This window comes from Rhizobium sp. X9 (genome assembly GCF_018873185.1).
Taxonomy (GTDB): domain Bacteria; phylum Pseudomonadota; class Alphaproteobacteria; order Rhizobiales; family Rhizobiaceae; genus Agrobacterium; species Agrobacterium oryzihabitans.
Genome location: NZ_CP071312.1, coordinates 230,687 through 288,357, shown reverse-complemented (window position 1 = coordinate 288,357; position 57,671 = coordinate 230,687). Strand labels below are relative to the sequence as shown.

Below are 57,671 nucleotides of genomic sequence, written 5' to 3'. Positions count from 1 at the left end.
GCTCTTAGGACACGCTTTACGCGGTCGATCGCGACACCCGCGTCATTGGCAACTGATCGCACTCTTGAAGCAGCCGAGGATGAGCCTGTTCCAAACATCGATGCGCCTGGCGCAACCCGGCCAGAGATCGCGGCATGCTCGACCATTGCAGAGCGGAATAGGTCATATGAGTTTTGCGACCGGCTACGGTCTAGAGTGATGTAGAGGGCGCCGTAGAGGCCGTGCGGCGAACAGCTCCCGGCAGGAGCCAGCGACGCGATTTTGTCCAAGCTTTCGATAAAGCCGCGGCGTCCGGCATGAATGGCGGCGAAGCCCAGGTCTCGGACTCCCACCATTTGCTCAGCGGGAATTGCGCGTTTCGACACGCCGGGATGAGCCATAGTCGCTCCGACGATCTCGCTCATCACGATAATGGTCTCCAGAGGCAGCGCATCCAGATGCGGATTTTCTGGCACGCCTGCGGCTAGTCTCCTTGCCGCGTAGAGTTCGAAATGCTTCGGCTCGCGGCAGGGCCCCGGATCGAAGAGAGCCGGCGTCTGCTTTCTGAGCTGTTCGATGATCGCGCAAAAATCTTGGCTGTTAGTCTCCAGTCCCTGCGGCTGGGTTGCCTCTATTATCGGTCTCCGGTGTTCTACGCACGTCACGACCTGAGGAAGAAGCCAGCAATATCGGTAGTAGGGTCCACTGAGCGGATCGTTGACGAGGTCGGCTGCAATGCAGTCTGGACAAAACCGGAGATGCATTCGGCTTAGCCGGCTGTTATCAAACCGTTCTCGGCCCACGCGGACGCGGGTTCCTTGGTCTCGTTCGACCGCGGCATGCATGAGGCGATCAGGTGAAACGCCCATGATTTCCGATAGCCTTGTTACCTCGCCACGGTCTCCCAGCTTGATTTTAGCGAGGTTCACACCGAGGTCGATGCAAAAGGACCGCATCCGCTCGACGCCATTCGCTCGGGCCGACCTCGATACGAAACTCGTCAGGATTTCGTCGTCGTGGATGTGGACTTTTAGCATTCTTGGGAGAGCCGTTGTTTATCTCGTTTAGGCGGCGTTCGAGTGGTTTGGTTCTGTGGTCAAGCCAGGGCATTTCAACGAGCCGCCAGCCGATACCGCTTTTGTCCCGATAGAGTATCGGGGTATTGGCTTAACAGGTGATTGAGACAGGCCGGGGAGGCTTCGTTGAAGGGCCGTGGTGCCGACGCCAACATGGTGAATTACAAGCCTTGCGTAGCCGATTTGGGTAATTGCGACCAAGGCCAGCAATGCTTTATCTTCCCCCGTTTCCAAGCGCGCCATCATCGCTAAGCTAGCCAAACAAAGCGCTCTGAGATCGGGGGGGACGGGATGGCTTCAGTTGCGGCGGGTGAGGTGAGCGATGCTATACGATCGAAAGTCGATCCGCTTATCAGTCGCTTGTTCGACAGGTTTCCCTCTCTGCGCGATCTCGCTTTGAGTGAGCAAAGCGCTCATATTTTGCTGGAAAGCGTTCGATCCCTGGCGGGGAAACAGACCGAGCGAAACATACTTTCCACGACGACGGTGTTCCTTACCACCCTTATCATTTCGCGAAAACTACAGAACAGCACAAGGGTCTTTATGGAGGAACCCGGAGGGGAGCTACAGCGTCTGGAAGCTTGGGGAAGTACTCTAACTGGCAATCATTCGCGTCAACTCGACGAACTGATCCGCGAGTTCTATGCCGAGAAGCCGTCGCCAAGCATGAATCCATTCGAACGGCTGCCGCCGCTAGAGATGGTGTCCGACGTAGAGATCGGTCCGGGACTGTTGAGAGTATTGGAGACGTTGACGGCCTTTAGGGTCGTTAGGATCACCGATATTGTGCTTCGTAGCATTGAAGAACCCACTACTGGCTTGGCCGAGCGGATCAAAGACCGTGACCTGGGTGCTTTGATCTCTGCGCTCAAGACTGGCACCAAAGCAAGCATGGGTCGGGCTCCTCACATGAAGAGGGAGGCCGAAAAAGACGAGCTCGCATTAAATGTCAACGACTATGCCGAGGCATTGGCGACGATACTGCGTGCGGCTAAAGGGGAGTTCACTTTCGCGCTCTTCGGCCCGTGGGGGAGTGGCAAAACGACAATCACCGGACTTTTAAAATCGATCCTTCAGCCTCAACAGAATGACAATCCGACAAATTCGGCATCAAGGGACACCAAAGGACAGTTCCGCTACGAGGTCGCGATCCACAATGCATGGAAATATCGGACGCCGCCGGAGGCGTGGATATATGTTTACAAAAGCTTGGCTGACTGCGCTGCGTCAAATCTCGGTCCGTTCGGGAAATTCATGCTTGCGGTTCGCGCCTCACACATTCGAAACGGCCTCTGGCCGTTAGTCGGTGCGCTGAGTGCGCTGGCTCTGCTACTGATACCCATTGGAGCTACACTGCAACTCGCTGCGATAGCCACATCCCTTGTCGGTGTGGGTGCGGTCACTCAGATCGCCGCAATCAGCCCTAAAGTTCAAGCAAAAGTGCGCGAACTCTTCGTCAAGCATGCCAGATTGACATCGTCACCAGAAAGCTTGGGTATGCTCGCGCTGGTCGGTGAAGACATAAGGGCATTAGTTGCCGCCCGGACTGTTGATGATGGTGCTAGCCCGATCGATGCAGGGGGAGCAATAGGATTGCCATTGGTCGCGCTATTCTTCGTCGCGGTCGTTTGGTGCGTTGGTATCGCATATCCAGGTCCCCAACCTGGCGTGATACTCATGATCCCCGAACTGTTATCATCCGCGCTACGACTACTGGGCGTCAACCCAAGTCAAGCTTGGTGCGAAGCCGAGTGTGTCGAATTGACTTCTTGGGCTACCTGGGCGGGATGGATAATTCTGTCCCTTGGCATGACGATCGGCCCGTGGCTTCTGATGAGCGCGAAGTCTCCCAACCGCATGCTGTTGGTCGTCGACGATCTCGATCGCTGTACATCAGACGAAATGTTGGATGTGATCGAAAACATGAAGCTTCTCGTCGACGATCCTTCTCTCAGTGAGCGCTTGCAAATCTTAATGCTTGTCGATGAGAGGATGCTAGGCTTGGCAATCGCTGAGCGGTACCGTCTTTTGATTGAACAACGAACCATTGAGTTGGGAGCGGTTCCACTCGCGGGATCGATTGCCCGCGAAGAGATCATCGCCGAGCAAAAAGAGAAGTTGTTCGCCTGCCATCTTCGACTGGCAAATCTGCAGGATAGCGAAGTGGGAGCTGTAGTTTCGAGCCTTTCATCAAGTGATCTTGCACCCTACAGACAGCGGGCTCGGGAGAGTGAACTTGCGCGCAGGCGGGAGCAGCTGGAGGATGAGCGAAACAAGGCTGCCGAAGCCGACAAGTCGAAGAGAGCTCTCGACAATGAATATGACGCGCTAGTTAAAGGCGAATATCACGAGGAGGCTTTGATAGATGTCGATGGGCCGTCAACGAGACAGGTCCCTCGAGCCGTTCGGCAGACCATCCCAGACGCCATCATGCCGCCGACAGCCGAAGAGCGAAAATGGCGGATCGAGGAAAACGAACGGATCAAAGCAAGGAACGCTAGAAGACGACAGGAAAGTGACCTTAGCCCGGAAGAACGGCTTAATTTTAATCCGGATCTGGTATCTCGTCGCCAAAAAGCAACGGAAGAGGCAGAAGAACGGCGAAAACGTCTCGCGGATATGGAGGCAGACTTCTCCGAGCGGCGTTCAGAAATCACTCCTCCCCCATTCACCGATTCCGATGTTCGCTTTACCTCAGACGAAGTTGATGATCTGGAGCGCCTTGTTCCGGATTATTTTCGGACCATCAGACGACGGCCGTCGCCTCGAGCTGTCAGAATGCTACTCTTCAAGATCCAGCTGTTTCGTCTACTTGTGCAAACTCGGTTACCAGGCCGATCCATAGACAGCTTCTCGATCAAGAAAATCCTTGGAGCGTTCGAAAAAGCTGCGCTTGGAGATGAGCCAGCGCATGCCGATACTGGACAAGAAAAAGCGGAAGACGAAATGGTGTCGATAGCCAAGCAGGTGATTTGAGAGGATACGCCCGTGCTCTTTCACCAATCTTTCCACTAGAGCCAACCGAGCTGGCAGTTCATTTCCGATCCAGCAAACGGGCGAAAAAATCGGAGTCAGAAGCTTTTTCGGGCGAAGGCTTTTGCTTCATTCTAGCTAGGCGCGCCTCCAACCTTGCAATGATATTCTTGTCTGTTAGGTCGAAATAATGACGACCATATCTAGCATCTTGCTTGAAGACCGCTTGAACGAGCTCGCCGGATTGAAAGCTTTCGACCAAGTAGATTTCTGCGGTCGGACCCTCCACGCTCTCGCAGTAGAAATACCTCAGCGGATCGTACGAAAAGAAAAACTTCCCGGGCGTGAAGTCGCCGCCGCCAACCGGTAGGATGTTGGCGGGAACTTCGATCGCTTTCTGTGACGACAGATCTCGATACCGAACCATTGGAGTGCTCGCAGTGAGCTCGAACCGCGCATTCGAACTTAGAACCTTACCGAGTACCCCCTTCATATGAAGCACGGCTTCTTTGATGTTGCCTTCCTTTAAGAAGAACGAGTCAGGCGGAAGTATCCGCTCACGGATATTGACGCGCCTCGTGACGGAGGTATCCAGCGCGACTGGCTCGCTCGCTGCTTGGTTGATTGCATCGCCAAGGGAGCGCCCGCCTGACAATATTGTACGCTCCACGTAATATGTCATCTGGCTCGGCTCATCGGGAAGCGTCAACGTCTTACCGTCAGAGTAGACCAAGTCGAGCTGCTCGATGACGTTCATGTGCTGCTCGTGATTGACGACATTCACTTCCAATCCGCTAAATGGCTGCGCCCCCGCCTTGCTGACAACGATGTGAGCCGACCTCCTGTCCATGCCAGGGTGTTCGCTCGGGAGAACTTCCAAGACGAAGAGATCAATTCCGTGTTTTTTGGCTACATCGATCGCGCCGCTTTGGAAGCCCGATGTGCTTACAAAAACAGCTTTGTTGATGCCGGCGTCGCGAGCTTTTGTCACGAAAGCATCCATCGCCTCAACGGAAACCCTTCGCGACTTATGTTTGACCTCGTATCCCATTAGGATTGAGTGCATGCCTGCGTTTAATTTTGCCAATACGTCGAACTGGCGATTTCCTATCTTCACGTTCCACTGAACGTCTGCTTCGGAAATTGTCGCCCTTTGAAGTGCGGCCGTAAGAATCTCGATGTATTTGTCGTCGGTGATCATCGTTGCCGGTCGTGATGTTGATCCATAGACCGGCGATCGTGTGCGAATTCCGGGATTCGCACAAGGCAGCCAACAGAGTGCTGCTCCCGCAATTTCCTGAAAGCGACGCGCGGCGCAAAGCGATCATCAATCCAGTGGTGACCCGGCCTTGCGTGGCCGGAAGATTGCCACCGTCCGGCACATCGCTCAGTCTGGATCCCGTATGCGAATCGCAGGGTGGGGTTGACTATATATGGACGGATACAAGATCGCGAATTACGGCTTCGACACTGTCGAAGAGGTTACGAATTCCGTGGGGAAGAGCCTTTTCAAACGTGTTGTTTTGGAATGGTCTAAACCCCAAACGATAAACGTCGATAAGCCGTTTTTCACCGACAACCGACCTCTTTTATATATCATCATTCGCAACCATCACTCGGCGAAGCAAAAGGACCGCATCCGATACATTGGACTATCGACCAATCCAAACAACCGCTTCCAGAACCATCCTAAAGCCCAAGAGTTGGCAGCTCTAAGAGGGCAAACCTCCCTGAGCTACGCGTTTCTGGATCAAGCCAAATCCGCGAAAACCATCCGAAGCGAAAAAGGCGCGCTAGAGCAGATTGAGCATATCTTGATCTGGAGCCTTTGGTATCAGCTTTTGAACGACAAAAAATTATTCACCCTTCCGGGAATGGGTAGAAATGCCGGTACGGCATGGCACATAATTAATTCGGGCTATCGGTTCCGAGGCCAAATGCCACGGGAAATCGTCTATCCTTGGATTCTGCACAAGCACGGTCGAGATCGTTCGTTCGTACAGAAGGTGTTATCTAATGACATTTCCGATTTAGGGAAGCCAGTCGAGTAGACAGATGGCTATTCGTATATTGGCGTAGGATGGCCGAACGATCCTTTTGAAGTTCACGGGTCGTAGCCGTCAAGTTGTTATGCCTGATTTTCTCCGGCGTTTGACCCTCAATGGAGATGCATAGGACACAAGTGGATGGAACGGTCGAAGCAAAGCGTCCCAGCCGCGGGTATCGATTGAGCTGGCTTAGAAGCACCTTAACACGTTAAACGACACCGGAGCGCGCCATCAGCAACTTTAAGCAAAGAATCTCGTTGCATTTCCGTTGGCCGTCGATAAGTATATCTTCGAATTTCTCTGAAGAAGGCGGACGTGGCCATGCCTAAAACAGACGAAGCCGCAGCAAGCGCAGACGTGGGTCGTGGCGTGAGCGGAAAAGCGCTAGAAAAGCCGACTATATCTGACGATGTAAACCGCTCATTTGCCCCCAAAAGCAGCCCGAAGCGGGTTTGGCTAACATTCGACGACGGACCGCACCCCACACACACCGACACGGTACTGAAAGTGCTTGCCAAGCATAGTATTACTGCCACCTTCTTCGTTGTTGGCAAAAACGTTAAGAGCTACCCGAGCTATGTCAAAAAAGCGTTCGATGCCGGGCATCGGATAGCGAACCATTCCTATAACCATCCTCACTTGAACACTCTTGGAAAAGACGCGGTCAAGAAGGAGATTGAGGACACACACGCGCTCATCAAAGACTATCTTGCGGATGATTGGATGTTCCGGCCGCCCTACGGGGAACATAATGCAACGGTCGATAGCGTTGTGTCTGATCTTGGATATCGCACCGTACTCTGGTCGGTGGATACCAAGGATTACGCCGCCGACCACCAACCGGATGGCTGGGTAGATGAGGGCTTGAGCGGCATCAAGAAACTATCTAACAGCAAGGTTTTGATGCATGACATACATCAAACGACAGCAGCTAACCTGGACGTGTTCATCACCCGCATAAAGGCACTCGGTAACGTCACGTTCGATGACAGTAGCCCTATACTTGTAGCTTGATGCGCGAGTAGGCGCGAGAGATTTTGCTCCTAAGGCTTTTAGCCCGCGAGCGGATCTGCAGCCGATGGCGGATTTGATAGTACGATAGCTGCTAGCCGACGCCTTCGAGAATTTCGACGAGCATCCGCGTAGTAGACAGCTTTTCCTGGTTGAAAAATAGTTGGAACTGTAGGATCATTTCTTCTGGGGAATTGCATCTAGAAATGTACAAATAAAGCCACGTCTCTTTTGTTGAGGCGGGTTTTTCTCATGCCGGAATCTTCACCCGCAGAGCCTTTCAAGTTTTCTTTGTGAAAAGAGACATCGCGCCCGCACGCCAGTACGCCAAAGACCAAGTTGGGAGGAAGCAATAGTGCTAGCTTTCAAGCTTTACGGGAATTTTGTCTGGCCCCCAATAGCAGGTAAGGCCCCTTCCACTGTCGAGTCTAGGCGGTCCGGGACGATCTCGATCCATTTCTGCGAGAAGCCGAACGGAAACGGGGTCCACGCCGAACTTCGTGCACTTTTGTCTTGGGTTCCGACGCCGCCGCCGGGCGAAACCCAGACAGAGAGTTTGGACCTCGAGCACGCCAAAGACCTTTACTCAATGACGCCACAGGAGGCGTCGGCGTACTTTGAGAAGAAGTACAGGGAGCAGATAGCATTTTGGATCGACGAAGGAAGCTACCTCTCTGACAAAAGCCTCGCGAGCGCCGATTGGCTTTCATTCAGGGGAGCATTTCTGTTTGAACAATATCCCGCAACAGAAGACGTGCCCGACGTTCAGTGGCCGCTTGTTTCCGCGTGCCAATATTATGCAGACAAAACTACTTATTCCCTTCTTGAAATTGGAAGTTTTAAAACTTCGCCGCTGTTCCGCTTCAACCTGAACCTACCCCTTCCCACCCCTCGGACACGGCTCTCGCAGCCGTGGCGTAACGTCGAGGCTTTTCCGTTTTCGGCTATCTACAGCCCGATCAGCCGCACTAGCACCATAGAATTCGACACACTGGTCGGCGGTTGGGTGGCCGCCACCTCCAGCGGGGGCGGAAAACCAACTAAGACATCGTTTGTTTTTGAGAACGATAAGCTCCCGGGGCAAAGGCTCGGGACGTTCGGATTCTCGGCATCGGGCGTTTTCAAACACGGATTTGCGATCTATGCCAACGAGGATGGCGTGGAGATGGATCGCCATTGGCCACGGTTCAAATGGTTGGCGTTCACCGACGTCCTGTCACGTTACGGATTTGATGTGGGGACCCATCAAGAGTCGCCTATTGATACCAAGAACGATGGACCAATCGACCTCAGCCTCAGGTTTCTTCCAGTAGTCGACAACCGTTCACAGGGCGGTGGCTTTGCAAGCGGACTCGTCTTCCGTGTGGCTGTGACGCTGCCAGCCAAAAAAGTGGCCGATCAGGACCTCAAGTTTGGCGGCTCCGTCTTCACTGAATTCCTGCACCTCAGAATGCGCGAGGAACTGGCTGGAGAATTTGGTAACGACGTACAGATTGCAGTGCCGGCGGAAGATATTGAAGGCTGGCTTCACATCGGGAAGACGGCATACCTCGACTGTGAGGTGAAATGGGAGATCGCGTCAGAAGACGTTTGGACACACGATAAGAGCCTCGATTGGACACCGCTGGTCAGCATTCGGATCTCGTGGCAGGAGGAAATATCAAAAGGGACACTCGATCGCGGTGTCGAGCCCAAAAACCACTTTAGTTCCGGCCTGCTGGACGCGGCTGGGTACAGCCTGAATCAAACTCGGAGATCTTTGCTCGGCGGAGAAGCCGGCCTTCCTCACTCGTTCCTTCCGAACATCGAAAACCTTGAATCGCAGAATGTACGTTTTGTACTTCACGGCGAGCCCATCCAAGGTCAAATTGATGATGCTGGAGTGCTCCATTGGGGCACGACTACGCAAACTGCCGAGAATCTCTCTGCTGGATGGAAGCGTCCGCCGATGCGGCTTGGGCTGGCCTCAGACAGCGATCGACTTGGCGGCAATGTTCCTAGACATAGGGACGAAGGGCTCGACAGTCTCAAATTGCGAGCGGCCAACTTCACATTCTTCCGCGATACGCAGACTGAAATGACGATTACGCTCTCGCCCGATTGCGATTGGCGTCCAGCTAGCGCCGGCGCGATTCAGTCGGACGACCAATTTTTTGCGTCATATAGCCTAAAAAGCGAAATTTCGAACGAATGGTCCGGGCGACTTGCGTCCATTCATTTCGTAGGCTCTAACAGTATCATCGACGAGAGTGAAGACGGTAGGCTGAGAGTAGGCGGAAGTGGCCAAGGAGCATCGTCTACAGGAATCCATCTCGTTTATCCAATCGGACGTGTTGCGGTCGAGCTGCGGCTCTTCTTGCCGGTCAACGATATAACACCCATAAGCATCGACACCGATCGCATGGACCGCTCTGGTCGAGCAGCGCCGTTGCTCATTCCGTTGCCAAATGCACCGATCGCAGACAAGCAGGCGAAGGCGGCCTCTTACTATCTAACGGCTGTAGAGACTATTTCGCCACGGCGAGATCGGCTTTTGAAAGCCTTTATCGACGAGAAGGCGACTTCGGACGGCAACAAGTCTTACGTTGTCCTCTCGGCGGAGCCTTTCTCAATCTATCGGTTTACAAATGCCGCCTTGAGTGATCGTGGCGACGCCCTGAGTTCGGAAGTCGCGACCTATTCGAGTGACCAAAGGATATGGCAATACAAGAAAGTTAGCGAGCACTATCGCTACAGCTACCCGCCTCAGTCAGTTGGAGAGAGCGCTGATAAGCCCCGAAGATTGGAGATCCATGACCTTCCGGACGGTAGCACCGAAAATCCGCCGCGGCCTTTCCTTCTAAACCTTCGTGACGACGGCGCGTTAGACGAAGAGCTCAGTGGTCGGCGACGCCGAGCGGTCGAGTACCGCCTTACTCCATCTACCGACATTTGGATCCGGCCGAACGATCTCGAGCGTAGCTACTTCATGCCGGAACAGTCGAGCTACGAAATATTCCGTCAGTCTAACGCATACGGGCTGGGTGCAGCCCTTGCGTACCTTCGGGGCGAATTCCTCTATGGCATGCCAGTTGGGATTGATGTTTCAAAGGAAAGCTCAATCTCGCGAGCTGCCCGGATCACTGAAATTGAAGCATTGACCGGCAGGCTCGCAGGTCCTGCCGTGCGTACCAGTGAAATCAATTTGTCCAACCGCTGGAATGCATTGCGAAATTCTGTCGCTACTAGGCCGGAAAGGCTCGAGATATGGGCGAATGATCCGCAGTCGGCGGTCGACTTTACACCAGCCCGCTTTTCGGATGGTGTCAGCTTCGCGTTGAGACACACTGCGGTACATCGAGCACCCGTCATACAAATCGACGGCGATTTCGCGCGTGAGGATAAAGAGGACTACAACGCTTTCCCCAGGGTTGGCGGCCTCTCCTTGGGCGCAGCCGAACCGCTGGAGAAGCCTCGTCATCACCCACAAGGTTTGAGCGGAGGGGCGATTTGGCCTGTCGAGTCCGTTAACCTCTTCCGAATTCTGCTTGATACGCCGGAGTCCAATGGTGGCGCTATCGAAGGCATCTCCCTGTCCCCACACGGCGGCGATGCTACACAACGCGCCGAGTTCCTTGGTGGGAAAGTGACCATCATCAGTCAAACCCGCAACGGTCGAGTGGAACGTCAGCAAGTTGAGGTCCTGGGCCGCATTTGCGCGTTTTGGCACCGCGCAAAGCATGTCGTTGTATACGAGAGGACAGTCAACCCATCTGCCCAATTTGCGCCAAAGGCAGACGAGCATCCCGAAACGCGCTCTCGCCGGCCGATACTCCGGAAGGTTCGTGAATACATTGAACTACTGCAGCCAGAGCGCGGTTATCCGGACTTCAGCACAGCAACACCACGCAGCACTGGTTTCTTGGAAAAGGTCCGGTTCAACTCAAAAGTCATCAATGTCGACAGCGCGTGGGCTACAGAGGTCGGACAGTCAGGCTGGCAAATTCCCCTGTGGCATCGTGGCAGCGCCCGTGAAAGGCCGCAGGTCTATCCCATGCCTGACTGTGTTTTTGTAACGACGGCGGAAGGCGACGGGGATAAGCCCGTGGCATCACAGGCCTGCTTGGATCCGGATTACCTGTTCTTCTTTGCTGACTTCCTAGCAACAACCTCTGACACGAATCTGTGGGAGCCGCGCCTCGATCTTGATTATCCGAATATGCCGACGTCACAGGAGATATCAAAAGCAATTGATGTCAAATCGTCGTCTGACCCGGCATCAGGCGGAGAAGGCCGGCGGCCTAACGTGTCACGATTTCTCCCAGGTCTGCGCCGTTTCACCTGGAGGCTCGCACCAGCTTCTCAAAAGACAGCGGTCAACGCGGGAAGGTCCGCGACGCCTGTCTACGTGGGCCTGGACACCGTCACGTTCATGCGTGCGACTCATCAAGCAGACGCGCAAAAAAGTGTCGAGTGGCAAAGCTTGGAAAAGCTCTTAAATCCCAAAATCAATCTGGATACGGAGCGCAGTCTTTCTAGGGCATACTGGGAAAGCGACGGCACAGGGTTCGCGGTAGACAGTGCACAGACGTTCGCGAAATATTTTTCTCCGTCCTCCGAGCTACTGTTAGCCATTAAAGAGCGAAGGGTAAGCGATCTTCACAAGGAGTGGCTCGGGTTGGCCCAAGACCTTTGGCCGGACCTCAGCGATAAAATAGCTAATGGATTCAATGATATTAAGGATGGCGATTTTAGCGGCTACATTAGTCCCGTTCCGTCCCAAAAGGTCTGTGCCAAGCTCAAGACCGACGCGGTCGGCGTCATTAAGCGCAAGACGATACTAACCTGTCAGGCGCTTTCCGACTGGGTGGCCGACAGCGACAAACTCCTCGGAGAGCTGATCGATAAGAGCATCACAAAGAAAGAACTGATCGACGGTCTTTCGCGCGACGCTATCGATTACATTCGCCCCATTTTCAGGGAGGCTTCACAAGACGTCGCTAGCGTTTCGAAAGGCATCGAGGTTGCCCGCGGCGTTATCTTGGACTTCTCGGTGGAGATAGAAGGTGTACTGAAGCGTGCGAGGGATCGCGTAGAGCAATTCGTTGCAGGCTACGATCAAAACAAACCTTGGTCGGACGAGAGGAGAGCCGCTTTTCGGCAGGGTTTCCAAGTATGCCTGAGCAGTATCTCAGGCGATATTGATGCAGCGATTGACGAAGCTAGAACTCGCCTCGCGACGGAGTTGAACAGCGTTACGCAGGCGATCGGCGGCCACGTCAGTCTGGGTTTGAAGGCGTTCAGTATTGCGGCGACAAATGCCCAGGACAGCATCGCGACCGTTCAAGGGCTCATTGATCGGTTTCTGTCCACCTTTGAAGATTACGTCCTGGCCGAGACGGGTCAGCTAGGAATTCTGAAGGGACGTGTTGCAGAGGCGTTAGAAGACAAGACCTACGAGCCCCTCAGAAAAGCGATGCTGGCGGCATTGGACGTCATCATCGATAAGTCGCGAAACGCCGCCACGACTGCGCGAGCGGTCGCGGCTACCGTAGACACAGCAGCGGACAAGGCTGTGGGCGAAATTGAGATTGAAAAAGGAGAGGTCAAAGCTGCGAACGATCGTCTTTTCGCGGATTTAGATGCCGACTTGACCTATTTCTTGACCGAGCAGTTCAAGGACGACTTAGAAAATCTGACGGACCTGAAGGATGACATTGAGGACTCGCAGAGACAAATAGAGAAGATCGTGGCGGACATCACACGTGAAGTTGATGTCCATCTCAAACAGATCGACACAGCGGTAAAGGCACTCCTATTACCCACTCAATACTGGCTTGCCTATAAGCTTGATGACACCGACGAGAAGCTCGCAAAGGTCACCAATATTCTGATGGCTGCTGCCAAGGATGCGGGTGACTCTCTAGCGGCCGTGCAATCCGCTCTTGCCCCCGAAGCTCTATTCGAGAAGGTAGTCGCGGGTATCGTGGCGGAGGCTTTCACCTTCGTAATTTCGCCATTGCCAGATCCGATCGCTCCCGATCCTGCGGCGGTGGCAGCAGTCAGAGGACGTCTCGGCCTCCTGGCGGAAGAGGTCGGGAGCCGCATTCAGGGTATCAGCGCTGATGCGCTAAGTGGCGTGGAGGCGGTCTCGCAGGTTTGCGAGACATTGAACGAGGGGGTTGCTGAAGTCGCCGACTACCTCAGCGATATCAAGCAGCGCGGTGTCGAACGACTCCAACAGACATTCGATGCGCTTGACAAGGAGATATCCGGACTGACCGTGATCAATGATGCCGAGGGTCTGCTGCGTAGGGCATTGGGGTTCGAACGGAATGTCAGAGGAGTTTACAACGACCTGAGCCGCGCCTGTGAAACGGCGCGTGCCTTTGCTCATCGTGCGTTCGATGCATTTAGCAGGTTGGATGAGGGAGGGGTTCTGGCGGCTCCCTGCAATATCCTCAAACTTTACTCAGCGGTTACAAGCGCACCGGAAATCGCATCGCTGAAGGCCGATATCGACAGGATACGCGCTGGTTTCGATGAATTCGCGGATATCGTTGACACGACGAAAGCAAATGCGCTCTTCAATCAGCTGGGTGACGAACTCAAAGCGTTGGGAATATCGCTGCCGTTCGACAAGATTTCCGATCGGCTGCTGGCAGCGGACCTTTCCGATTTTGATATTGGCAAAGTCTTCCGAAATTTCGGGGGGCTGAAACTCGATAAGCTCTTCAACGGCTATCGGATTCCCTCCGGAGTGCGAGAAGCCGTCAAAATCAGCCATGACTTCGACAAAGAGCGTGCACGGGCCTGGGTGCAGATTGATATAGATGCACCGATGCCGGGGCGGAGAACTCTCTTCTCGTTCGGATCGTTCAAGACCGATTTTGTAGATATGCGTTTGACCGGAAGAGTGCGCCTCGAAGCGTCAAAAGACCAAAGCAAGGTAACCCAAACTGGATTCGGTCGTATCGGCACCACGATCGATACGGTCGTGAGTGGCCAATCGATGGTTCGCTTCGAGAAGTTTGGACTCAATTTTTCGAAGGAAAAAGGGCTCGACATCGAATTTGACCCCAAGAACATTCGGCTAAACCCGTCTCTTCAGTTCATTCAGGACTTTCTGGGGACCATCTTCCCGGACGAAATTGGTGGCCTGAAAGTGGTAAAACAAGATGGCATACCAGTGGGCGTAGAGCACGAGTTTCTCACGCCGAACCTGTCGCTAAACTTCGGCACCAGCGGCGTCTCGAACATTTCGATACAGAACCGATTTAAGCTTCTGGCATACCCGAACTTCGTCATTTCAAATCAGTTCAATGTGTCGACGCTAGAGCGCCCATTTATTTTCTCCATATTCATTATCGGCGGTACGGGATACGTTCAAATCGAATCCGAGTATCAGCCACTGAGAAATCAGCTTTCCGTGGTGGTTGATGCCGGCGCCGGAGGCTCGGCCGCGTTGGCTTTTGCTTTCGGCCCGTTCTCTGGCCAAGTATTCATCACACTTTCCGCCGTTCTCAGTTACCGCAAGCTAACAGGGAATTCCGGCGGTGGACTGTCCGTTTCCGTTGTGCTGGTAATCGCCGGCCAAGTGGATGTGTCTGGGATCGTGACCGTCGGTGTGACGATCCTGTTGCGCCTGTCATACCGAGACAGCGGCCAGATCGATGCAGACGGTCAACTAACCGTCACCATCCGCATTTCCTCCTTCTTCAAACTTACAGCCCGCGCCAACGTGAAATACAAGCTCCGGGGCGGTAAGTCGGAAACAGCCATCAATACCAGCACCTCTGCGGAGGGTGAAATTGCGCAAAAAGCACAGAAGCTCAGAGAGGCTGCAGACAGACTGCAAGGCGCGAGGAACTGAGATGGAACTGCATCCAAACCCCATTATCTATTGCGTTGTCGACTCCGAGCCCGTTTCGTTTTGCGATGGAGACGCCACCAATGCCACATTGTCCTTCGCAGTGAACCTAAGCCTGGAATGCCCAGCAACAGGCGAGGTCGATGCTGAATCTGAAAAGCTCGCCAAGGCGACCTTCGCCCATTTCCTGGAGGTGCTTCAAGGTCTCACCTTCGGAGTTTTCGATTATAAGGAATTTGACGCATTTCCCCTCAAGCCAAACTTCGTCCTGGAAACCGTCTTCGATTCGCTTGTAGGAGATCCCGAAGATCTCGTCTCTTGGCTGACACAGCAGGACCCTAACCAGGGGCTTGCTACTCCTCAAACCAGATATTGGACCTCGGCGGTACAATGGTCGCCGGATATTCCACAAGATGCGACGCTTGCGGGAGCGTCCGACCGGTTGCGCGCCGTCCAGTCTTGGAATGCCCCGGTCGGGCACGCATTTAGGCTTACGCAGATAGTTCGTGTGGACCCTCGCGTCGTTGGATCAAACTTTGTCATTCTACCGTTTTTCGAAGGCGACGTCGGAATTCGACCCGAGCCAAAGCTGAAGGATAGGCACAATCCCGATACAGTCGATGAGGTGATAGACGTTGAGTACTGGCCGAATGGGGGATTCGGGCTCACGATCTGCCGGACAAGCGTCTTCTACGAGGGGAAGTTTCAGCCCTTCAAGCCTTCTCAAGTTGACCCGCTTCTTCTGGATGATGACGGCTATTTGCTAGTCACGCCGGACAGCGACGATGTCCGGCGGTTTCTGAAGAGAATCGAAGAACGCTCGGCTTCTTTGCTTGTCCCGCACGCGGCATTGTCCAGCAGCGAAAGCAAAACTGATTACGGCGCACTATTTTCCCTCAACGTTGTGAAGGAGAAAGACCGACAGACAGTTTCTTCCCCCGTTGTCGAATGGTTGGTATCCACATGCATGATCGCCATGCTCGACAACATCGCGCTGGGAATCCTAAAGCCGGTAAAAGGCTCAGCATCGAGCGCTGCTTCAGACGATATGAGTGAAGGAGAGATACTCGGACCTTTGATTTCAATCTTCATCGACAAGTTAAACAGTCAGGTCGTGGATGAACACGTCGCTACAGCCCTGGGATTGATTGCGAGTGACGCCCGCAAAATTACAGCCGCAATCCGTAGCGTAATAGTAGCCGGAAATGTCCTGCTGAATCGATCGGGGTTCGATCCAAAAGCCGTCGGTCGCGTTCTCCTTCATGTCTTCGGGAAACCCAGCACAACTGATCCGGAAGGAGAGCGTTTGGCCAGCGCTCTGTTGAACGCATTCATCTCAAAACAGCCGGAGTCGATTGACGAGCACCTCTTCGGATTTGCGGTCGAAAATGCGGCAAGTCCTCTTCCAGTCATTTCGGATGCACTGTCCGCGTTGGTCCAGCGGCTAGGAGATGAGACCGGAGCTGAGAGGGCTATTATCGCGTTCATAGAAGCTTCCGTCATCGACGACGTCAACCCTAGCTTCTCAGTTGAAAGACTGGCCGCTGCTATCGCGACCCAATTGCTTGGCTCCATCTCGGTAGGGGGCCCAGAGCTGCCCGACGCACTTGAATCAGCGTTCGTTCAGACATGGCTCGCTTATCGCTCCCTATTGGATGGTCCTTTCAATGGGGCGGAGGCAATTCGACGCGCCGCTGGCAATGTCTTCATGAGGCTGCTCGTAGCTTTCGAACAGGATATGATATCGGTTGCCAGCCGATCAGAGATGCTTGCTAGCGCGGTCGCCGGGAGCGACTATTTCGTTGCAAGGGTGTTGGGAGGAACCGGAACGACGTGCTTTGAAGGGCTTATCCCGTTCTTGGTGATTCCACCGTGCCCTTTGCCCGAGATATCCAAGGCCACAGTTCGGGACCATTTGCGGAAAGCATACGGACGGTCTGTCGCCGAGCCAATTTCGCCCCCGCCGAGCGCTCGGTTTGTTCCTGACCCTGCGCCTGAACCGCTGACGGTCCAGATTGCCTCCACTTTCGATCCAGATAAGACAGATTTGTTCGGTAGACGTCTCAATGGAATTGCAGTCGCCATTAAACGGGTTGATGACCGCTCAAGTCCATGGGCTCATGCCCACCTCGCAGACATCACCTGGATGAAGGCGGTCGATGGCACGCAAGTGATCGTGCCAAACGTATTACATCCTATGGTGCCGGCATTGACGGACGGAAGAAGCCCGATGTTCATCGAGTACGAGGGCTTTCCCTTCGCGGACCCCGCGTTCGCTGAGCGTCTTGCTGATAATCAGGCGGCGGCACGCGCGCCTAGCACCCGGCCTTTCTATACTCAAGGACCCGCGTCTTTCTCTTCGGGGAATTTCGAAAAGCTTCCTTGCCTCGCTTATGGTCGAAAATTTCGATCATTTGCATTCGTAACTAGCAATGCAGGCACCTTGCCTTACGAACTCCAAGGAAGCTTACCGTGGATGCCAAGTTCGGATGTAGAGCCCCCAAACAAAATGAGGCGGGGGAGGGTAAGCTATCGACGGCGAACCGCCATTGCCCAGATGGGAATTGTCGAGACCGGTCAAACTGGGCGTCCTGCGTCCATTGGCGCATCGTTGAAGGGCGTTCACCCACTTGCCGCCGATTATCCTCGTGCCGGCATAGTCTGCGTGAAAGGCATGCCGGGATCCCTAGATCTCTTTCGTGAAGCCGACGGACGTGGAAGCATCCAACTTCCACCGCTCGGGGAGCCCCATAGTCCGGAATTATCTTGGAAACTGAAAGAAATAGACTGGACCGGAAAGCCGTCACTGTTGACTATCCGAATGTTCGACGGGCCTGCTAGAACACCCAACGAGAAGCGGTCTGAAACCGTAACTGTCGACAAAAAGCTAACCGGCCTGGACGTCATCGAACTCAGCATTCGACAGACTAAGGTTCACGAGGCTTCCGGAACAAAATTCACAAGATTCCTGGAGATAGGCGATGGGACAAGGACACTGGATCGGATCCCGATAAAAAGTCCGAATTCAATGGCTGTGTGGTTCCGCGTTGAGCTGCGCACAGAGGACAGTGCTCCGGCCGCAATGTATTTTGCGAATATGGTGGGCAAGAAGTCGGAAACGATCGCAGCTCCATTGTTGATCTTGGCCCCTGATACAAGTGAATGGAACAGCATCGCTCCGCGTCGCGTTGGCGCGCAAATATCGAGTCCCAGAGTGGGGTTTCTCGACTTCGAGCGATGGATGGCTAATAGCGACCTTCATGAACAAGCCTATGGTGCTTCCGGGAATAAGGCGGTGGAGCTGTTCGAGCAGGCGCTAACGGATGCCTATATGCAGCGCCACCTGGACCCAAAACTAGCAGAATATCTCACTAGATTGCCGGATCCATCAGTAGCGGCGATCAACGTCGATTTTTCGGTAGAGGACGCCCTCACGGGCAAACCAAAGGCCCTTACATACTTTAAGGAACTTGACCATGCACTGCTGGACTTTATAAACGGTCTCAAGCTGCCTCAGAAGACACAGATACTGACGGAGAAATACAAACAGGGGCTTAGCCCGCACGAGCGCCGCTTCGTCAACGATCGAGTCCCCTGGACTCCGGCAGAGCTAATATCAATCGTATTCGCTCCCCTCGACGAAGCATTTAAGTTCGATATCGACATTTCGGCGGGGACGCACAGCCTTGATTGGACCGGAAAGACCATCGCTGTTCGGGCCGCCACCGGGACCGTCGCCAAGCTAAGCTTTGAAGCCCTTGTTGCGTCCGAGCACTTTGACGATGGCGAAATGCACCCGTCCGTATTCGATAGAAGAATGCTTGAGTATGCCACTCGTAGTTCGTCAGATTTCTTCGCATTTCCCAGTTCGGCCCTGCGCGTCGAAGTTATGTATAACTCGGCTGATTGGATCGGGATGAATAAGCTCGCGCCAAAGTACGTCACTGCAGAACCAGTCGGCACATCGAGGCGCTACAATCTTGTCTCAACTGGAGAAATCGACGCCGCCGAACGAAACTCGTGGCGACTTGTAGGTGAGATTGACGTTAGCACTCAGCTTTGGCGTCCAACTGGCCGGCCGATTTATCACTACGTCCATCCTCGTGATTACCTCGTTCAGGGCTTGGGCCTAGACGTACCGGCTTTGCCGATCGACCTGGTTTTGGGAGGGAAAGCTCTCGAACTCTTCGAGCAGGAAGCGTTCTTCGATCGTCTCGACATCGATCCTGAGCCTATCACCCAAGTGTTGGCACCGCTTCCGGCCCAGACAATCTTGCAGCAACATGTTTGGGACCCGCCTTCTGCAACTTACTTCAGACATAGATTCAAACTGAGGTCTCGATACGCTGGTGCGCTTCAGCTGCGGAAAGACCGCGAGGTTCAGACTTGGGATCCTGAAGAGGAAGGACCCTTTGCTTGGATGCTCAGGGTAGCAATGTTGGCCGATCAATCGCGTATTCCTATCACGCGTCCTCAGCTGCGGGCCTTGATTCCCCTAACGTCGGCTCCGCACGGCGAAATCAGCCAACGGCCGGCTCCGCCAGTTTCAGCGGTGCTCCAAGAACGTCCCTTCTCAAAGGGGGGGCTGGCTGACCGTATTATAGGTGAAGTTCGAACTGGCATTGGTTATGGCTTCCCATCGGGAGGCGTCGTTGAAATCATAGATTCCCGGAAGGAGTTTGGACCATCACCTGAGCTTGATTATCGTCCTTCCAACTACGACACGACGCTAGGAATTGCTTTGAGCGTAGAGGGGCCAATGGGCCTGACTTTTGACGATACTGATGCTGCCGCTCCAGCCTTCTCCAACACCATGATGCTGCTCCGACCTAGAGCGCTTCTGGGCAATGATCCTCCCTTGGAGGAGGCCTTTGCCGGTATTGCCATGCGGCGATATATCGATCCGCATTGGTCTGTAACTCGGGTCGGATCGCCCAATGAAACAGACGAGTTGGTACTCGCTGCGGACCGCAGTTGGTGGGTTGACCTGGGCCAAGCCGGCGGGCTTCAATACCGAATAGCGAGCCAAGGCGCTCAATCGTTGTTGACGATCACAGCGTCGGAACGACTTATTACCATAACGGCTAACAAGAGCGCGATTGATGGCGTCGCGAGAAGCGATAACGAAGTTGTCGTTGCGAAGGTTGATCCCCGGCGAACTGGCGCTCTCTCCCTACTCCATCAAACGTTCGCCCCAGGCCGCTTTTCACTTTCAGTGCTTGTGAAGCCAACTCAATCTAAAACAACCCGCGGGGAGTCCAACCTACCCGAGACGCTGTGTAGTTTCGAATGGTCGCCCAGAGGTTCTTCAGGCGACAAGGAGTTGTCCGAACCCATTCTGCTGATCGTTGGAAACGCGGGCGAGAGCGGTGCTGTGGCATATGAAACTACGTCAAGTTCGGAGACGAGCCTTAGCTGGATGAGGATGGGACGTGACTTCGGGTTCACTACCGTTGCCAGAAGTGTGCCCGGCGATCACGCCGAAACGGAATTGATAATAGAACCCCACAACGTCAAGCACCTAACAGCCGCCCGTGAGAGCAATAGCGTTACTTCACTCGCGCTTGAGAGCATTTCTGACGCAGCCTGGCTCGCGCCTTCTACTTTGAGGAGTCCTTACCCGCTTCATGTACATCGCCACCTAGCACTTATTGCCACTCGCTATCGCGCAGAACTTGGTAGCCCGGCAGAGATGTTCTGGGCAACGGCGATGCGGACCGCCGAGAGCGGTTGGCGGATGGTTGACTTGTCGGGAGACTCCATTGATTTAACAAACGCAACTTCACCCAACGTGCGAATTGTCGAGTTTGAGACCCCGGCAACAATCCTTTGCGCTAAAGAGGTCATAGCGCCCGCTGCATATCTCAAGAGTTACGTGGATTTGTTAGCTACAGGATACCGCGCTAACAGCGAACTGCGGATGTCACTTAGGTTCGTAGGGAATAACAAACATCTCCGCGGCTTCACACAGCTTAGCTTACTGCTTTCACAACCCGATCCGTCGCAATCAGCCAAACCGCTGGAATTGTCCGTGACAATATCCAACACAGATATGAAATTCGCGGTGATGTTGGAGGTAATTCTTAATCCTGTAGCGTCGGCCAATAACAGAGCGTCTGGTTGGGTCATCTACTCTGACGGGTCTCGTGAGGCAGTTGCTTTCAAGTGGGATGCGGGGAGAGCCTTCGATCTCAGTGCAATTGGTGGGCGGAAACCTGGCTTCTTCGTAGAGATGACGGCAAAAGGGTCGGGAGAATTCTGGGCAGATTTTTCCGTACTGCACGGCCAACCTACCGCTGGTGCAGGGTTCGACTTCAACTGGCTATTTTCCAAAACCAGCGAAGGCGGAGATCCGTCGGAGCTTGTTAGTAGCCGAGTTCTTAATCGTATGGTCGAAGCGCAGGCTCGGATTGTGTCCGTGTCGCCGCAGATCAAAGTCCGCGCCTAATCTCACGCTGTTCCAAGTTCTATTTCCAAACTCGGGGAGGATGGACTCTTATGCTCGTTTTGTCAGAGCGCCAATTTTGAAATGTTGGAGCGTGTTTAACTGTCCTGCGGTTGCGCCGCCAATTTCGTTCGTTGCTAAACGGTGTATCTCTGACCTTCAGAGAGGTAGCCGAATGAATGCACTTCTCCGCCGGCTCCGCCTGCTCTGAAATCGCCGGAACGACTTTGCCAGCGAGTTGCCCTAAATTGTCTTCTTGGAAAACGTGACGCGGACGGGTCAACATAACGCCGAACTCTAGGATCGCAGAAACATACGCCATGAAAATCGTCGTTGGCGATCCTTCCGAACAAACATCTATATCGCCGGGCGACGTCCTATCGTAGGGTCCGCCTCGAGCTGCGCACCCAAGTCGCGTTGGGTAACTCTGCGTACTGCGTCGGCAGCGACAAATTGCGCTCGCATAGCAAGCATCATCAGCTGATGACGTGTCATCCCATGAGACCTGTAGCGAGTTCCGACATAGTCGGGGAATCGCGCGCAGGCCACTCGGAGCAAATCATCTGACGCTCTTGGACGCTCCGTGATCAATGCTTCCGCGGCGTCTGGAAGACGGTGCGACAGTCTGCGATATCTCGGTTCTTCCCATCCGATTACAGATAACGCTCCCTTCATTGCCAACTCGGCGGACAGGCAGGCACTCTGTACCGCGGCGTCCAAGTCGAGGTCTCCTTGAAGAGTGCGAGCCGTTGCAGCAATAGACGACCTGGCGTTCGAGAGGAGTTCGTAACCCTCGGCATTTCCATGCTGGAGATCGTCAACGCCGTAGGCGAAGTCGATCAGGTCTCCGACGCTGTGAAACGCCCTCCACGCTTGTTCAGGCTCCAATCGGAAAAGGAGTTCCAGTTCCTGGCGCGGAATCTCGATGCACTCGACGGGGTTGATTGCGAACTCGCCGAAACCGACATTGACACGTACTTTATACATTCGGTCTCGCATGGCGACACCACCTTCGAACAGTGCGGGCATGCTGAAATCTCCCGAAGGATACAGCTGTCGGTAAATGGCCATTAGCGGACCCCAAATACTTTCATCGAAAATCTGGCCGACGATTTTTTGATGCTTCATCCAAGCCAACGCAACGTGAAACGGACGTTGATGTAGCTTCAAGTCCTGGCGGATGAGTTCTCGATCCTGTTCGACTACGAACTCGGGGGGTATCGTCGTCATCCATTTCCTCCGGTGATAAATCCAACAATAGAGCGACTACGCTTTTTGGATGAGGTAGCACATCGGTGCGGCAGGTGAGGCTGGCCTGCACCGACAGTCACGCATTTATACACAGGACTGTTAGATCAGCGATTGAATCCCACATCGAAGTGAGATGCTGCGGCGACGGGTTGAACGTTGGCGAGTGCACCCACGCGTTCATAGTGGCCACGGAGAACAGGCGGTCTCCATTCTGCAGGCGCTTGCACTCGTCGTGATATTTCTTGTCGATCTTCTTTTTAGCAAAAAGGTCCGCCGCAACCTTGCCTGCACGGTTCGATAATTTGTCCTGCTCGTGCACCGTCGTCAGTTCGGTCTTCGTGATGTAATTATCGAGAGCCAACTCGACCAGAACCCTGAACATTACCGCAATTGCGTTTGGATGCTCGGAAAGCTTGAGGAAGAATTGAAGCTCCTCCCATATGGCCTTGAGACGCTGTTGCTCACCGGACCATGTGACCGCATAGGTCAGATAGTCCGGGATCAGGGTAGTCCTCTGGTCTGGCTTTGGAAGCGGTGTCGGCCGCGGTGGCGCAACAGGCAGCGGTGGTGACGCCACTTTCGACCCGGCGTGCGTGGAGGCAGGTTTGGACTGCACCTGCATCGCGGTAGGCAAAACGCCTTCTCGCTCTAGCTTGTCGAGATAGGCTCGCTTGCCTGCAACGTCCCAAATATCGCCCAGGACAACGTTCTTGGAAGCAAGGTCTTCCGCCACGCGATGGAGGGCGTTCAGAACGGCAGTTTCTTCGCGGGTATATTCGAAGTGTCCGCGGGAAAGGCTGAACCCCAGTCTGCTGCGATAGGCGTCTGAAGACAGCAACCTGTTCATGTTCGATCGCGGAATCTTGCGGCGGCGATCCCAAAGATTGGCCTCCACAAGCTTACGCTCGACCTCGTCGGAAACATGAACGCCACTTGCTTTCCCTGTGCGCCCAACGAAGTTCGCCTTCATTCGATCATCCCAGGTGCTTTGGCCAACGCCGTTCTGGGTTCCCGTGTGTCGGCGATACAGTATCTCGTCGATCCGATCGCGGTCGGTCTCCACTTGGCAGGTAACCTTGTCTGGTACTGCGTCAGCCGCCTTCTCACGCAACTCCGAGAAGAAGCGTTGTAATTCCAACGACGGGGCGCGCTTGGGATTCGCGAGCAATTTGAGGCAGGTCACGCGGCGATTGCCGTCGAATACGATGAATTTTTCTGCTTCAGGCGAAACTAGAGGCGGATCGTATACGCCACCTTGGGCCACGATGTCCTTGGCAAGGTTCCGCATGTGATTTTCGCGATTCTTGAACAGCCAGCCAATGGCTGCTGTTTCGTTCTCTAACTCACCGTGTCGATCATTGGCGCTGTTTACCAGCAGCGCGGAAAGAGGCAGCGATCTAAACGACATTTTTCCTCCAAAGCGCAATAGGACATACTAGCAAAGCTACATTCGCATCGGCCCTTCAAATACTCGGCGGTGAGCTCCGAAGTCAGCACTTCGGCTCGCCGGCACCGAGGTGCCGCTACCGATTGCGAAACCATTGTGGAAGCCGTGTATCCAACGCTAGATCCAGCTCCAGAAGGATTCCATCCACCATCGTCTCGACACCGAGAGTGAAGCCGCCCATCGCGTAACATGTGAAGCTGGCTCTCCTGTCCCTCCAAGGGACGAGTTCGAGCGGCGGGTGAAATGTTGGGTGGAGATGGAACCTAGCGGGGCCGGATGGCGGTTGCGAGTTTTTGAATGCCGTTAACTGTATGTCGAGTGCAAGGAACTCTGGATCGTTGGAGGGCCTCCAATCGACCAGCTCGAGTTTCAGCCCCTTAGAGGATGATCTTTTTCCGAATTTTCCCTTATGAGGATCAGTTGAAAACGACGCCTGATCCAATTTTTCGAGGTTTACCGCATCGTTGATTTCTTCAAGGGCCGTTTCCATTTGCCTGGTAACCATTGCCGACGGAGCATTCAGGGACAGCACCAATTTTTCCAAGACTTTGTTTATGTCGTTGGTATCGCCTTGCTTGTCGAGCGCTAACATATCTGACGCGAGCTGCCTTGTTACGAAGGAAAGCCGCGAAAAATCGATCTGCGGAAGCGCAACAGCCTTATGTGACACGCCTCGCTTTCTTGACGCTCGAAATGCGTGACTGAGCCTTTTGACAGTATCGTTCAACTGTTGTGCAAGGTCGTGGGCGCTTTTCAAGCTTAGGTCGGCGTTGCTTAGTCTTTCCGCACGTTGGTTTCGGCTCCGCCAAACAACCCAAGGTGACGCTGAGATGCGGGCAGTCGACGCACGCGTCATTTCCGGAGACATCTCGCCATAGTCGAATGTTTCAACGCTCCATAAGAGAGCTCGCCGCCAAGATTGTTCCAGCATGGGCGGAACCGTCAGCGAACTGAACGGCAAAGGATTCTCGATATCGTAATCCTCCGTTTCGTTCCAAGACAGGCAGCGGAAGTCGGAACTAATAAACGACTCACTCCAGCCGAGCAGATATGGGAGTAGCGTCGTTATTGGTCGCGGTCTCGTCGCTCGTTGATCCGGGCTTTCGCTCTGTTCGTCATCTTGTTGAGAAAGGAACAGAGCCATTGCGTAGGTCTGTGAATATGGCTCGTTAATATTGATCAGCTGATTGAGGAACGTTGGATCCAAGCGTGTATTGTTTGCTAACAGCCCAGTCAGTGCGCCGGAAACACGGATGAGGTTTGCAATACGATGCGGATTGTCCCGACGCGAAACGGACGTGAAGCGCGTAGAACCCGGATTGACGCCTTCGCGGCTCCGAAATCTCATGTCGTCCCGAGTTTTCTCGGGTCGGAATGCTCTGGATGACGCCATCAAGGCCAAAGTGAAGCGCTGAGGGAAAACTTCTATTGCTTGTTCGACCGTTATTCGATCCGGCGTTTTATAGGAAAGTATGTATACGCCAGGGCCGAGATCAATCGAAAGCGATTGCGTCCGCTCTTCAAATATCCAATGCGATAAGTCCGCTCGCTCGGATGCATCCTCGAGGTCACTTCCGCGAATCTTAAAATCCCGGATTAGCGATGTTTCGCCGTCATCGAGCTTCTTAATGGAAATTATAAGCCCGGACGAGGCATTGTTTCGCGACGTCAAACGCTCAATCTGCTTGAGTATCGCTGTAGCTTCGCTTGTGTCATCGGCGTCGTCGTAAAGAGCTTGAGTCTTCTCGCCCTCTAAGACCTTCACCAGCTTCTGTGCAGTTCTGCCAGCGCCGTCCCACCGAATAGAATAGATACCCGGAGGCACAGCTAGCCTCAGCTTCCCGTATCCTTGAGCGATATCTTTGAAGGCACCCTGTCGCACGGAGATCATGACGCCGATGGGGGCGCGCACGTCCAGCGAACCGAGCTGTTTACCGCCTTCCGCCTGATTATAAAGTGACATCTGACGCTCCAGGACCGAGGTGGCTGAACGTAATTCCTACTTTGTCTCCGACGGCATTTACTGAGTAAGCACCGAACGGCAACGTAAAAATGTTGCCGTTCGGTGCTACATTGGCTGTCGATATCAACATATCCAATTCATCGCGCAGTTCGAAGGCGGTTCCAGGAAGGAGAGAGGTGAATTTTAGCCGAACCTCGATGTTACCTCCAATCGGGGCTCCTTCAGCCAGTATCAGGGCGGGGGGCTTAGGGCGCTCGATGAAATCAGGGTACTGGCTGTTGGGAGGGGTCATCAAGCCTCCAATGGCAGTCGATACGTATGATTCCAAGTCGCTCAGAGTGAGCTTGCCGTTAACACGATGAACCCTCAAGCCGCCAACGAGAAGCTTGGAGAAAGCACCTCGTGCCGGCCCTTCTGCGGTCGCAGGTATTTCGTATGCAACACACGCGTCTTGCGCGGCGCGCCCGATGCCAAGTCGCTTGTGGTAACCGAGGTTGTTTTCATTGTTGTAAGGAGTTGCCGGGATACCCACCTTGACGGAAAGAACCTCGCGGCAGCAGTCGAAGAACATGATGAGCTCCGTCGGCCCGAACTTCACCAAGTATCGTCTGAGATCATCGCAACCAACAAGCCCCATTGCTGGCATGTCCATCGCGAAATTCCCGGCGATAAAGCAATTTTGCGGATCTCGCGTCACATCTTCGGGCCGCGTCTGAGCGCCATGCCCTGCGAAGAAGACGTACATCCGCTCGATATCTTCGTCGACACACCTTTCCGCCAGCCGTCCCACACAGCGAATGATCTGCATCGCTTCGGGCGCAGCGTTGAAATCCGGTCCAACAAACGGCCAAGGGTTCGGATTTTGTAAGAACTGAGCCAAGTTCGGTTCTGGAGCAATGGGAGCCGGGTGTGTCCAGAAGTACATGTTCTCCGGCGGGACGTTTCCTCCCGTCGGATCGAGCGCCCAGTCCGCGAAGTCAGCGGCGTCCGCGACTGCGCCTTCTAGCGCTTTCAGTTTTGTGTCGGCGGGATACTCGTTAATCCCGATCACTAACGCCATCGACGACATGGAATTCCCTAAAGCATGTAAGATGCAATGCTTGCGATCGTATCGGCGTCGTCATCAAAGCCACCATGGGTACGCGATCGGGATTGCAAGCCAGAGCCCGGCGTCGTTTCCGATCGAATTACACGATCGGGCTTGGCAGCAAGGAATTCGCGGACTTTTGCTAGCGAGGCAGCCTCATCTGGCTCCGTAACCCACTCGATGCTCTGGGATAGGAACCGAGACATTCCTAGAAGTGGCGCGTCAACCAGCCGTGACGAGCCGTCGTGCTCGAACAAACCGGAGACAAGATACAGCAAGGAGGACGGGTAGACGTACCCATAACCGCTTCCAAGTAGTACGTCGGCGCGCTCGAGCTCGTCTTCCATGACGAACATCTGAAACTTGTCGATCCGATTCTGGCATTTGTCCAACATCGACGCAAAGCGCTTCACACGCACCGCAGGCGCTAGAAAGAGAAGAGATACTGGCGATGTATGACCGGCTCGATGACCAGCCTCGACGAATTCAGTAGCCCAAATTGACCCTGCGCTATGTCCCACGACTAGCAAGCTAGTGCTCGGGTCGGATGACAACGCCTCCAAGAGCTTACCGCCGAGCCCGCTTTTGGAGAAGTGTTCCACTGCGTCGTTTGTCATCATCTCCCATACAGAAGAGCCAATAAGGTCGCCGTAGAGTTCCGCCGCGATCTCTTCTGCGATCGTCGCGTGAACGCCATGATCCCGGCCGGCCCGGAGTCGTTGAAATACTCGGCTGGCGATCTTGACGCCATGGATTACCAAGGAGAAAATTGCGCCACCACGCTCAAGCGCTTGCGCTCGCCCACTTGGACCTGCTGCTTCCCAATCCGCCTTAACGGAATCGCTTACGCGATCGAATTCGCGCTTCCCTGCTTTGTCGTCTCCGGTGAAAGCAGCTCTCGATCTGTCGTTCGTTTTCTCCGCGATGTACGTGTTGATATCACTGGTCACGATTCCAAGGTCGCGGTCCTTTTCCAGCGTGGCTCCAAGCTCGGCTTCGATATCTCTATCAGAGACGTCTTGAAAAGGAGGTCGGGCAGACGATGCGGCGAGTGCGTCGTCGAGCTGTCTAAACGGGGCGTCACTGCCCGAGGTGATCGCCTTTTTGATTTCTCTGTCAGTCAACTGGGAGCCTGCCCCGGCTCCCCGTCCTATACTTTCGCCGGCGAGAATTTTCTCCCCGACATAGGCGATCAATCGCTTGAAAAGGGCCTTATAGAGTCTGTCATTGTCGAGAAGATCGGTCCAATTCGTTCTCAGCGTCTCGCTGAAGCCCGTGCGCCATACGATGTAGATTTGCTCCCAATCTTCGGGAGCATTGAGCGCGAGCTCTCCGTTGCTCGACAGCCTCGCCGCAACAGTTTCGGCCGATGATTGATCGACAAGGCCACCATGCAAGTAAAGCATGACTTTTCTCGACTTGCCTGAAGCCGTTAGTCTCTGCCGGAGATCTTCTAGACTGGTAACATCTTGTTCATCAAGAATGCCATTCTTTGTCCTAAGTACTGTTATTGGCATGAATCCCCCCGCGAACACTCGCCGATGATTTAATACGGCCGACAGCGCGCAGCAACAGAAAGTTGCAAAAATTGTAATTAATTGTTTTATATAATGTATTGACGTGCGCAAGCGGCCGCAGCAGGCCCCCGTGTGGGGAGTTCTCGGAACGAATGCGCCGTTACAGCGTTCCCTTGCAGTATGTCCGTTGTTATCTGGACTGGATGAATCGGGGCGAAATGAAAAAAAATCTTTTATTATTCATCTAATGATGGTTGTATTTGATGATCTCACGAGTCATATGTCCGACGCGAATTTCAGTGGTTTGGTGTAGAATATGAATTATGCAACCTTTCTCAAGGCGGTAGCCGCCGACGAAGCAAAAATCGCTGCCGGAATCACTCCATTCGGCATGACGGCTTGTGAAGAGTGCAAAACACCTCTCCAAGAGGCAATCACTGGCAATCGCGAGCTCAGTGATGGCACGCATGTTTGCAGCGACTGCTATTTCGAAAAAATGTCGGAACATCTCGACAATCATCCAATCAGAGCTCTCCGGGTCTCCCGCGGCAGATAATGCGTACGTATGTGTTGTCGGACGCCGAAGTTGCGGCCTATCTGCGAGACCTTTCTGATCGTCTCGTAGCTCTGGGGGATATGCTCCCGAAAACTTGGTACTCTGTTGGCATTTCCGGTGACAAGGTGGTCAGACCCCTCATGGCCTTGCTGCCGGAGGCATTGCGGGACACGATCGATGTGCGGCGAGTTAGCTACAATCGTTCCACAGGCGATATATCTGCATTTGATTTGAGCAACCCGGACCTTCCTTTGAGCGACAAGGACTTTCCGACCAATGCTTTCGTTATCGACGGTCCGATCCATTCCGGCAGCACTATGCTGGCTATCATACGGTGGCTCACCCGAAATGGCGTCACCGAGATTGTTTCCTACGGACTTGTCATAAAGCGGTCGACGGACTTCGTTCCTAGCTTTTTCGGTTTGATGATTGGAGAGCACGACCGTGCTTACTTCCAGTTCAAGTCAATCCCAAATCACCGCTTGAGAAAGAAAGGCCCCTTCGGGGTGCTCCGGACGCTCGAAGCCGCCGACGCGAAGGTCACGAAGCAGAAGATCGACGCCGGCGACAATTCTTTGTCCGAGATATCGCTGTCAGACCTCTGGTACGCAAAGCGCGGTAAAGGCGAGCACGTTTACCTATACGAGTTGGCGGGCGAGTTCGTGGGCTTCGTGCATTTCATTGCCACCGAGAAATCGCTTCTCGTTGATGCTCTAGCGGTCGAAGACGGGCATCAAGGCAAGGACATTGGTGGCTTGTTGCTTCGCTGGGTGGAAAACTGGGCACGAAATCATAAGCTGGCAGTAATCAACCTTTGGGCCATCGAGAAGGAGCTTCCCTTCTATCGGCACATGAAATACCAGCCAATTGCTGGCGAAGAGATGATGGAACTGGACGGCGAGAACTTCGTGAAAATGTCCAGGCGTCTTTTGTACAATATTGACCCCGAAATGCTGATGGTCTGACACACGGCACCAGATGCTGTGGGCGGCCTCCGTGGTTTCAAATCTGCCATTCGACCTTAGGGGAGGGGGATCGATTGCTAACTGCGGGTGATTTAGCAAGGTTTCGTCGACTGTATTCGGAAGCGGAGCGCTCGCCAGTAGAGCCGGCAGATCCTGCAGAGATACTCACTCAATCCAAGGATATCTTTGCCGCCGAAGTCTGGCAACTTGCGAAGGCTTTGCAGATAGCTGTGGTGCTCGGTGACGCTTGGATGGAGGAGGTTCAGGCACTCTCGTCAATCCACAGCCGCCTTCGGGGAGAAAGTTGCGCAGGGTTCGACAACGGCACTGCGTGGCTGAGCGCAATTACGTGGGCGATTAAAGAGCAGAAGGCAGCTGATCACGTGCGCCTTGGCTTAACAGTGCGGGCTGAACAAGTAGGAGAGGCTTGCAAGCGTCTCCGAGCCCGGGGCTACCAGGTCGAGATACAGTCATACGGCGTACATCTCCCCGATGCCACTCAAAACGCGATCACCGAGGTCGTAGCGGGGTTCGTGGCCGCGTTGGGAGGGCTAAACCTTGCCATGCAATTGTGCCGCGTAGTGTCGAGTGGAAACCAAATTCACGATGGGATGTGGCTGTTTGGGAACCAGATTCCCGGTTTATATGAAAGAGCGCAGCCTGCTTTACCTGTAGGCTGGCTTTTCTCGCTAGCTCTTCGCTTTATTGGGAGAGACGCAGCGCCTCGTAAACCTGAGATGGTCTGGAAAAATCTAGTCGAGCTCTCCACTGATTTCGCTGCCGCGATCAATTGCCAGCGATATAGCCAGTATGAGGAGATGCACGTGCAGCCGACGGATGTGCTCGTAATTTTCAGGGATTCGGTACTTTGGAGGGAAGTTTTCTCGCTCCCTCAGGCACCTACACAACTTCTTAGCGGCTTGGAAGCGGCGCTCAAGAAGGCTCTTACTGTAGCGGAATTACAGGCCCTCGATTTCGATCTGAGCCGCTCATTCGTCGAGTTTCGAACCCTGCTGAAAGCTGCGAAGGATGACAGCCTCACTGTATATGAGCACGATCAGATTTCACGAGGTTTTCCGAACCTGTGGAGGATTGGAAAGCCACCGGTCGCAGGAGTAAATCGGGAATATTTAAACCCATTAGCTGGCGGGCGTAGAGACTATAACCGCTCCATATTCCTTACTCACAATAAAGATCGCTGCGTAACTCTACCTCGATCAATGATGCGCGAGGCATTCTGTTCAATCATCATCAGTCGAATTCGTGAGTGCCTGCCTGAGCGCGCTGCCGACATCGTCGGCGATGTGATGGAAACAGCTATCGAGGAGGGTTGTAAGAAGGCGTCACTGGTTTGGCGCGGCGCGGAATACAAAGCTGATAAGCAAGCTCTTGAGATCGACGTTGGAGTGCGCGAGGGAAATCGCTTTGTATTATTCGAGACCAAGTCCAAGTCGTTAACGGTTGCCGCAAGATCGGGCTCGTGGTTTTCGTTCTATCAGGATTACAGCCAAAGCTACCTTACTATGGTCAAGCAGCTCGCGCGCAATGATAGAAATCTCCGCGCCGGCCATACGCCGCTGCTCGCATCCGGCGAGACCAAGGCACTCGAAAGATCATTGAAAGTGGCTGTTTCTCCACTTTCTTACGGTCCTACATCAGACAAATTTCTGTCAAACGGAGTTCTGCGAGCGCTCGCGGGCGTAGTCATGAGCCCTCTCTCGGGAAGCGCAAGCGAAACGAAGGTTACGGACAAGTTCAATAAAGAAATGCGACTTATCGAGCGTTTTGCCCGAGAATGCGCGCCGAAAACTGATGATGGCAACCCGGATCTTTTTTCATATCTCTCGGACTTCCATTGGTTGGATGTTGGGGAGGCACTGTATGCGTTGGATCGCTCTCACAACGTTGTTGATTTTCTCGCGCCCCTTCAATCGATTTCCTTCTCTACACGCGACTTTTGGACGGAAGTCGCCTTCGCGGACCAGCAGCTCATTACGAAAAAATATTGGCGACCTGTAGGAGGTTAGCCTAACCTCAAGATTGCCGCCTAACTAACTCGACCTGTGGAGTTTCGGACGATTAGCTCGACCGGCCATGTTTCGGCCAGGTCAAGCGGCGTCCCCTCCGTTAGCGACTTAACCAGCGCCTCTGCGATCGTCTTGCCTGCGGCCCTAATCGACGACCGGGTCGTGGTGAGTGAGGGAACCATATCGGTTGGACTGAAGTAGGAGAACACGTCGTCGTGTGCAATGACTGACACGTCTCTTCCGACTTCTAGATTCATCGAATGGATTGCCTGATATGCACCGATAGCACCCATCATGGAGCCAACCACGAGTGCTGTCGGGCGAGGGGCTTTCGAAAGGAGCACCCTCGCCGCGCGGAAGCCTGCCTCGACCGTGAAGCGATCTTGAATATAGAGCTCATGATTGAACGAATGTCCGCGACTGGACAACGCGCGTCTGTAACCATTTTCGCGGTCTTCGGCGAACGCGTGGCCGGGTAAGGCATCGATCACGCCGATGTTTTCGTGACCAAGATCGAGAAGATAGTTGGTGAGTTGATTGAACGCGCTCTCGTTGTCCATATCGAGCCACGCATGGGGCGCGGCTATGTCGGTCTTTCCATGAACGACAAACGGAAATCTGGCGTCCGATAGCATCTGGACCCGCTCGTCTGAGCGCGCTGGCACCGAGATAACGATTGCGTCGACACTTCTCGCCGATACCCAACGCCGATAGACAGACATCTCATCACCGCCGGAACTTGGGCGGATCAGCAGATCGAATGAGGTGGGTTCGAGACCTTCACCGAGACCAGAAAGAAATTCGTTTGTCTGAGGGCCGAAACGGTCGCTCAAGTCATCCGGTAATAAGATACCGATCGCCCCCGACGTCCCGATTGCGAGACGTCGTGCGTTGCTGTTTGGAGTGTAGCCGAATTTCTGAGCAGCCGATTCGACCCGCTTTCGGGTTTTTTCGCTCACCTCCGGAAAACCATTAAGCGCACGGCTGATTGTCGTTTTCGATAGGCCGAGTTCTCTTGCCAGCTCGTTTAAGTTCATGTGCCACCTAAGAATTTCTGCGTTTTATCCGCGTTAGCATCGATTCATTAGATCGGCAATCAACCAAACCGGGTTGAAAGCAAGTCACGGAAATTCTCATACGAGGTCGATATGGCGCGTTGACACATCGATTTTAGCATGCATTATCGCTCCAAACCGGTTTGGAAAATCGGATAAAAAGGGTGGAACCGCGAAAACTTCGAGAAAACTGGAGAGAGCCTTGAAAACATTTCTGCCTGCGATCATCTGTGCGTCATTTCTTGCCACGGCGGGACACGCTGCGAACCTCACAATTGCGACAGAACCTCTAGGCGAATTGCTCAAGGCAGATATCGCTAGGTTCGAGCAACAGACCGGCAATCACGTCACTATCGTTGCAATGCCTTCGTCAAGCAGTGAGCAATTCAGTCAATACCGTCTGTGGCTCGCCGCTGAAAATTCTGACATCGATGTCTACGAGACCGATGTCACTTGGCCCGCTCAGTTGGGCGACAAATTTATCGACCTGACCGACGCCACCAAGGACGTGACAGCCCAATTCCTTCCGGCTACGCTCGAAGCGCAAAGGGTTGGTGGACGGTTGGTCGCGCTGCCTTTCTATGCTGATGCGCCTGCTCTTTTTTATCGCAAGGACCTTCTGGAGAAGTATAAGAAGGACGTACCGAAAACCTGGTCCGAGCTCGAGGCCACAGCTGCCGAAATCCAGGAAAAGGAGCGTGCCGCCGGACATGCCGACTTCTGGGGGTATGTCTTTCAAGCAAAGGCTTTCGAAGGGCTGACCTGCAACGCACTCGAATGGTTCAAGTCATCGGGTGGCGGGCAGATCGTCGAGCCGGACGGCACCGTCTCCGTGAATAACCCGCAAGCCGCAGCGGCTCTGGATATGGCTGCCGGCTGGGTGGGCAAAATTGCTCCACAGGGCGTCTTGACCTACGAAGAGGACGATACACGAGGCATTTGGGAGCGAGGCAACGCCCTCTTCATGCGAAACTGGGCATATGCATATCCCTTGGGTAACAGTGGCGATAGCGCTGTGAAAGGCGCATTCGACATCGCTCCGATTCCGGCTGGACCTGGCGGAACATCGGTGGCTACAATTGGTGGATACAGCCTTGCCGTTTCGAAATTCTCTAAGAACAGAGAAGCTGCGATCGCCTTGGTGAAGTTCCTGAACTCTCCCGAATCCCAAAAACATCGCGCGCTTCAGGCGGGCTTCATGCCGACTTTGACAGCACTCTATGACGATCCCGAACTCGTAAAGGCTCAACCGTCCATGCCCGCCTGGAAAGGATTGTTTGCGCATGCAGACGCCCGGCCGTCGGCACCGACCAAGGCTAAATACAATGAGGTATCTGCGAGGGTCTGGGGTGCCGTACACAACACGCTCTCCGGCGAGGGTACCGCGGCGGAGAACCTTGAACTTCTCGAGCAGGATCTGACCGAGCTTAAAGGACAGGCCTGGTAAAGCCGAACCGGATTGATCAGCGACGTGCGATCGCGCCGTGCATATCGATCAGGACGCCTTTAGCGCCTTAGATCTGACCGCCAGCCGATTAGCCACACAAAGCTGAGAGCGATGGCAGTAGGCACTACCGCCTACTGCCAATCAATTGGATCAAGCTTGGTTAAGCCAAGCAAAAAATTCCGGAATGACGAAATGACTGATATCCCTCTAGCCGAGTCATATGTTGCGGCGAGCGCCACTATGCGCTCTCAGCTTCGCAGCAGCAGGGCTCGCGTCGCTTGGCTTTTTCTAGCACCCACTCTGCTTGTTCTGGCGGCCGTAGCTGGCTGGCCGCTTTTACGAACGATCTATTTCAGCGTCACTGACGCGTCCCTCGGTAACTTGTCCGGCGCTAGCTTCGTCGGATTCAACAATTATCTCTCTTGGACGACATTGAAGAGCGGGCGGACTATCTTCAGAGGCTTGCTTGCTGATCCTGCTTGGTGGCAAGCGGTCTGGAACACCCTGAGATTTACGGTGGTATCGGTCGCATTTGAGACGATATTCGGCCTCATCATTGCTTTGGTGCTCAACGCGAACTTCTACGGGCGAGGCGTCATCCGCGCTGCCGTTCTCATTCCCTGGGCAATTCCCACCATCGTCTCCGCCAAGATGTGGGCTTGGATGCTCAATGACCAATTCGGAATTCTGAACGACATTCTCCTGAACGTCGGCTTGATATCCACGAAGATCGCCTGGACCGCCGATCCCAACACCGCGATGCTAGCCGTCCTCATTGTTGATGTTTGGAAAACCACACCGTTCATGGCGCTCTTGATCCTGGCGGGGCTTCAGATGGTGCCAAGCGACATATACGAGGCGACGAAAATAGACGGCGTCCACCCGATCCGAGTGTTTTTCCGCATCACGCTGCCGCTAATCCGACCGGCGCTCATGGTGGCGGTATTGTTCAGGACTATGGATTCACTGCGGATATTCGACCTTGTGTACGTGCTGACGCCCAACAATGCACAAACAAAAACGATGGCCGTATTTGCGAGGGAAAACCTGTTTGATTTCGACAAATTCGCTTATGGCGCAGCCGCTTCCACGATGTTGTTCCTGATCGTTGCTGCGATCACGGCAGCCTACATCGTCCTCGGCGGGATCAAGATCAACGGGGAGCGATACTAATGGTCGGGAACATAATGAAAAAGTCGGGCTTCTACAGCCTGCTTCTTCTCATAATAGGCGTCTCTGTCTTCCCATTCTATTACGCCGTGTTGACAAGCTTCAAAAGCGGAACAGCACTGTTCAGTGTCACGTATTGGCCGACGAGCGTTTCGATCGAAAATTATGTTCGCGTGTTGTACTCGGGCGACTTTCTGCGAAATCTGTTCAACTCGGTGCTCGTCTCGTCCCTCGTTGTGGTCTGCTCGTTGCTGCTTGCTGTGACGGCATCGTTTGCTCTGGCCCGCGTGCAGTTTCGCGGCCGCTCGCTGTTGTTGATCACTATCCTCGCCGTATCGATGTTCCCTCAATTGGCGATACTCGCGGGCTTGTTCGAGCTCATCAGGTGGGCGGGCATATTCAACACGCCCGTCGCGTTGATCTTTTCCTACATGATTTTCACGCTGCCCTTCACGGTATGGGTACTTACGACTTTCATGCGGGACATTCCGATCGAGATCGAGGAGGCAGCTATTGTTGACGGTGCTTCGCCTTGGGTGATCGTCAGCCAGGTTTTCCTGCCGCTATTGTGGCCGGCAATGGTCACGACCGGCCTTCTTGCGTTCATCGGTGCATGGAACGAATTCCTCTTTGCGCTGACCTTCACTTCGTCCGGCACACAAAGAACCGTACCGGTTGCAATCGCACTGCTTTCGGGCCGGAGCCAGTTTGAAGTCCCCTGGGGCAACATCATGGCGGCTTCAGTGATCGTCACTGTCCCGCTCGTTGCCCTCGTCCTCATCTTCCAAAGACGCATTGTTTCCGGCCTGACTGCTGGCGGCGTGAAGGGATAAATCATGACAAACATCGCACTTCGAAATGTCCGCAAAACCTTTGGTCCGATTGACGTGATCAAAGGCGTAAATCTCGAAATCAAGCCTGGAGAACTAATGGTGTTCGTCGGCCCTTCAGGCTGTGGCAAATCCACGCTCCTGCGCCTGATCTGCGGCCTGGAAGAGATATCTGATGGAACTCTCTCCTTCGACGGGAAGACCGTCAACGGGTTGCCGCCGGCCAAGCGTGGGGTCGCGATGGTCTTTCAATCTTATGCGCTCTACCCGCATATGACTGTCTTCGAGAACATGGCCTTTGGAATGAAGCTAGCCGGTGCTGACAAGGAAGAGCGACGCAAACGGGTCGAAGGCGCGGCGGAAATGCTTCAGCTGACCTCGTATCTGCAGCGCCTGCCGAAACAGCTCTCGGGCGGCCAGCGCCAGCGCGTCGCGATCGGTCGCGCCATTGTCCGCGATCCCAAGGTGTTCCTGTTTGACGAGCCCCTGTCGAACCTCGACGCTGCGTTGCGTGTCGCCACTCGTTTGGAGATCGCGAAGCTCCACCGCAGTATGCATGACACCACGATGATCTACGTCACTCACGACCAGGTAGAGGCGATGACGCTGGCTGACCGCATCTGCGTCCTGCGGGATGGCGTCGTCGAGCAGGTCGGCACGCCGCTCGAACTGTACGAGACACCGAACTCCGTATTTGTCGCTGGCTTCATCGGGTCGCCGAAAATGAACTTCCTGTCCGGCGAGTTCGCGGAGCCCTACAATGCCAACACCATCGGCGTGCGCGCCGAGCATATAGATATCGTCCAGCAATCGCCCACTTGGACGGGCACCGTCATCCATTCTGAAATCCTCGGCTCGGACAGCTTCGTTTATCTCGACATCGGCACCTCGGAGCCGCTCGTCGTTCGCGAGACCGGCGTATCGAGCCATCAACCTGGCCAGAAGCTGGGCGTTGCCCCGGTGCAGGGCTCAGTCCACCGTTTCGACCAATCCGGACGCGCGCTCGAGAGAGTTCCTCTCCAAGGTGCGGCGTGAAATCAACCAACGTAAACGGATATGGCGGCTTTCTATCAGCTGCGTTCAACATTTCACATAAAGGAGCAACCAATTGACTATTCGCACCACTGTCTGGGGTGAAAACATCCACGAGAACATCGATCCCGTTGTTCGCGGCATCTATCCTGCGGGGATGCACACCACCATCGCCGACGCGCTAAACACTGATCCTGCGATCAGCGCTACGACGGCGACGCTGCAAGAGCCTGAGCACGGCCTGACGGAAGCCCGCCTTGCCGAAACCGATGTCCTCACCTGGTGGGGACACAAGGACCACGGCGCGGTATCCGACGAGGTGGTCGAGCGGGTCGCCAAGCGGGTGTGGGAAGGCATGGGCCTGCTCGTCCTGCACTCCGGCCACTTCTCGAAGATATTCAAGCGTCTGATGGGCACGCCGTGCGCGCTGAAGTGGCGCGAAGCCGGCGAGCGCGAGCGTCTGTGGACGATCAACCCGCGCCATCCGATCGCCGCCGGCCTCGATGAGAACTTCGTTCTCGAAAACGAGGAAATGTACGGCGAGCAGTTCTCCGTACCGGAGCCGCTGGAGACCGTCTTCATCTCCTGGTTCCAGGGTGGCGAGGTCTTCCGTTCGGGCCTGACGTGGCGCCGTGGCGCTGGCAACATTTTCTACTTCCGCCCTGGCCACGAGACCTATCCGACCTATCATGATGCCAACGTCCAGAAGGTACTCATTAACGGCGTGAAATGGGCCTATAATCCGCAGGGCGACCAGAAGAGCATCACAGATGCTCCCCATGTTCCGGTCGAGAAGGCGCTGGAGCCGATTGTTGAACGGGGCCCGAAATTGCACAAAGCCGGCGAAGCTGGATATCGGTAGTAGCGATCCTTACAGCCGTTGCCTTTCCTGATACCGATCCAGCTGGTCTCAGGAAGGGCTTCGTTTCTCACAATGAGGTCATATCGATGCGCCTAATAATTCTCGGAACCGGCTGGTTTGCCAACTTCCACGCATCTCAGTTTTCCAAAATTGATGGTGTAGACATCGTTGCCGCTGTCGACACCAATCAGGCGCAACTGGAAGCATTTGCTGCGAAACATGAAATCCCAAAGACCTTCAGCTCTCTGGAAGATGCCATTGCATGGGGCCAATTCGACGCGGCCACTAATGTTACCCCCGATCGGGTTCACTATCTGACGACCATGCAGTTGCTCGCTGCTGGAAAGCACGTGTTCTGCGAAAAGCCGCTTGCGACAAACTATGCTAATGCAAGAGAGATGGCTGACGCTGCGGAGACATCGGGCAAGATTGCGATGGTCAACCTCACTTACAGAAATGTTGCGGCATTGCAGGCCGCCAGCAAAATCTTGAGTCAGGGCAAGATCGGAGCCATCCGCCATTTTGAGGCGTCTTATCTCCAGAGCTGGTTGGTGTCCAAAGCGTGGGGAGACTGGTCAAAGGAAACTATGTGGTTGTGGCGACTTTCTACCAAGCACGGCTCCAATGGCGTCTTGGGCGATATCGGAATCCACATTCTTGATTTCGTTGTGTTCGCGATTGGAAGCGAAGTACGTGCGGCCGCGTCGCATTTGAAGGTCTTCGATAAGATTCCTGGAAACCAAATCGGTGAGTACTCACTCGATGCGAATGACAGTTTTCTAATGATGGCAGAACTGCAAAACGGCGCAACAGGCGTCATTCACGCCACGCGCTGGGCTACGGGTCATCTCAACGAGCTGCGGCTTCGTGTGCACGGTGATCGCGGGGCACTGGAAATTGTGGAGACACCCGATGGCGCGACGTTGCGTATTTGCGAGGGTGATGACACGGACAACGCTATTTGGCGTCCCGTTGAGGTCGAGCCTGTAATCACCAACTTCCAGAGGTTCGTAAACGCGGTGAAATCTGGAAAGCAGGATGAGCCGACTTTTGCTCATGCCGCGAAATTGCAGCTCACCTTGGATCATGTGGTCAAACACGCTGGAACGCTGCCCGCGCTTTGATGTTAACCGGAGCAAGCGGGAGCTGGACCAACGCGGCTGGGCCGCTACCTGCAATAAGCTGCGAGATATTTTGGGCTGAAGGCGCAGAAATTTTGGACTGAACGAGGAGCTAGCGTCAATAGGGGACCAGTAATTCCTCCCAGGCGACTAGGGAACATTCACCGGCCGGAGCGCTGGGACGTTCTGCACGATAACGGAGAGTAAAGATAAATGGCAATGAAAATTGGCGTCATCGGATGCGGAAATATTTCCGACGCATATCTCACAAACGGCCCGCTTTTTCGTGACATTGAGTATGTCGCTTGCTCGGATTTGAACGCCGAATTGGCGGGTCAGAAGGCCGCCAAGTACGGCCTCGAACCAATGCCTATCGATGAGTTGTTCGCGCGTGACGACATCGAGGCGATCCTTAACCTTACAGTACCTAACGCTCATGCTGAGGTGGCATTGCGCGCGATTGCTGCCGGCAAACACGTTTATAACGAGAAACCGCTCGCGGTGAGCCTTCGTGAGGGGCGGGAGATTATCGACGCTGCGAAGGTCGCAGGTGTGCGGGTCGGCTCGGCTCCAGACACGGTTCTAGGTCCTGGGATTCAAACTGCCCGAAGCATCATCGATTCAGGCGACATCGGTAGCGTCATTTCCGGTCTCGGAGCAGTTGAAAGCTACGGCATGGAGCACTGGCACCCGACGCCGAGCTTCTTTTACAAGGGAGGTGGCGGCCCTGTGCTCGACATGGGACCTTACTACATCAGCGCTCTTGTCCACATGCTTGGCCCCGTAACAACCGTCCAAGCATCCGGCTCCGTGGGGCATCCGCAACGTGTGGTCAAGGTCGACGGCCCTACCAAAGGTACGGTGATCGATGTCGAAACTCTGACGACGGTGCAGGCGCTGCTGACTTTCGCCTCCGGAGCGCAGATTGTGTTCCTTGCAAGCTGGGATGTTTGGAACAGCGAGCTTCGTCCGCTGCAGCTTCATTCTACAGGAGGAACTTTGCACATTCCTGACCCGAACCAGTTCAGTGGCGTCGTAGGTTTCTCCACGGGGATCGATGATTTCAGGGAAATAGATACGAGCAAATATCCGTTTGGCGCTTACAACCGCGATTGGAGAGGCACGGGATCACTTATTAACACCTGTTACCGCGGCCTTGGACTAGCTGATATGGCTGTGTCTATCACCGAAGGCGTGCCGCATCGTTGCTCGGCAGAGGTCGCCTATCATGTTCTTGAGGTACTTCTCGCCATAGAACGTGCTGCCCATGAGAAAGTCATTGTCAGTGTCGAGAGCACCTGTGAGCGTCCAGCTGTGCTTACTCCGGTCGATGCCAAGCGGTTTCTCAAAGGCCCGGAGGTATGAGGGAGCACTAGGTTCGGAAAGACCACAGTAGACGCCTTGATACGCGGTCAGACGTCTACTTTCGAGCGGTTCCCGTTGCGAGAGCGTTGACCACGACTTCTGTGGCTAACGCTTTGAGCAATTAGGCCGAGCGGCAAACCTTTCGAGTTCGTCTCGATACGCGGGAATCTCGTTTATAGCGGAAGCGTCTTCCTCCGTACGCCAAAGCGCGGCTAGTACTTTGTAGCCGAGAACAGCGGCTTCCGTCGGTATCTCGCCCGGTGGCGAGGAAAGTAGAACTCGCTGAAGCTTATGACGTGCCCGAAGAACCTGATTATCTGTTGCTCGTCCAGCGGACATAGCCATCAACAACTCGGAAATTAGGCGCTTGACACGCAGCGTTTCTCTATTGCCAGAGCGCCGCGCGTGACCAAAGGATGCCACGACGAAGATTGAGAGACCAGCCAAGCAACCAAGCGCTGTTTCTAACCCTCTAGCCAAGAGCAAATCCGGGAGATCTCCGGCTTCCCGTCCACCTGCTCCGACCAATAGCGCTATCGCGGTAATAAATATCGTTGCAAATGCGTAGTTGCGCACAACAAGCAGGTCGATGGCAAACTGGAGCGCCATTAAAACGATTATCAACAACGGTCCCTGGAGGTCCAAGGCGAGGAGGGAGCCTGCCAGGCCCAACCCTGCTAGCGTTCCCGTGGCTCTCTCAACGCCAACCCTCAGAGTGCGCTCCCAAGTGGCTCCCTCATGAAGAACAAGGACCGCTGCGGCCATCCCCCAATACGGACGGGATATCCCGAGCGAAAGGCTCACCAATCCGACCAAGACTACCGCCAAGCCCACGCGGACCGCAGCGCCGTAACCTGGCGCTCCCAAACGCAACTCATCCAGGATAGCAGCACCGGGGTCGAGGGTGGCTATCGGTAGTGCGTGGTCGAAAACCGGGGGATGGGCCAATGGAAAGCGGTTCGCTATGTCATCGTGGATGGCTCTGCACTGCTGCGACGCTCGTGCGCGCCACTCATCCGATCCGCGGTCATGAAGATATGTCGCGAAGAGAAGATGCAGTCTTCGGGTGCCCCATCTCATCGAACTGAGCCTAGCGCCGTGGCGATCCACGCCCGGCTGCATGTATGTGAGATGGAACCAACTCTTATGGAGCGCTTCGGCGGCTCGGTTGATTTCCTCCAAGCCAACATCTTCGGGACGGGTTCGGAGCAATGTGTCGACCGACTTGGCAGCTACGAGAACGGATCGTTGCTCAGGGAGATCCCCGCGAGTGAGTGCATCTACCAAATGCAACATCCAGGCGCAGATACCTCCTGCCAGTACTAGGATGAACGTTTCCGATATCCCCGCGACTTCACTAGGTATGGCGGTTCCGATGGCTGCTGCGAGAGCGAAAAAATAGCCCCCAGGCGCGCCAATACGTAGCGAATGGCAGAGGTAAGTTGCAACGACACCGACACCAGCGAGTATCGGAACGGTGAACAGCGGGTGACATTGCGTCCACATCCCCACCACTGCGCAAACTGCGAACCCCAGTGCGATCCAAGGCAGACACATCGCTCTGACGCGATACGGTCTGTCATGCATGTAGACGGCCGTAAAGGCACCGACTGTCGTCACAAGGCCTGCCGACAGGTCACCCAGCAGCCAGGCTGCTGTGACCGGGATGCCGATGGCCAGCGTAGAACGAGCCGCAATCGCCCGGCGAGGCGGGGACGGACTTAGCCGCACGATCGAGCGCGCGTAAGACCAAGCCGCAGAAAGTGGTGCTCGCATCATTTTTACCGAACTAATGCGGAGGCCGCGAGACGCGACTAAACGTCCACGCCCAGCATCCGCCGATTGGCCGCCTGGTCCGTACCGCTACCCGCGAAGTCGTCGAACGCCTTCTCCGTCACGCGGATGATGTGCGACTTGACGAATTCGGCACCCTCGCGCGCACCGTCTTCCGGATGCTTCAGCGCGCATTCCCATTCGACCACGGCCCAGCCATCGAAGTTGTTGGCCGTCATCTTCGAGAACACCGCGCCGAAATCGACTTGGCCGTCGCCCAGCGAGCGGAAGCGGCCGGCGCGTTCGACCCAGCCCTGGTAACCGCCATAGACGCCCTGGCGACCCGTCGGGTTGAATTCGGCATCCTTGACGTGGAACATCTTGATCCGGTCTTTGTAGATGTCGATGTTATCCAGGTAATCCAGGCACTGCAGCACGTAGTGCGAGGGGTCGTAGAGCATGTTGGCGCGCGGATGGTTTTTCACGCGCTCGAGGAACATCTCGAAGGTGACGCCGTCATGCAGGTCTTCGCCGGGATGGATCTCGTAGCAGATGTCGACGCCGTTTTCGTCGGCGTGATTGAGGATCGGCGTCCAGCGCTTGGCAAGTTCGTCGAAGGCGGTCTCAACGAGGCCGGCCGGGCGCTGCGGCCACGGATAGATGAAGGGCCAGGCAAGCGCGCCGGAGAAGGTCGCATGCGCCTTGATGCCGAGATGCTTGGAGGCGGTCAGCGCCATCTTCACCTGCTCGACGGCCCATTCCTGGCGTGCCTTCGGGTTGCCGCGCACTTCGGGTGCCGCAAAGCCGTCGAAGGCTTCGTCATAGGCAGGATGAACGGCAACCAGCTGGCCCTGCAGGTGGGTGGAGAGCTCGGTGATCTCGACGCCGTTCTGGCGCGCCACGCCGGCGAACTCGTCGCAATAATCCTTTGACGATGCGGCTTTCTTGAGGTCGATCAGCTGGCCCGCCCAGGTCGGAACCTGCACGCCCTTGTAGCCGATATCGGCGGCCCACTTGGTGATCGAATCCCACGAGTTGAAAGGTGCGGTGTCGCCCGCGAACTGGCCGAGGAACAGCCCCGGGCCCCTGATCGTTTTCATGCGGTACTCCTGATTTCCTCGTGTTAAATCCGTCGGCGTACTAAAGCTGTCCGCGGCCATGCTGCTCTGCGATGTATTCGCAAGTCCTAACGGTTAGAGCCATCAGCGTGAGTGTCGTTCCGGCGGTTCCACCGCTTGCGAAACTGCTCGCGTCGGTAACGAAAACATTCGGTGCGTCCCAACATTGGTTATAGGCATTGAGCACTGACTTTGCCGGATCCGACCCCATGCGAGCACCACCGCTTTCATGGATGGTCGCGCCAATGGCAACGCTACCGGCAAAATTCTGGCGGAACAGGAAGCGGCTTATTGGATCGGCGTCCGGGAAAGCCCCCTTCGGTCCTTCCTCAAGACCAAGCGACGAGCCGTTGAATTCGATCTCCAGCCCTGCATTGTCCATCATCTCCTTGATGGAGCGTGTTTGCGCCCTGAGCATTCTCTTTTCGTTTTCGCCGATCGCGACGCTGATGTGCGGGATGGGAATGCCCCACTTGTCCTTGCGTCGGGGATTGAGAGTAATCCGGTTATCCTTGTTCGGGAGCATTTCCCCAAAGCCCATGAAGGCATACTTTGCGTCGCGGTCTGGGCGCGTGAACAGACGGCCAATCGTTCCCTGATATGCGTAGCCGCGCAGAAATGAGCTGTCGGTAACCGAATCCAGATTCTCGAAGCGAGGAATGTAGACACCGCCCGTAACGCCATAGAAGGGGTCGGCGGGAACGGTGTCGTCGAATTCGGATCCTTTCCTCCCTGGAACGGTTCCCATGATGATACTTGGGACTTGGTCGGAGAAGTAGCGGCCAAGAGCCCCCGAACTGTTTCCAAGGCCATTGGGATGTTTTGACGAGGCTGAGTTCAGTAGAAGACGCACGGACTCGATTGCGGAGGCGCAGACGATCACGACAGCGGCATTTTCGGTGTGGACCTGACCCGAGAGGCGATCAACGAACTCAACGCCTGTCGCCTTCCCAGACGAGGGGTCGGTGACGATCCGTCGTACGACTGCATCTGTTCTGATCGTCAGGCGACCGGTCTCCTTGGCGGCAAGGATCGGCTGCGGAATCCGCTTTGCATTTGGCGGCATGTAGCGCCAGGAAATCGCATGACGGTCAGGCCATTTTGCTTCGGTCTTTTCCTTGAAAGTCATCTCCGCCTGCGTCAGTTTGGACGGGCCCTTGTACTTTCCACTGGGAAGATTCTTGATCCCGTCCTGGCCTCCGTAAATGCCGAGGAACTCCTCCACCTTGTCGTAGTAAGGCGCGAGTTCATCATACGAGATCGGCCAGTCCTCACCATGGCCGTCTCGCGAGGCTGCCTTGAAATCGTAGTCGGTCCAGCGCAGCAGCATGCGGCCGTAGGTGTGCAACCGGCCTCCGAGCTGCTTGCCGCGGATCCACAGAAATGGCTTGTCAGGATCCGTAGAATAGGGGTTTTCGCTATCCTTGACGAATAGGTGTCTCTGATGCTTGCCGTACATCAGGACCTTCGATTGGATCGGCTGACCGGTAACGGCTGCCTGGACACGGGCCCAGAGCTGCATTCCCTTTTCCTTCGGCCCTTTGGTGTTCGGCGGAAAATCGGACTCCTTGATGTCGCGGCCGAACTCCAGCACCATGACGTCAAGACCGCGCTCGGTCAGTTCCTTGGCCGCGAAGCTACCTGCCGCTCCGGAGCCGATTACCAGTACGTCGCATTTCGTCATTGGGCGAGCTCCTCAATCGTTTGTCCAACCGCGTTCGACCGGCGAAGGCAGTTTCTGGTGTATGTCTGGCGCTGATATTTCAGGGCACGAAGCTACTGTTCGACGTTTACCCAGCGGCCGCCTGCAGCGGATCGGACAACAGCGTCGATGATCCGCGCGGAACGCAGCCCGTCCGAGAATGTCGGAAGGCCGTCGCGGTGCTCGCCTTTGATCGTCGCGTAGGTGTCGGCGACAAAATTCTCGAAGCATTGGGCGAACCCTTGGGGATGCCCCGGCGGCAACGTCGAAAGCCGTCTCTGATCGTAGGATCCCCGCGATGGATCGCGGTGAAGAACTTCGGCCGAGTCTTCGGACCCCAGCCATGCAGTCTCCGGATTCTCCTGGTCGAAGACCGCGGAGCGCTTCTGCCCGTCGAATTCGAACCACAGGCGGTTTTTCCGACCCGCGGAGACCTGGGATACCGTCACCGATCCGAGCACGCCTGATCGGGTCCGAAAAAGGACACTTGCCGCATCCTCCGTCGTCACGGCCTGAAGGGCGCCGCCGGCCGAGGAGGCGCCGAACGTTGCGCCCGTGATCGGGCGCTGCGGGACAGTGATCGTAGTGGCGGCGAGAAGCGATGCGATCCGTTCGCCGGTTACGAATTCCATCAGGTCACACCAGTGCGACCCGATGTCCGCGAACGCCCGCGACGGACCACCAGCCTTAGCGTCAACACGCCAACTACTTGCGCTCGGCGACAGCATCCAATCCTGCAGGTAGCTTCCGTGGAGAAGCTGCCACGCGCCGAATTCGCCGCTGCTGGCTCGCGCTTGTATCTCCCGGACCATCGGGTGAAACCGGTACACGTAGGGTACAGCAGTATGCACTCCACGCGAGGTCGCGAGATCCACGAGGCGTTGAGCCGTCTGGATGCTCGTTGCCAATGGCTTCTCGCAGATCACATTCGCGCCCGCCGTTATCGCGCCTTCGACGTGTTCCTCGTGAAGAGCGTTGGGTGAGCAAACATGAACGATATCGGCAGCAAGGTCTGCGAGTTGTTCGACCCGCGCGATAGGTTCGGCGCCCCATTTCGCGGCGACTTGCCTCGATCTATCGAGCGTCGACGCCATAACGCCGACAAGCTCTCGGCCGGCCATTAAAGATGCTCGGCGATGGATTTCGCCGATCATCCCTGCGCCGAGAATTGCGACACGGAGCTTTTCTGGGGGCGCCGTCATCGCTGCCTCACACCGCCGCGAAGGCGACGAATGCTGGTGATGCGACCTTGGCCTCGCCAATCTTGGTCAGATCTCCCGTTTCCGGGTCAGCAGCAAAGGCGAGAACCGCATTCGCCGGGCGGTCTGCGAGAAGAATATAGGCACCCGAAGGATCGAACGAGAAGCTTCGAGCAGCAAGGCCGGGGTGGATGGACTTGGCTAGCTTCACATGACCTTTGCGAGCTAGTTTTCCGTCTTCAGCGACCGCATACCACGCAAGCGAATCCTCACCTCGGTTGTTGAGGTAGACAACCTTGCCATTCGGATGAAGGCGGAGATCAGCTGGTTCGTTGCCTGCCTTGAAGTCATCCGCCACGGACGACTTCTTGTCGATAAGGCCAATAGTTCCGGTTTCCTTGTCGAACGAGAACGACGCGATGCCAGAAGCAAATTCCAGCGTCGCATAAAAGCGGTCATTGCTCGGCGCGAAAACGATATGGCGGGGGCCCGTCTGCTCGGCCATCTTGAACGAGTTTGCAAGCTTGAGCTTGTCGCCGATCTCGAACACATGAATTTCGTCGGTGCCCTTGTCGCCGACGAGCAACCAGCGACCTGACGGATCAACGACCGCAGAGTGGGCATGCGCGCTAGCCTGACCATGCCCTCCAGCCTGAGGCGACGTGTTTGGATCAAGTCCGTGACCTTTGACGAAGGCGAGATCGGCGATGCCCTGCAATCGGCCGTCGGCCTCGATGCCGTACATGATCACACTGGAGTCGTCGTAGAGATACTCGACACCCCAGCTTCCATCGTCCATCTGCTTGATGTGCTCGACATGCTCGAAGCTGCCGTGGTTGGCGGAGAACAATCGAGCGTCCTTCTCGAGGATAGAGAGATATGTTGGAAAAGGGCCTGGCGTGACGACGGAGTTCAATGCCGTCAGTTTTCCGGTTCCGCTTGCTACGCTGAAGGCATGTACACCAGCAGCTGGACCCTTCGGTCCACGGCCGTCGGTTTTTCGCTCATCGACCGAGTAGAGGGCCTTGAACTTCGGCGAATATACTAGATATCCGGCCTCGCCGGGCTTTTCGACGTGCTCGAGGAAATTGAATGACTTTCCATCTGCGGCAGCTTCGAAGGCAGCGATGCCGCCGCCTTTGCCGTGTTCGTCTCCATATGTCCCTACGAAAGCAATGGTTTTGGACGCTGTCGAATTCATGGCTGTTCCTTCCTGTGCCAACACATCGCTGCTGAGGAATTGATCTGCGGCGATCAGGCCAGCACCTGCGGCTGCCAGCAGTGTGCGACGCTTGATAATAATTTCTGTCATTGTGCTTACCCGGTGCTTCACGTTTCGATCTTAGGCGACGAGGCGACGAAGCATTTCCTGATGTCTCCGAACCTGCTCGACTTCATCCTGCAGATCTTCGCGACCCTGATCCTGGAAGTAGCGTTGGCCCTCGTACTCGGAATTCACGTAGCCGTCGTAGCCACCATCCTTGAGTGCGTTCATCGCATTCTCGTAATCGATGGAGAGCTCGTGGTATTGATCAGTGGTTCCTTCAACGAGGGACATATTGTTGAATTTGCCGTGGACGCTGACGACGTGCTTCGTGAGTTGGCGTAGCGTGTCAGGCGATGTTCCCGAGATGACGAGTGCTTCGGCGACAACCACGTAATCCAGCAAGGTCGGGTTCTTGACGCGCTCTGCGGCAAAGGTTCTCGTACCCTCGAAGGCAGCGCGAAGCTCGCTTTTGCATTCGCCCGTTTTCAGAAATGCGTTGAGATCGGATCGAATGTTGCCTGCCGTCTGAGAGGCCATATCAATCGATCCGAAGGGGCCGTTACCATCGCGCAGCGCCAGTGCGAGATCCACGGCAGCGTCGCAAGCCTCGGGGCTCGCGCCTCGGCGCATGAACCACTCGAGCATCACCTCCGATGGGCGGAACTGGAAGATGCCGAAGTCAGGCACGATGCCAAGATGGTGTCGTCCGGTCTTCTCAACGAAGTCGACGATCTCGGTCACCTGGGCACCTTCGAGCGGCATGGGCTGATGCACCTCGCGTCCAAGGCGGATGTCGAGTTCCTCGGCGACAGGCAATGCCCGGATCATCACGTCAAGCGGTGTCGTAGACAGGACCCGGACGTTCTTGAACCCGAGACGATGGGCAAGTCGGATATCGCTACGCAGTCGTTCGGCGCACTCCTCATGCGTCATGACATGGTCGCGGAACTGAAGGACGTCCATGCCGACATCCATCGTCACTGGAACGGTTCTATACTGATCCATCCATCCGTGCCACTGCTCGACGAATGCGTCGCCGGGATCGGGGTAATGGAGCGACATCTCGTCGATGATCTCGACGCCGTCGGCACCGGGAAGGTTCTCGCTCAGCTCGCGGATCTGGTCCTCAAGGCTCAACTCCTTGAAAAACTGCGATTGTTGGTAGCTATAGAAGGAAACGCCCAGCTTGATGGACATCAGAGAGTTCCTTCCTTGTTGAGCTCGACATGGTAGGTGACGATCTCGGGCGCTTTGTCAGACCCCGCACCTGTTCCCGGAGTCGGTGGGTTCCTGACCCACTCCTCGTCCGTCGGTCGGTAGCCGTAGGCGGCTAGGACCGATTGCTGGAAGCGTATCGTGTGCTCTCCTTTAGAAACTCCACCTGGCTTGGCAATATGAAGAACGCCTTCGTCATCGTAGTCCCAGTGCTCCCAAACAGCCGTTTTGATCTCCTCGAAGGAACGGGGGGGCTGCCCATTTATTTCGAAGCTTTGAACGTCTTTTTGGAACTGTTCGCCATCGACCTCGATGAAGTATCCATTGTGGAGCGAGAGATAGCAGCCGCGATAGTTGGCGTTGCGTACGGCCAGCTTGAACCCGACGATCTCGCCATCGCGGACCTCGTTCACGAGGCTGTCTTTACGGATCAGAAAATTCTCGAACATATGGCCACCAGATGCCTTGAGTTTCAGATGGCGGACGGGAGACGCTCTCCCGTCCGATGAATGTCACGCATCGTCGCGCGGGATCGGGATCGGCTTGAAAAACAGCGTCCAGATGATCGCGGTCACCACCGCGCAGCCGATCGGGAAAAGCCAAAGAGGCGTCCAAGCTTCAGCACCGACGGCTAGATTGGGAGCGACCTTTGCTCCGAAGATTTCCCCGGCGACAAACGAGCCGATTCCTGATCCAAAACCCGACACCACGAGAATGAGCCAGCTCTGCGCCTGTGCCTTCAGCTGTGGCGGGGTTTGCCTGTCGATGAACATGGCGCTCAAGATGAGGAAGAAGTCATTGCAGATGCCTTGGAGAGCGACAGCGGCGATAGCGAACCAAGACTGGCCGTCTTGTGCCATGATGAATAAGCCGAAGCGAGCACCCCACATCACCATGCCAAGCAGGATTGCCCGCTTGATACCAAAGCGTGCGACAACAAATGGGATGGTGACGATAAAGACGACTTCAGAGGCCTGTCCGATAGCCAAAACGCCAGCAACGTTCTGGATTCCGATCGCGGACAGATACGGTGAGGCAAAGGTGTTGTAGACACCCAAGGAAATCGAAGTCAGCAGCGCGCAGACCATCAGGACCGAGAAGTTTCGGTTTTTGAAAAGGACCAAGGCCTTCGCGCCGATTACGTCGCCCACAGAGAACTTCGCACCTTTGGCAGGCGGCGGTGTTGAAGGAAGGCCGAGGGAAAAGACGCCGAGGACGAAGCTTGCAACGGCGGCTACGGTGAAGACATGGGTGGAAGCCGAAAAACCAAGCCATCCAACGAGTAGCCCAGCCACTACCCAGCCGACCGTTCCGAACACGCGAATAAACGGGAATAGATGCTCGCTTCCCGGAAGGTGCGCGAGGGCGATCGAGTTCGTGAGTGCGAGCGTCGGCATGAACAGTATCATGTACGCAAGGATTAACAGTAGAACGAGCTGACCGTTGTCCGCTGCCACAGCACCGGGAATGCAGAGCATTACGAGTCCGCCGGCGATGTGGACAAAACTCAAGAGTCGTTGCGACTGGAAGAAGCGGTCTCCAAGCGCGCCGAGGAATAACGGCGATACGATCGCGGCGACGGCGGCAAGGGAGTACGCCGTGCCAATGATCGCAGGCATCTTGTTCGCCGCAAGCACAAGGCCGAGAGTTGCAAACCACGAGCCGAACACAACGAACTCGAGGAACATCATTATGCTCAAGCGCACGAAGGGCGCGCGAGCGCTTGTCGTCCCTGGAGCGGAATCAAAAACTGTAGAATTCATCGTTCATCTCCCACCGCACCATTCAAAAAATGAATGGTAATCCTCCGGTGGTGGACGAAATAAATAGCTAATAGCGTTCTGGCAAGATGTATCGTTCAGTATAGGTCCATTTACGAACTGATTTTGGCGTAATCATTCAGATTATGAATGGTTGCGCGGGTCCGCATCAAGAGTCATCCAACTTTCCAACTCACTTACACCTTGGCCGCTAACATCGAGTGCTGCAGCCAGCCCACCGAGCAGTTTCGAGCGGTGACCCAACCGGCCGATCGCGAATTCGATTGACGGAGAGATAGCGCGAAGGCTGGCGACCTCGATGCTGGAGTTCAGTCCATCAAGGACAAACGTTCCAGCGCCGCTTAGCAGTCCCCCGATCGAAATTGTCCGCGGGGACAGAAGTTTTGCTGCATTGCATAGAGCTCTCCCGAGGTGCCGCCCCGATTCAAAAAGCACACGCTGACATGCGGGATCGCCCTTGGTTGCAGCCTGAACTACTGCAGGCAAGTCGGGCTTGGGAGAGTCTGATCCACTCAGGGCGCTAACGATAGCTCGTTCGGAGATTAGCGTCGCCAGACATCCCCGGTTTCCGCAGAAGCAGACCGCGCCATCCTGCTCTACAACCGTATGCCCAATTTGCCCGGCCATACCATCGCTGCCGCGGTGAACGCGGCCGTCAATAATGAGGCCGCTGCCCACCCCCTCGGAGCACGTGATGTTTAGAAAGCAGTCTGCCCGCCGACCGACACCCCAAGTCCACTCAGCAAGGGCGTCGAAGTTCGCGTCGTTGTCGACCACGACCGGAAGGCCTAATCCGTTCTCCAATATGCTGCGGATGTTTATCTCTCTCCATTCAGGCAGCCTTGTAGACGCCCACGGCGCAACCGCACCGGTTTCTCGTTCGATTGGAGCCTCGATGCCAACGGCGACCGCAACCGGTGCAGCTTGCCCAAGTTCCGACGCCAAGGTATTCACCAGAGACATCACCGTTGCGGGACTGCCACTTCCGTGATGTTGGGCACGCAGCCGCCTCTTCGATTTGAAGTCGAACATCATTGCCTCCACCGACTTGGCCCCTACACGCACGGATGCAATCGAGCTTGTCGATACCGTCAGCGAGACCAAGACCTCGCGGCCATTCGCACGCGTGACATCCAAGACGCCACTCGTGCGCAAGCTTTGGACTATGTTGTTGATGGAAGCAGGGGACAGTCCCGTGTAGCGGGATAGGGACGCCTGAGATGATGGACCCCAGGCTTTTAGGGCCTCGATCACAACATCGCTGCTGTTTTGTCGTTTCGAAGTCGCAGCTCTAGTCACTGACATTTCCTGTTGCGGTGGCACGATCAATACACATTGTAAACGCTATCGTGCTCGATAGCAGCTCGAGCGTTTGCTTTGTGAACAATATATCGAGCCAACTTGGTCAGTCCGTGATCAACAGAAAGCTCGCGATGTAAGGTAAAGACCAACGCTCGAAGTGGGAGCGCACGTTTGCCGATCTGACCAATCGTCATGCCGCTGCTTCTGATATGCCGGGCATATGGCCAGCAGGCGACGCGAAGTCTGCATTGTAGAACCAGGGAGTCGCAGCCAAGCAAGCGTACATCGTTCGAGACCACCCGTTCAGATCATCCAAAGGGTAATTGGAAGAATGTTGCAGATGGAATTGAAAGTCGTCTTTCGATAGCTTCGTTAGTGTGTTCCTTCGCTGATCGATTAGAAGACCGACGGCCGCTCCCGCTGCCTTTCGAAAGCGGCGTCCGAGGCTAAAAGCACGGAAGTGCCCTATTACTCGCTCCTTGTCCGTCTGGCTCCAACCCGCCGGTGGTGAGCAAAAAAATCTGAAAGAGATGATATCCTCTCTTATCGCCTCTGCGTGCACCCAACGTTCGCGAAAGAACTTGGGGTCATCAAAATACGCGTGCAGGGGTTGCTCTCCAAGGCCAGTCATCTGCAGAGCGTTCTTTCCAAGGTTGCAGTCTTTGCAACTTGGAACGAGATTGCCCGGAAAAACGGAATATGCGGGATAATGGGCCTTCGGAAGGTAGTGATCCAGTGTAGATGCCGTGCCTAGCCCACCACATGCCGGACAATGGCCGTTTGTGGACACCAGGATGTCGTCGTAGACTTTTCGGGCGCGGCCAGAGCTTCCAACCATGCCGTCGTCGTAAAGCTCAGTAAAGTCGACCTTCGAAAGCGTACCTACGACAAGCGCATGTCCGTTTCCACGTGCCGATCGAGGAAGACCCACCCAATTTGCAGATTTATTGGCAACCTCGTAGCTGTTGTTTGCCGCAGTCAATTGAACCACGTTGGCGAGATACTTTTGGCTACGTGCGCTGTCGTTTAGCCCTTCAACGCTGTCGCGAAAGACTTTCATAGGGTCAAATGGCGGCGCATCCAACTTCCTCATGCGGGATAGCTCCGATCGTTGAAGTCGGCCACCAGTGCCTTCAAAATTCCTCTTGCTTCCAAGCCCAACTGGCCGCCGTACTCGGCAACTATGGCGTCGTAGGATTTTCCGCTGTTTGCTTCTCGCTCGAGCACGGTATGAAAGCCCGATTTGGTTACCTCCAAGCCGAATACTTCGCGGGTCAATACACCCACGTTTTCCCCGAATGTCTCAACAGTGGGGTTCGTGACGGAAATCGAGCTTTGCGATCGCGTAATCGTCAGCGCACATGACCGCGGGATCTCCTGCAACACGACAGGAGAATGGGTCGCGACGATCGCCACCCCGTTCCTATCCGAAAGCAATTCACCCAGCGCTCTCGTGAATGCAGATAGGAGAGGCGGATGCAGATGGCTTTCAGGTTCATCGAGAAGGACCAACGTCTTTTCTTCGACTTTGGCCACGAGGCGGGAGATCGTTAGCAAAACAACCGCATGCCCCGAGCTCATGCTTCTAACGAGGAGCGATGTTTGGTGTTGCCTCGCCTCGGCGACCAGTTTTGCTAGAGATCTCAACTCAAGGCGAGCGAAATTCTCATCCGATTCCAAGGTCTCGATAGCCGCCAGCCAGCGCATTCTCTTACGCTCGTTTTCAAAGCAGCTGTTTACGTTCTCGACGCACTCCATTTGCAGCGCTTCGGTCGATTTTAGCGGCCGCCGCCCACGGCTGTCTCGTTTGTCCTTCAGGCCGATGTAATAGTAGGGTGTCCCTAAAGTCGGATCTGACCGTTCGTCCGGTGGCTCAAAAGGATCGAATGCACTGAACGAAACCGAAATTAGGCAACTGAAATAGTCGTTGGCTATGGCTGTCTTTTGAAAGAACGGATTTGGAATATAGAAACCGCTCTGGGAGTTCGGTGGTCCGATAATCGCGCCAATCATGTTGTTTAGAAGCGTCGTCTTGCCGACGCCGTTTCGGCCTATAATCGCGTGCACGTTGGTGCTGGGTTTTGAGTTGGCCTTCACGGTAAACCTTATATCGACGGCGCCGATCGAATTGTCCTCAGCCCGCATGAAGGCAAAATCGTAGTCAGTTAATGGCGCTCCACCATGTAGGACGCGACGAAACTGGTTCTGTATAGTCGCGACGCTGAGGCTTCGAAGGAAAGATATCTTGAAAACTTCTTCTTCCTTGGCGCGATCAAACTCGTCTGGAAGTGCGACGACATCACGGAGCGCGGCTAGGAACTCCGTGCGAAACGCGGCCGAAGTGTTCTCACTCAATATCCTGTAAAACTCGACGTCTTGCCCCAGCGAGAACCACCCTTCTCCGAGGGCAGGGAACTGTTCGGGGAGACCTTGAAACGAGGCCAGTTTGATCGTTTGACCTATGAAGCCGATCTTGATGCCACCGAGTTTATGAAGCGCGCCAGTTTCGTCGAAAACTTCCATTTCGAACAGAGTAACGAACGAATAATCGTTCCAGTGGTCAATCCTAAGATATGCCTCGTTTAACCCGACTCTCGGCACGACCGCCTGCCGCGGAATAATGTTAAATCTCACAGTAAATTACCTCTCGAAAAGCATATGTCCGCGCCGGAGTGAGGAATAACCGCATAAGTTGTTATTATGTCAAGCGTCGTTCATAGGGGCGTTCGGCGGTTGCCTGCCTTCAGTCGGATTCTTAAACCCTAATGTCTGCCGCAAATCGCACCTCCAAGGCCCATGAGTAGGCCACGTGACTTCTGGGCCAGGTTGACGCGCCACATACCTCTGCATAACGAACCCATAACAAAATAAAATATATTTAATTACTTGAAATGTATTTTACTTAAAAATTAACTTATTTACCGCAGGGTCTCTCAACTCAATGATCTGACGGGAGCTTGAGAATTCCATGCGGAACCCCATCAGCGTGCGGACGTCTGCTTCGCTTTCGCAAGCCAGGCAAAAGGGAAGAAAACCTCCGCAGTTGCGTACGGGTCTCGGGCAATCGAGCGCATCGTCTGGACGAATCATTATCGGGAGAGAGCGAGAATGAGACTACCAATATCCTACCTACTAGGCGGCATGTCTGTTGTTATGGTGACGGTCGCAGCGCTGCAAGGATTGTTCGCCGCCCATTCGTTCGCCAGCCTAAACTCAGACGTAACGAGAGTTGTGGGACAACGAGTTCCGTCGTTTGCTTTGCTCGGGCAATTGAACTCCGATCTCGGAGACGTTCGCATTAATCAGGGAGGGATCCTCCAATCGCGTCCAGAAAAGAAGGCGGAATTCCAGAAGCGCCTCGAAAAAGTTACGGCTGAGATCAACGACAACATCGAGAAGTATCGATCTTTGGCGGTCGATGATGCCGACAAGGCACTTCTTGCATCGTTTCAAGAACACTGGACCACGACGCTTTCAAGGTGGAGCGATGTCCAGAAGATGTTGGCGTCAGGAGATACCGCTCGCGCTCGCGAAACATTCTATGGTGACGCCCTGACAGCATATGACAAGGCTGGTGAGACACTGCAGCAAGCCTTGGATGACGTGGCGCAAGACACCGCCAATGAGGGTGCCGTCGCACTGGAAAGAACCGCGGCTGGCAAGCTCTCGACTATAATCGCGCTGGCAATCACGGTGCTAATCGGTATCGGAGTCGCTGTCTGCGGAGCTTTGGCCATTGCTCGGCCATTGTCTCGGATGACGAAAGTCATGGCGAAGCTAACTGAGGGTGATGTCGAAATCGATATCCCTTCCCGTGGTCGCAACGATGAGATCGGCGATATAGCGGCTGCGTTAGAGGTCTTCCGACAGGCAGCCATCTCCAACAATCGCCTGGAGGCGGAAGCAAAGGAAGCTCGTGCGAGGTCGGAAGCCGATCGAGTCAGAACTCAGGAAAGGGCAGAGGCCGATGCTGCCGAACGCCTTAGAGTGGCGACATCTGGACTGGCAGAAGGGCTGCGTCGTCTCGCAGGCGGCGATCTTTCGTTCCAATTGACCGAACCTTTCTCGACCGAATTCGAAACTCTGCGCCACGACTTCAATCAGTCTGTGGTCCAACTCGGGACGACGCTTATGCAAGTCTCTTACTCCATAGCGACCCTCGACGGTGGTACGCGCGAAATCGCCTCTGGAACCAACGATCTTTCGAAGCGAACCGAGCAACAAGCGGCGTCACTTGAAGAGACCGCCGCAGCTCTCGATCAAATCACGGTTAACGTCAGCAATTCGGTTAAGCGGACCGATGAAGCGAGAGCGTTAGCCGAGAAGGCGAATGCGTCCGCTGTCAAATCGACTAACGTCGTTGGACATGCTGAGGAAGCGATGCGTAAAATCGAGGGAAGCTCGCGCCAGATCTCAAGTATCATAGGCGTTATCGACGAGATTGCTTTCCAGACAAATCTTCTTGCCCTTAATGCCGGCGTTGAGGCGGCGCGGGCAGGCGAGGCGGGCAAGGGCTTTGCTGTCGTTGCACAAGAGGTTCGCGAACTCGCGCAACGATCCGCGCGCGCTGCAAGAGAAATAAAGGATCTGATTCAGACCTCCGGATCTGAAGTTGGGGAAGGCGTTAGGCTTGTGAGAGACGCTGGAGACGCGTTGGCCACGATTGGTCGGTTCATCGCGGAAATGAACCAGCATATGGAGGCGATCGCAACGTCGGCAAATGAGCAATCTTCGGGTCTTAGCCAGGTAAACGCTGCGGTAAATCAGATGGACCAGACCACGCAACAAAATGCGGCAATGGTTGAGGAAGCCACGGCTGCGGCGAACACGCTCGCCGGCGAGTCGGGAAAACTTGGCACCCTGGTCGCGCGCTTCAAGCTTCCGGATACAGCAACAGCGCAAACCTCGGGCCTCCGCGAGGTGGCAACCCAAATGGCAACACCCGCAACGACACGCCCGGAGCTTCATGTGGTGTCCACCCGGTCCTTCGCTGCCCGGAGCGCAACCGCCGCCGGCAAAGTCCCAGTGGAGGATTGGCAGGAGTTCTAACCCAGCGAAGCGTAGCTGTTTGATCGACAATCCATGTAAGCAAATCGCCGACCATTCTTCGGAGGGAATGGTCGGCGATAGGCAATTTTGCCATCGAGGCGGGAACGGCCGGGTAGGCAATGGTATGGCGAACCGCGAGCCATGCCCGAAGATCGCCGATTATCAGTCACCCCAGTTAGGGGCCTTGTC

At 55.0% G+C, this 57,671-nt stretch carries 36 protein-coding genes (2 of these 36 running past the window's edge); 16 read left to right on the top strand and 20 right to left on the bottom strand.

The genetic code is table 11. The annotated features are described in order from the left end of the window. A protein-coding gene (locus JZY08_RS16390) for a TniQ family protein (protein WP_216332574.1) crosses the window boundary here: on the bottom strand, positions 1-1,016 show its 5' portion. The gene continues 748 nt to the left of window position 1, outside the view; the window shows 1,016 of its 1,764 coding nt (coding positions 1-1,016); the start codon lies at positions 1,014-1,016; its stop codon lies off the left edge, out of view. Positions 1,017-1,346: 330 nt separating this feature from the next. Between JZY08_RS16390 and JZY08_RS16385 the strand changes: the two genes are divergently transcribed. Then, the gene (locus JZY08_RS16385) at positions 1,347-4,031 is read left to right on the top strand and encodes a P-loop NTPase fold protein (protein WP_216332572.1); all 2,685 of its coding nucleotides are present in this window, start codon (positions 1,347-1,349) and stop codon (positions 4,029-4,031) included. Positions 4,032-4,089: 58 nt separating this feature from the next. On the opposite strand, the gene JZY08_RS16380 is transcribed toward JZY08_RS16385, so the two are convergent. After that, positions 4,090-5,229, bottom strand: coding sequence for a restriction endonuclease (locus tag JZY08_RS16380; RefSeq protein ID WP_216332570.1), 1,140 nt, complete (start codon positions 5,227-5,229; stop codon positions 4,090-4,092). 232 nt (positions 5,230-5,461) lie between these two features. Between JZY08_RS16380 and JZY08_RS16375 the strand changes: the two genes are divergently transcribed. The 4 genes from JZY08_RS16375 to JZY08_RS16360 all read left to right on the top strand — a co-directional run bounded on the left by JZY08_RS16375 (position 5,462) and on the right by JZY08_RS16360 (position 21,384). Next, entirely contained in the window at positions 5,462-6,079 is a 618-nt protein-coding gene (locus tag JZY08_RS16375) for a hypothetical protein (RefSeq protein WP_216332568.1), read from the top strand. 318 nt (positions 6,080-6,397) lie between these two features. Further along, positions 6,398-7,090: a polysaccharide deacetylase family protein gene (locus tag JZY08_RS16370; RefSeq protein WP_216332566.1), complete on the top strand. Its 693-nt coding sequence runs from the start codon at positions 6,398-6,400 to the stop codon at positions 7,088-7,090. 586 nt (positions 7,091-7,676) lie between these two features. Beyond that, a complete protein-coding gene (locus tag JZY08_RS16365) occupies positions 7,677-14,939 on the top strand; it encodes a hypothetical protein (protein ID WP_216332564.1) in 7,263 nt (2,420 codons plus the stop codon). A gap of 1 nt (position 14,940) precedes the next feature. Then, positions 14,941-21,384 (top strand): hypothetical protein, encoded by a 6,444-nt coding sequence (locus JZY08_RS16360; protein ID WP_216332562.1) that lies wholly within the window; start codon positions 14,941-14,943, stop codon positions 21,382-21,384. Between the two features lie 354 nt (positions 21,385-21,738). On the opposite strand, the gene JZY08_RS16355 is transcribed toward JZY08_RS16360, so the two are convergent. From JZY08_RS16355 to JZY08_RS16335, 5 genes are all read right to left on the bottom strand, one after another. Continuing rightward, positions 21,739-22,611, bottom strand: coding sequence for a hypothetical protein (locus tag JZY08_RS16355; protein WP_216332560.1), 873 nt, complete (start codon positions 22,609-22,611; stop codon positions 21,739-21,741). 97 nt (positions 22,612-22,708) lie between these two features. Further along, positions 22,709-24,040, bottom strand: coding sequence for a hypothetical protein (locus tag JZY08_RS16350; RefSeq protein WP_216332558.1), 1,332 nt, complete (start codon positions 24,038-24,040; stop codon positions 22,709-22,711). Between the two features lie 115 nt (positions 24,041-24,155). Then, positions 24,156-26,042, bottom strand: a complete 1,887-nt coding sequence (locus JZY08_RS16345) for a pYEATS domain-containing protein (protein ID WP_216332556.1) — start codon at positions 26,040-26,042, stop codon at positions 24,156-24,158. After that, positions 26,029-27,111, bottom strand: a complete 1,083-nt coding sequence (locus JZY08_RS16340; protein WP_216332554.1) for a caspase family protein — start codon at positions 27,109-27,111, stop codon at positions 26,029-26,031. The genes JZY08_RS16345 and JZY08_RS16340 overlap by 14 nt, the downstream gene beginning before the upstream one ends. Before the next feature lie 8 nt (positions 27,112-27,119). After that, positions 27,120-28,646, bottom strand: a complete 1,527-nt coding sequence (locus JZY08_RS16335) for a hypothetical protein (RefSeq protein ID WP_216332552.1) — start codon at positions 28,644-28,646, stop codon at positions 27,120-27,122. Between the two features lie 316 nt (positions 28,647-28,962). Here JZY08_RS16335 and JZY08_RS16330 point away from each other — a divergent pair, with 316 nt between their 5' ends. The 3 genes from JZY08_RS16330 (at position 28,963) to JZY08_RS16320 (ending at position 32,194) form a co-directional block, all read left to right on the top strand. Then, complete coding sequence (locus JZY08_RS16330) at positions 28,963-29,202, top strand: hypothetical protein (protein ID WP_216332550.1); 240 nt, start codon at positions 28,963-28,965, stop codon at positions 29,200-29,202. Beyond that, positions 29,202-30,167, top strand: coding sequence for a GNAT family N-acetyltransferase (locus tag JZY08_RS16325; RefSeq protein ID WP_216332548.1), 966 nt, complete (start codon positions 29,202-29,204; stop codon positions 30,165-30,167). The genes JZY08_RS16330 and JZY08_RS16325 overlap by 1 nt, the downstream gene beginning before the upstream one ends. 74 nt (positions 30,168-30,241) lie before the next feature. Further along, a complete protein-coding gene (locus tag JZY08_RS16320) occupies positions 30,242-32,194 on the top strand; it encodes a hypothetical protein (protein WP_216332547.1) in 1,953 nt (650 codons plus the stop codon). Between the two features lie 20 nt (positions 32,195-32,214). Here JZY08_RS16320 and JZY08_RS16315 read toward each other — a convergent pair whose 3' ends face one another. Beyond that, a complete protein-coding gene (locus JZY08_RS16315; RefSeq protein ID WP_216332546.1) occupies positions 32,215-33,231 on the bottom strand; it encodes a substrate-binding domain-containing protein in 1,017 nt (338 codons plus the stop codon). A gap of 220 nt (positions 33,232-33,451) precedes the next feature. On the opposite strand from JZY08_RS16315, the gene JZY08_RS16310 reads away from it, so the two are divergent. The 7 genes from JZY08_RS16310 to JZY08_RS16280 all read left to right on the top strand — a co-directional run bounded on the left by JZY08_RS16310 (position 33,452) and on the right by JZY08_RS16280 (position 41,076). Next, complete coding sequence (locus tag JZY08_RS16310) at positions 33,452-34,696, top strand: ABC transporter substrate-binding protein (protein WP_216332545.1); 1,245 nt, start codon at positions 33,452-33,454, stop codon at positions 34,694-34,696. A 192-nt stretch (positions 34,697-34,888) separates the two neighbouring features. After that, positions 34,889-35,869, top strand: coding sequence for a carbohydrate ABC transporter permease (locus JZY08_RS16305; RefSeq protein WP_216332544.1), 981 nt, complete (start codon positions 34,889-34,891; stop codon positions 35,867-35,869). Continuing rightward, positions 35,869-36,699, top strand: coding sequence for a carbohydrate ABC transporter permease (locus JZY08_RS16300; RefSeq protein ID WP_216332543.1), 831 nt, complete (start codon positions 35,869-35,871; stop codon positions 36,697-36,699). Before JZY08_RS16305 ends, JZY08_RS16300 begins: the two co-directional genes overlap by 1 nt. A 3-nt stretch (positions 36,700-36,702) precedes the next feature. Further along, positions 36,703-37,731 carry an ABC transporter ATP-binding protein gene (locus JZY08_RS16295; protein WP_216332542.1) on the top strand — a complete coding sequence of 343 codons (1,029 nt, stop codon included), beginning with the start codon at positions 36,703-36,705 and terminating at the stop codon, positions 37,729-37,731. A 73-nt stretch (positions 37,732-37,804) separates the two neighbouring features. Further along, positions 37,805-38,590: a ThuA domain-containing protein gene (locus JZY08_RS16290; protein WP_216332541.1), complete on the top strand. Its 786-nt coding sequence runs from the start codon at positions 37,805-37,807 to the stop codon at positions 38,588-38,590. An 86-nt stretch (positions 38,591-38,676) separates the two neighbouring features. Continuing rightward, entirely contained in the window at positions 38,677-39,714 is a 1,038-nt protein-coding gene (locus JZY08_RS16285) for a Gfo/Idh/MocA family protein (RefSeq protein ID WP_216332539.1), read from the top strand. 210 nt (positions 39,715-39,924) lie between these two features. Then, entirely contained in the window at positions 39,925-41,076 is a 1,152-nt protein-coding gene (locus JZY08_RS16280) for a Gfo/Idh/MocA family protein (protein ID WP_216332537.1), read from the top strand. A 105-nt stretch (positions 41,077-41,181) separates the two neighbouring features. Here JZY08_RS16280 and JZY08_RS27780 read toward each other — a convergent pair whose 3' ends face one another. The 11 genes from JZY08_RS27780 to JZY08_RS16225 form a co-directional block, all read right to left on the bottom strand. Continuing rightward, positions 41,182-42,156 (bottom strand): FUSC family protein, encoded by a 975-nt coding sequence (locus JZY08_RS27780; protein ID WP_367303917.1) that lies wholly within the window; start codon positions 42,154-42,156, stop codon positions 41,182-41,184. A gap of 734 nt (positions 42,157-42,890) precedes the next feature. Beyond that, positions 42,891-43,949: a sugar phosphate isomerase/epimerase gene (locus JZY08_RS16270; protein ID WP_216332533.1), complete on the bottom strand. Its 1,059-nt coding sequence runs from the start codon at positions 43,947-43,949 to the stop codon at positions 42,891-42,893. A 40-nt stretch (positions 43,950-43,989) separates the two neighbouring features. Beyond that, the gene (locus JZY08_RS16265; protein ID WP_216332532.1) at positions 43,990-45,651 is read right to left on the bottom strand and encodes a GMC oxidoreductase; all 1,662 of its coding nucleotides are present in this window, start codon (positions 45,649-45,651) and stop codon (positions 43,990-43,992) included. A gap of 92 nt (positions 45,652-45,743) precedes the next feature. Next, a complete protein-coding gene (locus tag JZY08_RS16260; RefSeq protein ID WP_301183739.1) occupies positions 45,744-46,871 on the bottom strand; it encodes a Gfo/Idh/MocA family protein in 1,128 nt (375 codons plus the stop codon). Between the two features lie 7 nt (positions 46,872-46,878). After that, the gene (locus JZY08_RS16255; RefSeq protein ID WP_216332530.1) at positions 46,879-48,180 is read right to left on the bottom strand and encodes a beta-propeller fold lactonase family protein; all 1,302 of its coding nucleotides are present in this window, start codon (positions 48,178-48,180) and stop codon (positions 46,879-46,881) included. 30 nt (positions 48,181-48,210) lie between these two features. After that, positions 48,211-49,332, bottom strand: coding sequence for a sugar phosphate isomerase/epimerase (locus JZY08_RS16250; protein ID WP_216332529.1), 1,122 nt, complete (start codon positions 49,330-49,332; stop codon positions 48,211-48,213). Then, positions 49,332-49,799 carry a DUF6379 domain-containing protein gene (locus tag JZY08_RS16245; RefSeq protein ID WP_216332528.1) on the bottom strand — a complete coding sequence of 156 codons (468 nt, stop codon included), beginning with the start codon at positions 49,797-49,799 and terminating at the stop codon, positions 49,332-49,334. The genes JZY08_RS16250 and JZY08_RS16245 overlap by 1 nt, the downstream gene beginning before the upstream one ends. 63 nt (positions 49,800-49,862) lie before the next feature. Beyond that, entirely contained in the window at positions 49,863-51,113 is a 1,251-nt protein-coding gene (locus tag JZY08_RS16240) for an MFS transporter (protein WP_216332527.1), read from the bottom strand. 141 nt (positions 51,114-51,254) lie between these two features. Then, a complete protein-coding gene (locus tag JZY08_RS16235) occupies positions 51,255-52,268 on the bottom strand; it encodes an ROK family protein (protein WP_216332525.1) in 1,014 nt (337 codons plus the stop codon). Between the two features lie 355 nt (positions 52,269-52,623). Beyond that, positions 52,624-53,526, bottom strand: coding sequence for an HNH endonuclease signature motif containing protein (locus JZY08_RS16230; RefSeq protein WP_216332524.1), 903 nt, complete (start codon positions 53,524-53,526; stop codon positions 52,624-52,626). Continuing rightward, on the bottom strand, positions 53,523-55,067 hold the full coding sequence (locus tag JZY08_RS16225) for an AAA family ATPase (protein ID WP_216332522.1): 1,545 nt from the start codon (positions 55,065-55,067) through the stop codon (positions 53,523-53,525). Before JZY08_RS16225 ends, JZY08_RS16230 begins: the two co-directional genes overlap by 4 nt. Before the next feature lie 474 nt (positions 55,068-55,541). On the opposite strand from JZY08_RS16225, the gene JZY08_RS16220 reads away from it, so the two are divergent. Then, on the top strand, positions 55,542-57,482 hold the full coding sequence (locus tag JZY08_RS16220) for a methyl-accepting chemotaxis protein (protein ID WP_216332520.1): 1,941 nt from the start codon (positions 55,542-55,544) through the stop codon (positions 57,480-57,482). A 162-nt stretch (positions 57,483-57,644) separates the two neighbouring features. Here JZY08_RS16220 and JZY08_RS16215 read toward each other — a convergent pair whose 3' ends face one another. Further along, a protein-coding gene (locus tag JZY08_RS16215; protein WP_216332517.1) for a GntR family transcriptional regulator crosses the window boundary here: on the bottom strand, positions 57,645-57,671 show its 3' portion. Its footprint extends 690 nt past the window's final position; only the last 27 of its 717 coding nucleotides appear in the window; its start codon lies off the right edge, out of view; its stop codon occupies positions 57,645-57,647.

Coding starts and splice junctions, on each gene's coding strand:
- JZY08_RS16385 (WP_216332572.1), top strand. CDS start 1,347: ATGGCTTCAGTTGCGGCGGGTGAGGTGAGCGATGCTATACGATCGAAA.
- JZY08_RS16380 (WP_216332570.1), bottom strand. CDS start 5,229: ATGATCACCGACGACAAATACATCGAGATTCTTACGGCCGCACTTCAA.
- JZY08_RS16375 (WP_216332568.1), top strand. CDS start 5,462: ATGGACGGATACAAGATCGCGAATTACGGCTTCGACACTGTCGAAGAG.
- JZY08_RS16370 (WP_216332566.1), top strand. CDS start 6,398: ATGCCTAAAACAGACGAAGCCGCAGCAAGCGCAGACGTGGGTCGTGGC.
- JZY08_RS16365 (WP_216332564.1), top strand. CDS start 7,677: ATGACGCCACAGGAGGCGTCGGCGTACTTTGAGAAGAAGTACAGGGAG.
- JZY08_RS16360 (WP_216332562.1), top strand. CDS start 14,941: ATGGAACTGCATCCAAACCCCATTATCTATTGCGTTGTCGACTCCGAG.
- JZY08_RS16355 (WP_216332560.1), bottom strand. CDS start 22,611: ATGACGACGATACCCCCCGAGTTCGTAGTCGAACAGGATCGAGAACTC.
- JZY08_RS16350 (WP_216332558.1), bottom strand. CDS start 24,040: ATGTCGTTTAGATCGCTGCCTCTTTCCGCGCTGCTGGTAAACAGCGCC.
- JZY08_RS16345 (WP_216332556.1), bottom strand. CDS start 26,042: ATGTCACTTTATAATCAGGCGGAAGGCGGTAAACAGCTCGGTTCGCTG.
- JZY08_RS16340 (WP_216332554.1), bottom strand. CDS start 27,111: ATGTCGTCGATGGCGTTAGTGATCGGGATTAACGAGTATCCCGCCGAC.
- JZY08_RS16335 (WP_216332552.1), bottom strand. CDS start 28,646: ATGCCAATAACAGTACTTAGGACAAAGAATGGCATTCTTGATGAACAA.
- JZY08_RS16330 (WP_216332550.1), top strand. CDS start 28,963: ATGAATTATGCAACCTTTCTCAAGGCGGTAGCCGCCGACGAAGCAAAA.
- JZY08_RS16325 (WP_216332548.1), top strand. CDS start 29,202: ATGCGTACGTATGTGTTGTCGGACGCCGAAGTTGCGGCCTATCTGCGA.
- JZY08_RS16315 (WP_216332546.1), bottom strand. CDS start 33,231: ATGAACTTAAACGAGCTGGCAAGAGAACTCGGCCTATCGAAAACGACA.
- JZY08_RS16305 (WP_216332544.1), top strand. CDS start 34,889: ATGACTGATATCCCTCTAGCCGAGTCATATGTTGCGGCGAGCGCCACT.
- JZY08_RS16300 (WP_216332543.1), top strand. CDS start 35,869: ATGGTCGGGAACATAATGAAAAAGTCGGGCTTCTACAGCCTGCTTCTT.
- JZY08_RS16295 (WP_216332542.1), top strand. CDS start 36,703: ATGACAAACATCGCACTTCGAAATGTCCGCAAAACCTTTGGTCCGATT.
- JZY08_RS16285 (WP_216332539.1), top strand. CDS start 38,677: ATGCGCCTAATAATTCTCGGAACCGGCTGGTTTGCCAACTTCCACGCA.
- JZY08_RS16280 (WP_216332537.1), top strand. CDS start 39,925: ATGGCAATGAAAATTGGCGTCATCGGATGCGGAAATATTTCCGACGCA.
- JZY08_RS27780 (WP_367303917.1), bottom strand. CDS start 42,156: ATGAGATGGGGCACCCGAAGACTGCATCTTCTCTTCGCGACATATCTT.
- JZY08_RS16270 (WP_216332533.1), bottom strand. CDS start 43,949: ATGAAAACGATCAGGGGCCCGGGGCTGTTCCTCGGCCAGTTCGCGGGC.
- JZY08_RS16265 (WP_216332532.1), bottom strand. CDS start 45,651: ATGACGAAATGCGACGTACTGGTAATCGGCTCCGGAGCGGCAGGTAGC.
- JZY08_RS16260 (WP_301183739.1), bottom strand. CDS start 46,871: ATGACGGCGCCCCCAGAAAAGCTCCGTGTCGCAATTCTCGGCGCAGGG.
- JZY08_RS16255 (WP_216332530.1), bottom strand. CDS start 48,180: ATGACAGAAATTATTATCAAGCGTCGCACACTGCTGGCAGCCGCAGGT.
- JZY08_RS16250 (WP_216332529.1), bottom strand. CDS start 49,332: ATGTCCATCAAGCTGGGCGTTTCCTTCTATAGCTACCAACAATCGCAG.
- JZY08_RS16245 (WP_216332528.1), bottom strand. CDS start 49,799: ATGTTCGAGAATTTTCTGATCCGTAAAGACAGCCTCGTGAACGAGGTC.
- JZY08_RS16240 (WP_216332527.1), bottom strand. CDS start 51,113: ATGAATTCTACAGTTTTTGATTCCGCTCCAGGGACGACAAGCGCTCGC.
- JZY08_RS16230 (WP_216332524.1), bottom strand. CDS start 53,526: ATGAGGAAGTTGGATGCGCCGCCATTTGACCCTATGAAAGTCTTTCGC.
- JZY08_RS16220 (WP_216332520.1), top strand. CDS start 55,542: ATGAGACTACCAATATCCTACCTACTAGGCGGCATGTCTGTTGTTATG.